Raw genomic sequence first — 56,210 nt, 5'->3', positions numbered from 1 at the left:
GTCGGGGCCTGGGGGGTGTCGGCCGGCTTGGCCGTGCCGGTTGGACGATACGCGGCGCAACCAGGGACAACAGCCGGGAGGCGGTGGACCCTGGGCGAGGCGGCTTGGCATACGCAGGAGCCGGTCATGCGCCTTGGCCTTTCCAGGGTCGGCTGGTCCTGGCGGCTGGCCCGGCAGCCAAAACGAAAAGGGCCGTCCCCTTGCCCGGGACGGCCCTTTTGCTTCGCGAAGCAGGCGAAATTTAGCTGCCCAGCTTGCCGGCGATCTCGGTGAAGGTGGCGGTGAGCTTGGTGCCGATGGAGGTGACGGCGGTGATGATGACGGCGGCGATCAGGGCGGCCATGAGGCCGTATTCCACCGCGGTGGCGCCTTCTTCGTCACGGATGAACTGGGTGATGGCGGTCAGCATGGCGTGTCTCCTGGTATGTAAAGTTGTTTTGGGTTCCTGCGCGTCTCTTGCCTTTCCTTAAGCAGGGTGCGTGCCAAGGTGTGCATTGTTGGTAACGCCCTTAGAAGACTGATGTAAAATTTTGATGAGGCCAAGCCGGGCCATGGCGCGTGGATTATGCGTGGGCCGTTCCAGGAGAAATGGAGTCGTCGGGGTCTGGGGGGTGTCGGCCGGCTTGGCCGTGCCGGTTGGACGATACGCGGCGCAACCAGGGACAACAGCCGGGAGGCGGTGGACCCTGGGCGAGGCGGCTTGGCATACGCAGGAGCCGGTCATGCGCCTTGGCCTTTCCAGGGTCGGCTGGTCCTGGCGGCTGGCCCGGCAGCCAAAACGAAAAGGGCCGTCCCCTTGCCCGGGACGGCCCTTTGGCTTCGCGAAGCAGGCGAAATTTAGCTGCCCAGCTTGCCGGCGATCTCGGTGAAGGTGGCGGTGAGCTTGGTGCCGATGGAGGTGACGGCGGTGATGATGACGGCGGCGATCAGGGCGGCCATGAGGCCGTATTCCACCGCGGTGGCGCCTTCTTCGTCACGGATGAACTGGGTGATGGCGGTCAGCATGGCGTGTCTCCTGGTATGTAAAGTTGTTTTGGGTTCCTGCGCGTCTCTTGCCAAGGGATAGAGCATGGGGTGTGCCAAAACAGAGAGAATGAAGAACATGCTGCCATGATGGACTTTTTTGAGGGGAGACGGTTCGGGGCGTCGTCGGTCCGTGGACTTGACGGCGAGCGGTCTAGGAAAAATGGAGTCAGGGCGCGGGGGATGACGGGACGAGCCGGGCGTTGATGAGGCCCAAGCGTTTTTTCCGCGCCGGTCGGCGGCAGGGCGCGAAAGAGCAGCACGTGGCGGCCCGGCGGCAAGGTAAGGGGCAAAGACAGGGGCGTGACCAGGGCGGAACAGTCAATGGTCGCGCCGTCCGGCATAAGCGCCCCCCCCCAGGCCACCGTGACCGGCGCGGGGGCCGCCGCCGTGGCGGCGAGCGTCACCCGGGCTACCTCGGACGTGTTGTTAACCAGGGCCAGTTCGGCCGTATCGCCGGCCCAGACCACGTCGCCGGTGACGGACCGCTCGGGCGCGGAAAAGCCCGGGCCAAAGCGCAGGAAAACCGGCGCGGCCTCGCCCGTGGCGAGGCTGTGGGCCGCAACCCTGGCCATGGAGGCCGGCAAAAGCCCGTCGCCTGCGATGTCGGTGCGCGAATACCGGCCGCCGCCGACGGCAAGGGGGGCCACCCGCCAGCCCGAGGCGTCGCGGAAGACGAGGTCATAAAAGCGGTTGGCCGCGTCCATGGCGACAACGGCCTGGCCGGCCAGGAGGGTGGGCGCGTCCGGGGCGGCGGCGTAAGGATCGGCCGGGGCCGGACCCAACGCGGTCACCCGGGCCAGGACCAGGGCCGTGTCCCGGTCCAGGGGGCCGGACAGGCGGCGCAGCAGGTAAACCGGCGTTTTGGCCGGATCGGCCTCGCCCAGCCCCGATGCCACGATCAGTCCCCGGCCGGCCTGGGCGCGGAAATAGGCCGGCCAGTAGTCCGGGCCAACCAGTTCGGTGTTGACGGCGGTAAACAGGTCCGGTGCGACAAGGCGCGCGCCCTCGGGCAGGCCGGCGATGAGCCGGCTTTGGCAGGCCAGGGCGGCCACGCGCCAGCGCGCCCCGGCCGCGATCTTGGAGTCGCGCACCGAGGCGTTGACCGAGGCGTTGACCAAGGCGGCCAGCCCCACGGCCAGGCCGAGCAGGGCGGCGACGACGCGCCGGGATTTGTCCGGCAGCCGCCCGGCCAGGGCCAGGGCGGCCAGGGCCAGCAGCACGGCCACGGCGTAGAAGGAAAAGGTGGTGGTCACATACCAGGCCAGCCCCGAGGCGGCCGGCTCCTGGTACTTGGGCGACAGGGCAATGAGCGCATTGGGGCAGACCACGGCAAAGGCGCACAGAAGCCAGGTGAGCCAGGGCACGCGCGCCCGGACGGCCCGGTCCAGGCAATAAGTGGTCAGCCCGCCGGCCAAAAGGCCCAGGGCGACCCAGGCCGGGGCAAGCAGGGACAAGTTGGCGGCAAGCTCCGACAGGTACTGGCCAAAGGACAGGACGTAGGCCTTGGAGAATTGCGGGAAGCGGTTGACGTATTCGAGGTTGAAGGCAAACCCGCCCAGGGGCAGGGCTGGGAGGCTGTAGGCCCAGGCCGTCTTGAGGATGGCCGCCGGGCTGGTGAGGTCCAGGGCGTTGCCGGCGTACTGGCTGGGGTGGGCCAGACGGTAGCCGAGGTAGACGGCGGCGTAGGCCGGCAGCACGGCAAAGGCCGGGACAAGGGCGCGCGCCCGCTCCCGCGCGCCGCCCTGGGTGGTCAGCCAGACCAGGCCGGCCAGGATCGGGACGTAGGCGACAAAGGCCTCGAAATGGCAAAACGCCAGGAAAAGAGCGAGGTTGGCCACGACGAGCCAACGTGCTCGGCCGGTCTCGGCCCGGCGCGCCAGGGCGTAGGCGGCCAAAAGCAGGCAGAGCATCCCGGAATCGAAGACCAGGGGATAGGCGGTCAGGATGTTGTGGTGCCAGTTGTCCTGATACAGGCCCAGGGCCAGGGCGGCGACGAGGACGCCCAGTTCCGGGCGGCGCGACAGCCGGGCGGCCAGGGCGGCCAGGGCAATGATGACGCCCAAAAATCCGGCCAGGGCCACGGCCCGGCGCAGGGGCGGGCTGTCCATGCGGTAGGCAAGGCTGGTCAGGCCCACGTGGAGATAGTGGTGGAATCGGCCCGAGCCGGCGGCCAGCTCGGCGCTAAAGGCCCCGATGCGGCCTTCGAGCACGGCACGCTCGTAGGTCAGGTCGTCGCTGGCCGTGGGGCCGCTTCGCGGCACGTCCCAAAAGGCCAGGACGGCCAGGGCGCACAGGGCCAGCCCGGCCAGAAACCGGCCGGCGGGCCGCATGGCGTCGTTCATGGTCTGCCGGCTACCAGCCAAGGACGTAGTAGCGCAAGTAGATGTAGCCCATGGAGATGGTGATGGTCCCCAGGGTCACCGGCGCGCCGTATTTGAAGAAGCGGGCAAAGGTGATCTTGTGACCGGCCTTTTCCGACAGCCCGACCACGATGACGTTGGCCGAGGCCCCGATGGCCGTGCCGTTGCCGCCAAGGCAGGCCCCCAGGGCCAGGGACCACCAGACCGGCAGCATGGTGGGGTGGGTGTAGAGGGCAGGCCCGGTGAGGCCCGTTTCCGGGCCGAGGACCTTCTCGGCCAGCTCGGCCAGAAGCGGATTCATGGTGGCCACGAAAGGAATGTTGTCCACGATGGCCGAGGCGATGCCGGAAAACCAGACCATGACCATGGACAGCACAAGCATGGAGTCCTTGGTGGGGTGGGTCAGCGCGATGACCTTTTGGGAAAACACCTCGATGAGCCCGGCTTTGACCGTGCCGCCGATGATGATGAAAAGGCCGATGAAGAAGAAAATGGTGGGCCATTCCACGTCCTCGAAGACCTTTTGCGGGTCTTCGCCGGAAACGAGCAACAACGTCGAGGCCCCGAGCAGGGCGATGGTGGCCGGCTCGAAACCGAGAAAGCCGTGGAGGGTAAAGCCCAGGATGGTCAGCCCGAGGATCAGGCCGGATTTTTTGAGCAGCGCCGGGTCGCGGATGAGCGCGCCCTCGTCCATGGCCAGGATACGGGCCTTTTGGGCCGGGCCCACGTGCAGGCGTTGGCCGAAGACGAGTTTCCAGACGAACATCCAGGCGAACATGATGACGACGATGGCCGGGGCGAGGTGGACGATGAAGTCCATGAAGTCCAGACCGGCCTTAGAGGCGATCATAATGTTGGGCGGATCGCCAATGAGCGTGGCCGTGCCGCCGATGTTGGAGGCCAGGGCCTCGGTGATGAGAAAGGGCACGGGGTCGATTTCCAGTTCCTTGGCCACCAGCAACGTCACCGGGGCCAAAAGCAGCACGGTGGTGACGTTGTCGAGCAGGGCCGAGGCCACGGCCGTGACCACGGCGAAGATGGCCATGATGGCGAAGGGTTCGCCCCGGGCGATCTTGGCGGCGCGCACGGCCACGTACTGGAACACGCCCGTCTTGGTCATGATGTTGACCATGATCATCATGGAAATGAGCAGGAAGATGACGTTCCAGTCCACGCCGAGGTCGGCGTCGTGGAAGGCGTCGTGCTGGGTGAGCACCTTGGCGGCCAGGGTGAGCGCCGCGCCAAAAAGCGCCACCTTGGTCTTGTTGATCTTTTCCGAGACGATGACGGCATAGGCGCCGACGAAAATGGCGGTGGCGATCCAGAACATGGGCGGGCCTCCGGGATGCTACAGGCCGCAGGAGCCGGCCAGGACCACGAGAATGGTGCGCCGGGTGACCTCGCCCACCACCCGGCCCGTCGCGTCGACCACGGGCAGGACGTTGTGGCGGCCTTCGGCGAAATAGGCCTCGGCGGCGAACACCGTGTCGTCCGGGGAGACGGTGACGACGTGGCTGGTCATGACGTCGCCGGCGGTCTTGTCGCGGCAGGCGGCGGCAAAGCTGTTACGAAGCACCGAGGTGTCCTCGGGCAAGGCCCGGGCCAGGCTCGAATCGACGTAAAAGGGCAAAGCGGCCCGCAGCAGGTCGTAGCAGCTGACCACGCCGACCAGCCGGCCGGCCTCGTCCTCGACATAGACCAGCCGGGAATCGCGGCGGCGATGGGCGGCGACCAGCTCGCCAAAGGGGGTGTCGTGGCGGGCCCGGGAGAGGTTGGTTCGCATCAGTTCGCGCAGACGCATGGCGGCTCCTTGGGGTCCGGCCGAAACGGCCCGGACAGCCTTGGGGGATGCTCCCGATTGCCGAAAATTGTCAAGACCGGGCCAGAACTTCGGGGTTGAGGCAGGTGGGCGGCGTGGTCCCTTCCAGCATGGCGATGAGATTGTTCGCGGCCAGCACGGCCATGCCCTCGCGGGCTTCCGTGGTTGCCGAGCCGATATGGGGCGTGATGACGACGTTTGGCAGCGCGGCCAGCCCTTCGGCCAGGCGCGGTTCGAATTCGTAGACGTCCAGGCCCGCCCCGGCGATGCGGCCTTCCCGCAGGGCCACGACCAGGGCGGCCTCGTCGATGATGGGGCCGCGTCCGGTGTTGACCAGCAGGGCGGTGGGCTTCATGCGGGCAAAAGCGGCGGCATTGAAGGCGTGGCGGGTGGTGTCGGTCAGGGGCGCGGTGATGCTTATGACGTCGGCGGCGGCCAGAAACGCCTCGAAGGGCAGGGCGGCGGCCCCGAATTCGGCCACCAGCGCCGGGTTGGGCTTGCGCCCGCCGCAGGTGACGATCTTCATGTCAAAGCCGCGCGACAGCCGGGCCACGGCCAGGCCGATGCGCCCCGGGCCGTAAATGCCCATGGTCTTGCCGGTCAGCTGCGTGCCGATAAATTGCAGCGGCCCCCAGCCCGGCCACTGGCCCGAACGCAGCTCCGCGTCCGAGGCCACGATGTGGCGGGCCGTGGCCAGGATCAGGGCAAAGGCCAGCTCGGCCGTGGCCTGGGTCAGCACGTCCGGGGTGTTGGACACGGGCAGGCCTCGGCGGGTGGCCTCGGGCACGTCGATGTTGTCGTAGCCCACGGCGTAGTTGGCGTAGCCGCGAAGCTTCGGGCAGGCGTCGAAAAAGCCGGCGTCGATGCGGTCGGTCAAAAGCCCGATGACGCCGTCGGCGTCCTTGGCCTGGGCCAGCAGTTCGTCGCGACCAAGCGGCCGGTCCTCGGGGTTGACCCAGACGCTGGCGCGCTCGCGCAACAGGGCCAGCCCGGCCTCGGGAATGGCCCGGGTGACGACGACATGGGGCAGGGGCTTGGTCATGGCGAACTCCTTGGGCGCGGCCGGGCGCGAGGGGCCGGACGCCGGATTTCTGGCGGCGACGGTGCGCCGCGTGGGCATGGTAGGCGCGGAGGCGTTGCCATGGCAACCAGACAACGCCTCTCCTGGCCACGTTGTTTGGGCGGTCTATCGACTGGCGGTCTTATGGCGGCTGTCCAGGGCCGAAACGGCGGCCCGGGCCAGACGCACGGCCGCGATGGGGCCGAAAAGCCCGGTCGCCACGTAAAGCGGATAGAGGCGGGGAGCGCTGACGCCAAAAAGGGTGTTGTCAAGCATGGCCGGGTCCGTGCCGGTAAGCGGGATAAGCAGGCAGTTAAGCAGGAAGAAAAAAATCAAATGCAGGCACATGATGGGCACGGTGTTGTCGCCAAGCACCACGAGGAGGCTGGCCGGCCGGCTGGTGGCCGCCAGTTGTCGGGCGAGCCAGAAGACCAGGAGCGAACCGCTTAGGGAGGTGAAAAAGACCAGCAACGGGTTGCCCGAAAAGGACATGGTCGAAAGGTTATAAATGGTCTTTGCGCCAAGGCAGGAGAGCAGCACGGCCGAAACGACGCTGGCCGTCACGCCCCGGGCCGAAACCAGTCCGGACAGGCCATTCCAGGCCCTGGCCCTACGGCCGCACGCATAGAAAAAAAGCCCAAATCCGACCTTGCCGAGCTGGGTTCCCAGGAGCGAGAGGTCGAAGCCCTTGCCGACCAGGACGCAAACCAGGGCCAGCAGGCCCGTGGCGGCCAATTCCCGGGCCGGGCCGTCACCGCGAAGAAATCGGGGCAGGGGCAGATAGGCCAGCTGGACGAAAAACAGGGTCACCAGGAACCAGCCGCCGTTAAAAAGCGGAAACTGATGCCCCGTGGTCAGGGGTTCGTAAACCAGGGCGCGCAGGGAAAAGGGGGCCAGGTCGGTCCACAGGCCAAGGGTGGCGGCGGCCAGGGCGGTGAGGCCGGCAAACAGCAGATTGTAGAGGAAATACGGGGCTAAAAGTCGTTTGGCCCGAGCCAGGACATAACGCTTGGGGTCTTCCCGGTGGCGCGGGTTGAACACATAGCCGGCCAGCAGAAAAAACAGCGCCATGTGGTAGGAATAGATGGGATACCAGCTGAAGGGATCAAAGCAGTGGCCGAGCACCACCAAAATGATGCCGAGTCCCCGGGCAATGGAGACGGCGGGGTCGCGAGCAGGCGTCATGAGGACTCCTCAGGTGTGGGGTCTTAAGGCGTTGCCGTGAGGTGCCCCGGGCCGCGCGGCTTGTCAATGGCGTGTCGGGGAACCCCTTGCGTTGGGTAAATGGGCTTGATAGATAGCTTAACGTATATAGGTACAAGGAGTGCCCATGGCCACCATCTACGCCACCTGCCGGGGCGACCGGCGTTTCTACGACGGCGAGCTGCGCGATACCCTGACTCTGGCCGACGCCGTGGCCGCGGCCCGACCCGGGGATGTGGTGCAACTGTTGCCCGGAGCCTTTTTTCCGCCCACCCGTATCGACCCGGGCAATCGGGCCCTGGGCGAGGCCTTCCCGGTGGAAATACGGGGCTTTGCCGGTAGCGAGGATGCGCCGTTGACCATCCGGGGCTTTGGGCCGACCACGGCTTTTTACGGCGAAGGCAAGGCCGAAATCGCCGACGCCCGGTTGCCCACGGCCGACCAGTTCGCCTTTTTCAAGCTCTTCGACAGCCAGTGGGTGGTTTTCGAGAACTTCGACGTGGCCGGCTGCTGGCCGTGTTTTCTGTTCATGGAACACAGCCGTTACGTGACCGTGCGCAACATCCGGGTTTTCGACGGCCGCTACGTGGTCTTTGCCCGGGGCGAGCGCAGCCACCACATCCTCATCGAAGGCTGCCTTTGGCGGCAGGACCCCACCGGGGCGCTGTGGCGCGACATCACCTGGGAAGCGGTCAAACGCGAGGACGAGACCGGCTACTATTACTACAACGGCGGCTTTTTCGGCTCGGTGGACATCTCCGGGAGCCTGGTTTTTCGCGAAAACACCCTGTGCACGGCCTTTAATGGCCTGCGCCTCAAGGCCAGCGCCAGCAAGGGCGGCCGGCTCAACCACAACGTGGAGATCACCGGCAACCGCTTCCACCGGCTGCGCGACAATCCGGTGGAGCCCGAACGCACGGCCGTCAACTGGTATGTCCGAGGCAACCGCATCGTCAACGCCCACGCCTGGTTTTCCATGGACAACGTGGCCGGCGGTTTTTGGTACTACTGCGGCAACACCGGCTACTTCAACGACAAACCGGGCCTGCCCGAGGGCGACAACACCGGCGGCGCGGTCTACAAGTACGACGTCGAGGGCGGGATGCCGGACCGGCCGGTGCTGGCGGCATTCAACACCTATTTCCTGCGGGCCAACCTCATCAAGGAAGGCCGCACCAAACACCTGCGCCATATGGACAACGTGGTGCTGTTTTGCACCCCGGCCGATCTTCGCGGTTACGATCCCGATCCGCCGTGCCCGTTCCCGGCCTCGTGCCCCGATCCGTGCGCGCCATCGCCCCTGACCGCCGATCCCGAGAGCTTCGGCTGCGTGCCCCCCATGGCCGAGCCTGGGCCGTCGTTTGTGGCCTCACCCGGGTTTCTGGACGATCCGGCTGGCGACCATATCGTTTTCGACGGCGACCTGACCAACCGCCCCTGGCCGGCGGGATTCGGGCCGGCCGGCTTCGAGACGGCCGGGCGCGTCGCGCCTGAGCTGCATTTTCGCGCCCCCTTTGCCGGCGATCTGCGGCTTTCCGGGCCGTCCCTGCCGGCCGTGCCCGTGCGCCTTGCCGCCGGGACCGACTGGGCCGGGGACTACGACTGGCAAAGCCCGGCCCTGGCCGTGGCCGGCGCGGCCCAGCCGGCCGGCGCGCCGGCCCCGTGTCCGCCTTTTGTCTTCTGTATGCCGCCCAACCCGGCCCCGGGCTATGACGAGGCCCCCCGGCCCGTGGATCTGTCTTTCGAGGCCGGCCGGCTGGTGGTCCACTGTTCCCGGCCCCTGGCCGCCGGGACCTGTCAGGCGCTGGTGCGCGACCGCCGGGGGGAGGTCGTGGAGGTCGCCGGCCGGACCGAGGGCACGCGGCTTTTTCTCACCATCCCGGGACCTTGGCGGCGCAAGGTGGCCGGTGTGGTCCTGCCGGCCGATCTGACGGGCGCGGACGGGCAACGGGTCAGTTTGTGGGGAAATGATCCCCGGGTGACGATTTCATCAAAAATTCACTTTACAACGGCGACGGAAGGCTTAACTGTATGATCAACGGCAACCTCGAAAGAGGTCAATCCCTAGCAGGAGGAAGCCCCGTCACGAATGCCGTATCCCATACCCGGCGAGTCGAGTCGCCCCAGTAGGAAGGCGGGAACGGGCAGCAAACCGGACCGCCAGAATGCAAAGGACAGCTCCGATTGCGTTGATGGATAGTCGGCGTCGCGGCGGACGAGAATGGCCGCACAGACCCCGCTGGCTTCCCGGGAATGACGAGAACGTGACAACGCGTGAAAGCGCAAGATGGAGGTAGACTCCGATGGGCCAGAAGTGAACATATCCGGCGAATGGAGTCGCCCTGTCGGCCCGGCTGCTTGAGGGCCGGAAAGCGAAAGGATTTGCCCGATCGCTACGTGACCCCGCCTGCGGCAGGTAGCCCCCTCGGGGGAGGAGGCCGCCGCGCTGGGGAAAAGGTCCTGGAATTTCGGAAACACGCAAAGAAGATTTGCGCGAGCGTCGCGCCAAACCATCATGAACCCACTCCCGGCGAGATGACTCGCCGCGAAGTCGGGGACCGGAGGTTCTCTCCGGAACCCGCCGGGCGGGGGGAACCGCCTTCCCGCCGGGTGCTTCGGGCACGGATCGGCCGCAACAGCCGAAAAAATCCGATGCCGCGACGATTGGGAAACTGGTTTCGGCAATATACGAACAAGACCACTAGCGACCTCGCCTGGCCCCGACGGACCGGGCGAGGTCTTATTTTTATCCTTGGGAGGATCGCCGCATCATGACGAGCCAGATCAAGACCGCCTTGCTGCTTGGACTGCTTACCGCGCTCATTCTCATCGTCGGCCAGGCCATGGGAGGCCGCACCGGCCTGATTATCGCCTTCGGCATGGCCCTGGTCATGAACGTCGGCAGCTACTGGTTTTCCGACAAGATCGTGCTGGCCATGTACGGCGCGCGCGAGCTGTCCCCGGCCGACGCCCCGGGCCTGCACGCCATGGTCGAGGAGCTGGCCCGAAACGGCGGCATCCCCAAGCCCCGGGTGATGATCATCGCCCAGGAAGCCCCCAACGCCTTTGCCACGGGCCGCGATCCCGCCCACGGCGTGGTGGCCGTCACCGAAGGCATCCTGCGCCTGCTCTCGCCCGAGGAGCTGCGCGGCGTCATCGCCCATGAGCTGGGCCACATCAAAAACCGCGACATCCTCGTGCAGTCCATCGCCGCCGTGCTCGGCGGGGCCATCGTCATGATGGCTAACATGCTGCAATGGGGCGCTATTTTTGGCCTTGGCCGCAGCAGCGATGAAGAAGAAGGCGGCGGCTCCGGGGTGGTCGGCAGCCTGCTCATGGCGATTTTGGCCCCCATCGCGGCCTCGCTCATTCAGATGGCCATCTCGCGCTCCCGGGAATATCTGGCCGACGCCACCGGCGCGCAGCTTTCCGGCACGCCCCTGGCCCTGGCCGGGGCGCTGGGCAAGCTCGACGCCTATTCCCGCCAAATTCCCATGAACGCCAATCCGGCCACGGAAAACATGTTCATCGTCAATCCCTTTGCCGGCATGTCCATGGCCTCGCTTTTTTCCACCCACCCGCCCACCGAGGACCGCATCCGCCGGCTGCGGGACATGGCCGGGCGCTAGGTTCTTTTCTTCGACCCAACGGCAAGCGGACGGGGCGCGGCGACGCGCCCCGTCTTTTTGTTGGTCGCCGGCAAATGGAAAAAAAGCCCGCCTTGGCAACAGCCTCAAGGGCGTCTCGGCGGGCGGCGTTCAATCAATTTTCCTCGACGGCAACGGCCTCCAATAAACATTGCTCGGCTAACGAGGAGATAAACCAGAGTATCAAGGATGTTGGCAGGGTTTTCCTGAAAAACTCCGAAACGATGAAGCCCGCAGCCCAAGCGTTGGAAGAATTGACACGTCAAGCGCAGGCCCCTAAGATACGTACTAGAGACGGTTCGGTCGGACAGCGGAACATCCCAGGCTCTGTCCTTGTCAGGGCGAATGGTGTTGTCTTAAAGGGGCTATTAATGGACATTGATTCAAACGCCGAAAGTCATGCCAATGGGGATTTGCTCCAGCTCGTCACCTTTGAAATCGGCGACGAAGAATTTGGCATCGATATTCTCAAGGTCCAAGAGATCATCCGCACCATGGCCATCACGAAGGTGCCCAACTCGCCGCCCCATGTCGAAGGCGTCATCAATCTTCGGGGCAAGGTTATCCCGGTCATCAACTTGCGCAGCCGTTTCTCCATGGAACCGCGCACCCACGACAGCCAAACGCGCATCATTGTCGCGGATCTGCATCGCGTGGTCATCGGGTTCGTCGTGGACGGCGTCTCTGAAGTGCTTCGGATTCCCTCCAGCACGGTCGAACCGCCCCCAGCGGTCGTCTCCGGGATCGAATCCGAATACATCAAAGGGGTGGGCAAGCTCGACAACCGGTTGTTGATCCTGCTTGACCTCGATAAGCTCATCCCTGTCGAGGAACTCGTTTTCCACTAAGCCTGCCTCCCGGGGCTGGCTATTTCCCGGCCCCCGCAGTAATTTCCCCCCCGTCGCCGACCGGCCGGCTTCTCGCCAATCCGCCGCCGGCAAGGGGTCCCCATGCTTGAATCCAAGGCTTTCCAACGCCTGGCCATGGCCGTGTGGCTTTTTTCCGTGGCCTCGGTGTGCTACCTCTCCCTGCTGCCGGCCATCGAACTGCCGGTCAAATTCTGGAACGCCGACAAGGTCTACCACCTCATCGGCTACGGCTGGCTCGGCTTCTTGCCCCTTTTCGCCTTCGCCCGGGGCGGGACGGCCCGAAACGCCGCCTACCTGATGATTCCCCTGGGCGCTCTCCTCGAATGGGGCCAGTCCTTCGTGCCCGGCCGGGCCTCCAGCATGATGGACGCCGTGGCCAACGCCGTGGGCGTCTTTCTCGGCATCTGGCTGGCCGAAACCCTCATGGCCCACTGCCGTGGCTGCAAAGGCCTTGGCGGCGATGGCGAGCGCTTGTAAGAAGAGAAGATGCCTCCGGCGGCTGGGGGCCTGAGGCCCCCAGACCCCCCAGCGGGGAGAAAGGGGTAAAGGGGGCCTTGGGGCGTGCGGGGGCGTGGAGATCGCACAGCCTCTTGTCGCTTGTCGTGTCTCCTGGTCCCTGTTGGCCGCCCCCCGCACAGCGCCGGTAAGCGACGTTTTTCCGTCTGTTTGCCGTTTTCCGTGAGACCGTCTCCTGCCCCGCACACTTGCCCGCCCGCAATCCCTCGCCTTCCCGCGCCGTCCTTCCGGCCCGACGTTTTTGCCGCCATGCCGGCTTTCTGATGGCTTCGATTATTTTTATGAAGGTTCCATGTTTTTGCACCCTTCGCATTGTCATAATCCCCTGGGCACGGTAGGATATCCCAAACCTTTTATCAGGAGAGGGACCATGGGACATGCCGGCAAAGGGGGCGTGCGGCTCCTTGTCGTGGCGGGGCTTGTGGTCGTTGGCGTAGGACTATTCCTGGCCCTTGGCCCGCCCGGGCTCTTGGCCAAGTCCGAAACGCCCGACTTTTGCGCTTCCTGCCACGTCATGGAGTCGCAGTACGAGGCCTGGTTCCACCACGGAGCGCACAAACGCATCCGTTGCGTGGACTGCCATCTGCCCAACGACAACACGGCCAGCCACTATCTGTGGAAAAGCATCGACGGAATGAAGGACGTGGTCGTCTTCCATTCCGGACGGGTGCCCGACGACATCCGAATCTCGGCCCACGGCAAGGAAGTGGTGCAGGCCAACTGCATCCGCTGCCACGAAACGGCCGTGGAAATGATCGACCAGAAGCGCTGGTGCTGGGACTGCCACCGCCGGACCATGCACCGGCATGTGGGCGTGCCGTTTACGCGCTAAGCGCGCGGCCAAACGGCGCGGGCGAATACGGCATGACGGCGGACCGTCGCGGCAAGACGCCTATCCCTTGCCGGGACAATGCCAACAACAACCGAGTCCACGAAAAAGAGGGAAGCGCATATGCGGGGCAAACTGTTGTACAAATTGGCCATTGGCGCGGCGCTGGCCGCCTTTCTCTTCGTCCCCTACGCCTGCTCGCCGCCCAAGCCCGAGCCGGTCAAGACCGTGATCATCCCCGACGGCGAGATCGATCCGGCCGTGTGGGGCAAGGCCTATCCGGAAGAATACGAAACCTGGAAGATGACCGAGGAGCCCACGCCTGCCGGCAAGAGCAAATACAAGCGTGGCTTTGACGCCGACCGTATTACCTACGATAAGCTGGCCGAATTTCCCTACATGGCCCTGCTGTTTAACGGCTGGGGCTTTGGCGTGGAATACAACGAGCCGCGCGGCCATGCCTACATGGTGCGCGACCAGCTGGAGATCGACTCGGCCCGGCTCAAGGCCGGCGGCGTCTGTCTGACCTGCAAAAGCCCCTATGCGCCGCTTCTGGTCAAGGAGATGGGCGTTGATTACTACAAGCTGCCCTTCAAGGACGTGCTCAACAAGATTCCCGAGCAGTTCCGCACCCTGGGCGTGGCCTGCATCGACTGCCACAACAACAAGGACCTCTCGCTGACCATCTCGCGCGGCTTCAGCCTGACGCCGGCCCTGGAAGGCATGGGCGTGGACTGGAAAAAGCTCACCCGCCAGGAAATGCGCTCCGTGGTCTGCGCCCAGTGCCACGTGACCTACAACATTCCCAAGGACAAGGACATGCAGTCCGTTGGCGTGTTCTTCCCATGGCAGTACGGCAAGTGGGGCGGCATCACCGTCGAGGACGTCATCAAGAAGATCAAGAGCGACGACTCGGTCAAGGAATGGAAGCAGACCGTCACCGGCTTCAAGCTGGCCTTCATGCGCCATCCCGAGTTCGAATTCTATTCCAACAACAGCGTGCACTGGAAGGCCGGCGCGGCCTGCGCCGACTGCCACATGCCCTACACCAAGGTGGGCGTGCGCAAGGTGTCCGACCACCGGGTGACCAGCCCGCTCAAAAACGACATGAAGGCCTGCATCCAGTGCCACACCCAAAGCCCGGACTGGCTCAAGCAGCAGGTCATCACCATCCAGGACCGCACCGTCTCGCTACAGATCCGGGCCGGCAACGCCACCGCCGTCACGGCCAAGCTCTTCGAGGCCGTGCACAAGGCCAAGGAGCAGGGCAAGGCCATTGATCAGGCCCTCTACGACCAGGCCAAGGACTTCTACGAGGAAGCCTTCTACCGGTCGCTCTATATCGGCGCGGAAAACTCCATGGGCTTCCACAATCCCACCGAGGCCCTGCGCGTGCTTGGCGACTCCGTGGCCTTTGCCATCAAGGCCGAGGCCTACCTGCGCCAGGTGCTGACCAAGGCCGGCGTGGACGTGCCCATCAAGGTCGATCTTGAACTGGCCAAGTATCTGGAAGGCCGGGGCGCCAAGAAACTCGGCGCGCCCGCCGACCAGGAGTTCAAGGACCCCATGGGCGTCCAGGACCGCTTCTAGTCCGCCGAGTCCCGACAAGCCAAACGCCCGCCCTGGAACTTCCGGGGCGGGCGTTTTCGCGTCGGATGGGACAGCGGCGCGGTCGGCGAGGGCAGGCGAGCCAGGCTTTGGCCCAGGCGGCGACCCTCGCCTTGACCCCGGGCTGCCCTTGTCCTATCGCCATCGGTATCCCCGCGAAATGGCAAGGAGTGGCCCATGACAACGCCGCGAGTCGTGTTGCGTCCCGTAACGGTCCTCATTCTGTGCCTGTGCCTCGTGGCCGCCCTTGGCCGCACGGCCCGGGCCAACGACAGCGCCGCCGCCTACGACGCGGCCGTACTCGAAGCCAAGGCCCATGCCGCCGACCCCGGCCCCTGGAGCGTCTCCAACTTGAAGGTCATCACCGGCCCGGGTTCGGGCGACGGCAACGCCTACGTGGACGGCAAGGTGGTGGCCGCCACCTTCACCAAATCCTCCTATTACACCAGCGCCTATCCCGGCCTGTCCATGACCGTGTACGGCCAGCCCGCCTCCAGCGCCTCCTGGGTGACCGTGGGCGGCGAACTCAAGTCCTATCTGACCAGCCAGGGCGTGACCTTTGCCGACGTCAAGCTCGAAACCTCCCGCGTGCTTGGCATGTCGCAAACAAACAGCAACGACGCCGTGGTGGAGCTGCTCGTCAGCCCCGACGTCAACACCATCCAGCGGCCGACCAAGGACCCGTCCGTGGCCGGCCAGCCCACGTCCCTGGGCAGCGCCGCCACCTTTGTCCGGCCGGCCGGCATGACCGACGCGGCCTACGGGAATTTCGTGGCCTACTACAATTCCTGGGAGGCCGCCGCCTACGGGTCGAGCAACTTCCCCTGGACCCAGCTCGGCTACACCTACCGCTGGGGCCTGGGGCCGACTCTGGGCGACATTCGGGGGCTGTCGGAATTCATTATCCTTGGCGGCACGCGCTACACCGTCTACGCCGTCTATTCCCTGGGGTCCTACCTCTACACCAGTGGCAGCGGCTCCGGGGATTTCCGGGTCACGGGCGCTCTCGACACCCTGTGGGCCGGCCGGCAGTTTCAGCCGCGCGGCGACAGCGTCGTCATCGAGGCCGGGGCCACGGTCTCCGGCGGCCAGGGGCTGCTCATCTCCTCGCCGGGCTACACGGTGTCCAACGCCGGAACCATCACCGGGACCACGGCGGCCAAGTACGGTCTTGGCGGCACGGCCGACGTGGCCGTGCTGTTTCTCGGGCGCGAGGCGGCGACCGGCTCCCTGGCCGAACCCTACGGCCGCGCCAACACGCTCTATAATGCCGGCAACATCGATTCGCCGGGCACGGCGGTCATGGCCCTGGCCGGCGATACGGTCGTCGTCAACTCCGGCACGATCACCGGCGGCCAGGCGGCCGTGGTCACCGGCGACGGAGCCGACCGGCTGGAGCTGCGCGGCGGAACGGTGTCCGGCCGGGTGGATCTCGGCGGCGGCCAGGACAGCCTGGTCGCCACCGGCCCGTCCAGCCTGGCCTTTGCCCTGGCTCCCCAGGGGACCTCGGCCGCGCCGGTGCAAAACGTCGAGTCCGTGAGCCTTGGGCCGCAGACCTCCCTGGCCCTGACCTTTGACCCGTCGGGCTATGTGGCCACCGGCCAGCGCTACGCCATTGTCTCGGGCGGCTCCGTCGCCCTGGCCGACGCCGGGCTTGCGGTCACGAGCAACCTGCCCATGGTGCGTTTTACCGCTGCCGCAGATACCTCGGGCCTTGCGGTCACGGGCTGGCGCGATCCGGGCTGGTATGCGCGAAGCCTCGCCAGCCCGTCCCTGGGCGCGGCCCTGGACGCCGCCGCCGCCACGGTCCGGCCGGGCATGGAAGGGCTCATCGGGTTTCTCGACCACAGCCCGGACGCGGCCGGGGCGGCCTCGCGGCTCTTGCCCGGCCCCCAGACCCGGTCCATGGCCTTGGCCGTGGACGGCGCGTCGGCCTTTACCGCCGCCTTTGCCGAACGGCTGGCCGGGCTGCGCGGGAGTACCGGCGCGGCAGGGCTGGCCGCGCCCGGATTTTACGGCCACGGCGCGGGCCTGGGTGATCTGGAGGCCCTGGGCCGGCTGGCCTTGGCCGGGCAGCCGGCCGCCCTGGCCGAACCCTGGCGCGCCGCCGTGCCCGGAAGCGCGCCTGCCGCCCCAATGGGCGACGGCCCGGGGCTGGCCGAGACAGCGGCCCAGGGGCCGGTGGAAGCGTTTGCCACGCTCTACGGCGGCCAGGGCCAAGGCGTTTCCAGCGGCGACGCTCCGGGCTATGCCAGCAGCTCGGCCGGAGCCATGGGCGGACTGGGGATCCGGGCGCTGCCCGGGCTGCGTTTGGGGCTTGTGGGCGGCTACGCCTGGACCGGGGCCGACTATTTCACCGGCCGGGGCCGCAGCGACGATCAGGTCTGGCGGGCCGGGGCCTATGCCGCCGTGGACGCCGGCCCCTGGACCCTGGACGCCCTGGCCGCCTACGGCTGGCACACGGCCCGCAGCAGCCGGCCGGTCTGGGACAGTGTGGCCGAGAGCACGGGGACCATGGGCGAATGGCTGGGGTTTGCCCGGGCGGCGCGGCGGTTCGATTTTGGCAACGGCTTGGCCGCTGAACCCTTTGCCGTGGGCCAGTTCGTGTCCCTGCGCCGGGACGCGGCCACGGAGAGCGGAGCCGGCGCGGCCAACCTGCTGGTGGCCGCCGACACCAGCCTGTCGCTGACCTCGGTGGCTGGGCTGCGCCTGGAGAAGACGTTTGCATTCGGGGCGTGGCGGCTGACGCCGGAGGTTTTCGGCGGCTGGAAGCACGAATACGGCGATCCGGCCCCGTCGGTGACGGCGGCCCTGGCCGGCGCTCCCGACGCGCCCTTTGCTGCCTCGGGCGGGGCCGTGGACCGGGATCAGGCCCGGTTCGGGGCCGGGCTCAAACTTTGGGGCACAGGCGGCGCGGCCGTGGCGGCCCGGTTCGACGGCACGGCCGGCGGCACGCGCTCAAGCTACGGCCTGTCCCTGGGGCTGCGGCTGGGCTTTTAATCGCCGGGCCTGGCGCGTCTCGGAAAATACGGAATTGCGGCTGTTGCCCGCGAAAAGCCCGTGGGCTTTTCGTGCGCGACCTTAGCGCACCACCACCACCGTGCACGGGGCGATCTGGACCAGGCGCATGGACACGCTGCCCAGGAGCAGGTTTTCCACGTCATCCTTGCCTCGGGAGCCGAGGTAGATGGCGTCGGCCCCTTCCTCGCGGGCGATGCGGGCCACGGTTTCGGCCGGCCGGCCCGGCGCCCAGCGGGTGCGGATGGTCACCCCGCGCGAGCGGGCGATTTCCTCGGCCTCGGCCAGGATGGCCTTGGGTTCGCGCAGATGGGCGGCAAACGCGGTTTCGCAGTCCGTGTCGTCGCAGTCGAAAAAGGACAGGGCCTCCACCACGCACACGGCCAGGATGTCCATGGGTACGCAGCCGACCCGGTCCAGGGCCCGATCCAGGGCGCGAAACGACGGCTGGGAGCCGTCCAGGCACACGATGCTCGTTTTCATGGCCTTTCCTCCCGGGCGCGGCCCTTGGCCGGGGCCTGCTTCGCCCATGCGCTTTTGGGCAAACCCATGCGGAGCATATCCCGCCGCCGTGGCGGTGTCGTGTGAAAACAGCGCTGCCGCCGTGTTTTCACGAAATCTTACTCCATGTGGAGCACCACGGCAAAAGCGGTAAAAAGAGCCCAGACTTTTTGCCCTTCGTGCAGTTCCAGATCCCGGGCGCTTTGGGTGGTGACCACGGCGCACAGGCGCGTGCCGTCGGACAGGGCCACGATGGCCTCGCTGGTCAGCTCGCCCAGGCGTAAAAGCTCCACCTCGCCCTGGAACCGGTTGCCGGCCGTGGACCGGGGCATGTCCGTGCAGGCTTCCAGCACCACCCACGGAGCCTTGATCTCGGCCGTGACGAAGCTGCCTTCGGTGATGCCGAGGTTTTTGAGGCTTTCGTTGGTGATGATGGCGTTGACGGCATGGCCGCCCAGGCTCTCCACAGTAACAATGGACTGGATGTCGCCGCGCTGGATGCGGGCCACCCGGCCGAAAAAGGCGTTTCGGGCGCTGGTGCGCCGGGTTTCCCGGGTGAGCACTTGGCGTTCGACCTTGCGCCGCTGGTCTTCGGGCAGATGGAGAAAGGCGGCCGTGAGGTCGGCCGTGGAATGGCCCAGGATGCGCTGGACCACGGGCAGGGGCACGTCGTCGCGCAAGAGCTCCACGGCCCGGGACCGGCGGATGGTGCTCGGGTTGACGAGCTCCTTGGTGAAACCGCATTCCTCGGCCCGCTCGTAGAACTTGCGGCGCACATGGCCCTGGTCCAGGCGAAACAGGGCGCCGCGAAGCCCGGCGTAGGCCGGGTGGTCAAAAACGGCGGCCAGGGCCTCGCCCAGTTCGGCCGGAATCTGGACCTCGCGGCCCGGTCCATCCTCGCCGCCGCCCAGCATCACCGACAGGCTCTCCAGGTTGACGTCGGCGCGGTCGTTTATGGCCAGCACCTCGCCCAGGCGCGCGCCGGTGTGGCGCAGCATGAGAAAAATCAGGCGCACCCGGTTGCGCGACACGGCCACGTCGGGCCGTCCGGCCCGGGCGGTCCAGGCCGAGAAGGCTTCCGACAGCCGCGTCAGCTCCAGGGTGTCTAAGAATTTGACGTCGTCAGGCACCGAAAAAATGCGGGCCGCCCGGAACCGCTTGCCGCCGGTTTCGGCGTTTTTAGGCTCGTTCATCAAACCTCCCCGCGAATGCACGGAAATAGTAAAAAATCCACGGGCAGGCCCGCAAAGTCAAGGGTCAGCGCGAGGCCACCACTTCGATCTCCACCAGCACGTCCCGGGGCAGCCGGGCCACTTCCACGCAGGAACGGGCCGGGTAGGGCTTTTGGAAATAGCTGGCGTAGACGTCGTTTATGGCGGCAAAGTCGTTCATGTTTTTGATAAAGACCGTGGCCTTGACCACGTTGTCCAGGGTCAGCCCGGCGGCTTCGAGAATGGCGCGCACGTTTTTGATGGTCTGGTGGGCCTGCTCGACAACGTTGTCCGAGGCCACGACGCCGGTTGCCGGGTCAATGGGGGTCTGGCCGGACACAAAAAGGAGATCCCCGGCCCACACGCCCAGGGAATAGGGGCCGATGGGGGGCGAGGAGCCCTCGGCGACGACGATCTGTTTGGCCATGACGGCCTCCTTTACGCTGATGTTGCGGCGGCGGCTGTCAGGCGGCTGCCGCCGGGGCAGTGTGCGACGCCGACGGCGCGGCGTCAACCGCAAGTGGCCGCCAGCGGCCGAAGTGCCGTCAAATGGCGGCAAGTGGCGCAAGGCGCGCAACCGGCGATGTACGTGGCGCATCAAGATCGGAGAGCCGGCCATGGCACCGACGGCGCGGCCTCTGCCCCAACTGGCGACGCCGGCGAGGGCGAAGGGGTCGCAAGCGGCCTGGCTGGGGCGTAAAGGGGCCGCACTGTCGTGCGAAGGAGTGCGAGAGGTCGCGATGAGGCGCAACGGCTTACAGGCACTTGTGTAGTTGTCTTGATAATTGTGGTTAAATGGCCATTGTTTTTATGATGCAACATTTCATGATTGTCAGGAAAAGGCGCGATGATGCTTTGCCATCACGTCTTGACGTGAGCCGGGGAATGCCAATATTCACTATCGATGTAGTGTGGTTTTGGGCGTTTCGTCTGCTGCGAAAAGTCTTGGCAAAGCACCAGGAAAAGGAGTCGGCATGGTTGCATGGTGGAAACAGGCATTGTTCGTTGTGCTCGGCGTCGCGGCTTTGGCCGTCTTCTCCCAAGCCGGCAGCGCCGTGGCAGGCGACTACTCGTTTAAGGTCCACAACAAGTCCGATGTCGGCATCACCAAGGTGCTCGTGCGTGAAGCCGGCGGCAGTTGGGGATCGTTCGACATCGGCACGATGATCGAACCCGGGCGCACCGCCAAGCTGGTCTGGGCCAAGCACACCAACAATCAGGATTGCGAACAGTGGATCAAGGTGGTGTACGCCGACGGTTCCGAGGCCAAGGCCACCAAGTTCGATTTCTGCGAGGACAACCTGGAAATCGAGTTCGAATAGCTGCCCGGCCGTGAGGCCTCGGCCCGCCAAGGGCGGTTCGGCTTGGGCCGGGCCGCCTTTTTAGTTGCCGCGCGCGGCCCTGGGAGCCTGCCAAGCAAAAGGGGGGAGCCCGAAGACTCCCCCCTTGCGCGCCGATGGCTTATCGTCCGCTAGAACTTGTAGGTCAGGCCGAAGGCCACTTTCCAGGCATTGTTGCCGAGGCTGTCGGCCTGGCTCACCATGCGATGACCCCAGACGCTTTCCTGGAACTGGCCGTGGGCCCAGCCGGTTTCCAGGACCGCGGCGAGGTTTTCATAGATCATGTACTTCGTGTCGAAGTTCAGGCCCATGAGGTACTCGTTGGTGGTCAGGTCGTGGCCCATGGAGAAGTAGCTGTTGCTGAGGTAGGTCCGGGCGTAACGGATGGCCCGGGCCGAGTTGTTGCCGCGCAGGTAGACGAAGGTCAGGCGGTGGGTCAGGTTCTCGATGAAGGTCATCTTGTTGAGCGACGCGCCGATGCCGTAGTTGCCAACCGGCGACACGTACATGTTGGAACCCTTGCCCAGCTCCTGGCTGTTGTCGAACAGGAAGCTGTTGCCCGGACCCCAGTAGGACCGCATGTAGGGCATGCGCTCGGAACCGTTGCTCGTGGACTTGTCTTCGCCCGTGGACCAGAAGGCGAACACCTGGGGCGTGACCATGTCGAAGCCGGTGTATTCCGCGCCGGCGTCAACCATCCAGCCTTCGCGCTTGGCGGCCTTGGTGTCGCCGGCGGCGCCGGCCCCGTAGATCACGTCGGCGTAGAACTTGACCGGATCAAGGGCGGTCACTTCAAACGCGCCGCCGACCCAGTAGTAGGGGTTCTGGTCGTTCTTCCAACGGCCAAGGCCCGTGGCGCTGGTCCGGTTGGCGGCGCTGGCGGCCGACATCAGGGTGTTGTTGAAGTTGTTGCCCCACTCGGCCACGTCGGTGGTGTCCTTGTAGGTGTAGTCGGTGTTGCGGCCGGCCACCGAGACCATGCCCCAAGGCGTGGCCTTGAAGCCTTCGATGGTGACGGGCAGGGCCAGGAAGTAGGCGTCGAGCTCGTCGGCCACCTGGGTGGTGGTGGTGTCGTAGGTGCGGTTGGTGTCGATGAGGCGGCCGAAACCGGTCAGCACCGACAGGGTGTTTTCAATAAGCGGCGCCTTGATGGTCAGGGCGGCCATTTTGTCGGACCACACCGGGCTCATGTAGAACATGCTGGACTGCGGCAGATTCACGTCCTGGAGACCGGCGGTGATTTCGATGTCGGTGCCCGGGTACTTGAACTGCAGGTAGGCCAGATCGACCTGAACGGCGGTTTCGGGGTTGGCGGCGGTAAAGGTGCCGTGGCCCCAGGTGTCTTCCACCTTGATGCCCAGGCGGAACTTCACGCCCTCATTGGCGATGAAGTCCGAGCGCAGGCGGAAGCGCTCCCAGATTTCGAAGTTGTCCTCGGTCTTGGTGCCGGTCTTGTTCCAGCCGGTGAAGTTGCGGCCCTCGAAGAAGTTGCCGTAGACGCGGGCGTCGCCGGTCATCTTCACTTCCGTGGCGGCATGGGCCAGGGTCGTCGCGCCCATGAGCAGGGCGGCGGCCAGGGCCAGGCTTTTCATCGTCTTCATGTGTTCCTTCCTCCAATCAAACAAAGGGGTTCGAGCAAACAGCCATCGTCGCGCCCCAGGCTTCCGGTGGCGTGCCGGAAGTTCACGTGAAAACGGCTACGCCGAGGCTGGCCGGAAAACAAGTTACAAATTATAAATTATTGTTCATGGAAACTATCTGACCCGACCGGCGTCAGTGACGCCAGCAGCGGCCGCCAGGAATAGGGCGCGATGCAGGATAACGTGATCACCGTTTGTCGTTGACAACGCGAGCTATGCGCTTTTCCGGGGCGCTGGGCAAGGGCGCGGGGAAGGACGATGCGGGCGAAAATCCAGCCTGTCAGGCCGTTTCGGCAGCCAGCCACAGGGCCGCGCCCAAAGCGCCGGTCATGTCCGGGCTTTCGGGCACCAGCACTTGGCCGCCCACGGCCTCGGCCACCAATCGCACGAGGCAGGGATTATGGGCCACGCCGCCGACAAAGACCACGGGCGGGGTCAGTCCCACCCGGCCGAGCATGGCCAGGGTGCGGCCGGCCACGGCCTTGTGCAGCCCAAGGGCGATGTTGGCCTGGGACACGCCCCGGGCCATGAGGGTGGTGGCCTCGGTCTCGGCAAAGACCGTGCACATGGAACTGATCAGCGGCGGATCGTCGCCGGTAAGGGCCAGGGCGGCAAAGGCGGCAACCGACAGGCCGAAGGCCGTGGCCACGTATTCCAGGAACTTGCCCGTGCCGGCGGCGCAGCGGTCGTTCATCTCGAAGCGGCCGACCCGGCCGCCGGGCAGAAGCGCGATGGCCTTGGTGTCCTGGCCGCCGATGTCGAGCAGTGTCGCGGCCTGGGGAAAAAGGCTTGCGGCCCCCAGGGCGTGGGCCTTGATCTCGGTGACGGCGCGGGCCTGGGGGTAGAGTTCCCGGGCCAGCTCCCGGCCGTAGCCGGTGACGGCCAGACGCTTGGGCACACCGTGCGCAAAGAGTTCCTGCAGCTGGCCGGCCGGGTCAAAGGTGGTGGGCAGGCGGCGGGAGAGGACGGTCTCCCCTTCCCGCCGCACCACCAGCTTGATGGCCCGCGAGCCGACATCCAGGCCCGCGACCTCGCTCACGCCAGGGTCTCCACGAAAGCCTCGACCCGGGTCTTGAGCTGGCCGGCGTCTTCCATGCCGTAGTCCGTCTCGATGGCCAGATAGGGGATGCCGGCGGCCGCCATGGCCTTGCCCACCTTCATGGCCTCGTGGGCGTAGGGCTGGCAGAAGAGCAGACCGTAGTGGACGACGCCGTCGGCTCCAAGGCGCTTGGCCAGGGCGGCGATGTTGTCCAGGCGCTCGTCGTTGGGGGTAAAGCAGGCGCAGTCAATTTGCATGTAGCGCGCGGCCAGGGCGTCGAGCATGCCGTCCAGGTCGGCCGGGGTCTCGTCGGTGAGGTCGCGGGTGTTGCGCTCGCCGATGCAGGATTCCTCGCCCACGATGACCGCGCCCGAGCTTTCGATGAGATAGGGCAGCTTCCAGTTGGGCACGGCCATGGGACAGCCGGCCAGCAGCAGGCGCGGCGTCTTTTTGGGGGCCACGCCCTGGCCGGCGGCGACCCGGGCCTCGATCTCGTCGCACAGTTCGTTGATCTTGGCCGTGAACCGCACCGGATCGTCGTAGAAGCTTATCTGGTTGATCAGCAGGGCGTCGCGGCCGGAAATGGGGGCCGGATCGGCGGCGCGCAGGGCGGAGAGGCGCTGCAAGGCCCGGCGCTTGGCGTTGACGACCTTGGTGGCCTCGGCCAGGGCGGCAGCGGTGATGGCGTTGCCGGTGAGCTTTTCCAGCGCTTCCTTGTAGCGCACGAGCTCCGAGCGAAAAAGCGTCATGTCGCACGGGGCCTTGCACTGCGGCACTTCCATGATGTGCATGTTGGCGAGCTGGGAAAAGGCCTCATAGGCCTTTTTCTTGCCGTCGCAGGTGGTCTCGCCCACGATGAGGTCGCAGGATTCGGTGTAGGGGCACAGCCGGGCCAGCTTGAAGCCGACAAAGGATTTGATGAGGTCGCAGGTTCCGCGCGGGACCAACGTTTCGGCCAGCTCCGTGCCGGCCTTGGCCCCGGCGCACAGCCCGACCTGGACCGCGCCGGCGGCCAGGGTCAGCTCCTCGGGCACGAACACGCAAAACGTACCGACGATCTTCTTGCCGGCGGCCTTGGCGTCCTGGATCTCCTTGATGCGCAGCCCATGGACTTCGGACAGGACGAAGTCGAGGTATTCAGCGCCTTTGAGGCGTCCTTCCTGGGACAAATAGATGTCGCCGTAGAATTTGCCCAAAACCGCCAGCAATCCGTCGTGGGCCTCGATGTCGAGGTCGAGTTTTTCCCACATGGCCTTATGGGCCGCGTCGCTCATGGCATCCTCCAGAATAAGGGGTTGAAGCGTATCCCTTACCCGGGGAAAGGCTGGCGGTGAAATTGTTTCTTTTAATAAGTTTGCGAGGATGCGATTGGAACAAACTATCCGTGGAGACGCTAAAGGAATTCCGAGACCGGCCGAAAAGGAGGTTACCACGCGAGGGTCCGGCAGGAACGCCGGACGACATCGCCCCAGGGAGGGAGGCGTATGGCTCGAATACTGCAATTCGAACCCCGTCGCCAAGTAGTCCGGCCGCATCGGGAAACGCTCGACACCGCGTTGTCTCCCAAGCGACCGCACATCAGCGACCGGGACCTCTGGACACGGGACTACCGCGAGACGGACAACATTGTTTACGCGATCATGAAGATCAAGGAGATACTCGACTACCATCTCTACTATGACGACGTCTGGCCGTATCTGCTGTTGTCGTTCATGGAATCCGTGCACACGTCCCGGCAGGGAGGCGGCGAGGATTTGCCGGCCACGGGCGCGTCGCTCAAGGATTACGTGCTCTCGGCCGTGACGGCGGACAACAAGCGCGACCTGTCCATGGTGCTGCTGCTGGCTGATCTCATCGAGAAGTCCCCGACCTATCGCGGCACGTCGTCGTCGCCATAAGGGGAGAGGGAAAACGACGAGGAGAATCGGGGCGCTGCCCCGAACCCCGCCGGGGGGATGAGCCCCCCGGACCCCGGCAAAGGGTGGGGTGAATTTTGGAGCCGCGAGCGGTTCCGCGCTCCCTGGAAACGGGGCAGGCGCGGAGCCGGTCGCGGCTTTTTTGGCGTGGGGGGGGGCGAGACTTGACTGGATTGCGCCAGGGGCAAGCGCCGGGCGGGGGGGTGTGGATTTTGGCGGCCGGCCGCAGCTGACGCGGCCTAGCCGAGCACGGCCCGGGCCTGGCGTTCCAGGGCTTCGGCGGCGAAGGCGTTGAGGCTTTTGCCGCAGGCCTTGGCGGCGGTCGCCACCAGTCGGTGGGACTGGGGCGTCAGGCGGATATTGAATTTGCCGGAAAACGGCTTGTCTGGCTCGCGGCCGAGGTCGCGGCAAAATTCCAGATAATCTTCCACGGAATCAGCCAGCGCCTGTTCGAGTTCGCTGGCCGAGGCTCCTTCGAAGGTCACGGTGTCGCGGATATTGACCACGCGGCCGTGGAAGAATTTGGCTTCGGCGTCGTATTCGAATTCGCCAATGAAGTCCTTGTATTTCATGATGTTCATGGGATTACTCCGGCGCTTGTTAGAAAGGCGCGCAGGTCTTTGACGGCGGCTTTGAGCAACGTGGGGCGTGGGTGGGGACGATGGAATACGGCTGTCTGTCCGGCGAGGGCAACGCGAATACGCGAACCTCGTCCCTGGCGGATATCCGCCCCAAGAGCCCGAAACAGCGCTTCAATCTCGTCCCAGCCAAAATCCGATCTGACCGGATCGGAAAAGATGGCGGTCAGGGTTTTACGGGCCTTGGCGTTCATGTTGCTATGGTACTGTCAATTGATACCAAGTCAAGGGCGTCTGGAAAACCGTAAGGTGCTACCCTACCTCCCCCAGCTCCTCCTTCCGCAACTGCCTTCTTAAAATCTTCCCGCTGGTCGTCTTCGGCAACGTATCCCGCAGCTCCACCGACCGCATGACGACGATGGGGCCGAGTTCGCGCCGCACGTGCGCGCGCAACTCGGCGTCGAAGGCGTCGGCGTCGGGGAACGCGGCGATCCAGCCCGGATCGGGCACGACAAACGCCTTGGCCACCTCGCCCTTGATCTTGTCGGGCAGCCCGATGACCGCCGCTTCGGCCACGAAACGGTGGGCCGTCAGCGCCGCCTCCACCTCGGCCGTGCCCACCCGGTGGCCGGCGATGTTGAGCACCTCGTCCGCCCGGCCCTGAATCCAGAAATAGCCGTCCTCGTCGCGCCGGGCCACGTCCCCGGCGAAATACATCCCCGGGATGCGCTCCCAGTAGGCGGCGCGGTAGCCGGCCGGGTCGCCCTCCAGGCCCAGGCACATGGCCGGCCAGGGCTTTTTGATGACCAGATAGCCTCCCTGGCCCGGCTCCACCGGCGCGCCGGCCTGATCCACCACCTCGGCCTCGATGCCCGGCAGCGCCTTGCCCACCGAACCAGGTTTGAGCACCGAGATCGGCATGGGCGCGATCATGGCCATGCCGGTTTCGGTCTGCCACCAGGTGTCCAGCAGCGGACACTTGGAGCCGCCGAAATGCTTGTACAGCCACATCCAGGCCTCGGGCCCCAGCGGTTCGCCGACGCTGCCGAGCAGTCGCAGGGTCGAGAGGTCGCGCTTTTTGGGATACTGCGGCCCGTAGCGCATGAGCATGCGGATAAGCGTCGGCGTGGCGTAGAAAATGGTGGCCCCGTAGCGCTCGATGATGCTCGGCAGCCGGTCGGCCTGGGGATAGAGCGGATGGCCTTCGTAGAGGATGACCGTGGCGCCGGTCAAAAGCGGTCCGTAGACGCCGTAGGTGTGGCCGGTGATCCAGCCGGGATCGGCGGTGCAGAAATGGATGTCGGTCGGCTTGACGTCAAAGACCGTGCGGAAGGTGTGGTGCGCGCCGACCATGTAGCCGGCGTGGCCGTGGACGACGGCCTTGGGCTTGCCCGTGGAGCCGGAGGTGTGCAGCCAGAAGAGCGGCTCGTCGGCTTCCATGACTTCGGTGGGGGCCTCGGGCGATTCCTGGCGCAAGAGATCGTGGTAGTAGAGGTCGCGCGGCTCCTGCATGTCGATGTCGTGGCCGGTGCGGCGCACCACCACCACGGACTCGGCCGCCTCGGGCCGCACGCCGGGCAGGGCCTCGTCCACCACGGCCTTGAGGTCGATCATGCGCCCGCCACGGTAGAAGCCGTCGGCCGTAATGACGACCTTGGCCCGGCTGTCGTTTACGCGTTCGCGCAGGGCCTTGGCTGAATAGCCGGCGAAAACGAACACGTGGGGCGCGCCGATCTTGGCCGCGGCCAGCATGGCGACAACCGTCTCGGGGATGGGTGGCATGTACAGGCACACCCGGTCGCCGCGCCCCACGCCCAGGCCCCGCAGCGCCCCGGCCAGCCGGTTCACTTCGCGGTACAGCTCGAAATAGGTGAATTTGCGGCAATCCCCGGCCTCGCCCTCCCAGATCAGCGCCAGCTTGTTTTTGGTCCAGGCATGGACATGCCGGTCCAGGGCGTTGTGGGCGATGTTGCCCTGGGCTCCGGGAAACCAGCGGTACAAGGGCGGGTTCGACGCGTCGAGCACGGCGTCCCACTTGCGCCGCCATTCCAGCTCGAGCGCCGCCTTTTCCCAGAAGGCCAGATGGTCCGCGCCGGCCAGGGCGTAGGCCTCGGCCAGGTCGTGGGGTTTGATATTGGCTTCGATGACCGTGGCCGGGGCCGGGCGAAACACCCGTTGTTCCACGAGCAGGGCGTCCAGGGTTCCGGTCGTCGGCGGCATCGGCGTTCCTTGTTTGGCGGGCATGTCGTCCCTCACAGACCGAGGATCTGCTTGAGCTCGCCGATGCGGCGGCGGCCGATGGGCAGCTCGATGCGGGTTTTGCCGGCGGTGCGCAGCATGAAGTTGCCGCCGGGCAGGGTGGCGATCTCGGTCACCTGGTCGAGATTGACGAGGTATTTGCGGTGGACCCTGAAAAAGCGGTGGGGCCGCAAGCGTTCTTCAAGGTTTTTGAGGCGATACGAGGTCAGCATCTTCTGGCTGGCGGTATGGACAAAGGAATAGTCCTCGTAGGCCTCGATAAAAAGGATCTGGGTGTAGGGCAAAAGGATGGTGCGGCCGTCCAGGGTGATGGGCAGCTTTTCGATGTCCACGGCCCGTTCGTGGCGCGGGTCCCAGGCCTGGCGCAGGGCCGACAGGAACCGGTCCTCCTCGTCCTCTTCCAGGGGCAGGCGCACGGTTTCCTCGCCGCCGGCCTCGTCGTCGCCGTCGTCGTCCTGGCCCGGGCGTGGCGCGGCGGCCGCCCGCCATTCCGGCGGCGGAGCCTCGCGGAAGGCCGGCCGGAACCGGGCCAGCCGGTCCAGGGTCTGGGCGAAACGCTGGGGGGTGAACGGCCACAGCAGATAGTCGGCCGCGCCCAGTTCAAAGGCGCGAAAGGCGCGCGTTTCGTCGGCGGCGATGAAAACCAGCCCGGGCTGGCGTTTGGCGGCGGCGAGCGCCTCGGCCAGCTCGAAGCCGCCCATTTCCCCCCCAAGGTCCACGCCGCAAAAGAGCAGGCCGTAGGGAATGGCGCGCAACAGCTCGGAAGCTTCGTAGGCGTCGGCCGCCTCGCCCAACACTCGGATGAAGTCGACGCGGCAAAGCTCGGTCCGCAGCGCCGTGCGCACGGCCGGATCGGGATGGACAAGGAGCGCGGCGATGCGGTCCATGGTCACGCGCCCTTGTCGTTGGCGAAATGGAAAGAGGGCGGGGCCGGCTGTCGGCGCGTCGTCCGGACCCCGAAACGGGGCGGGCGGCGGGCGCTGGCAAGGGCGGCCAGGGGGCCGCGCGCCCTGGTCACTCGCCCTCCAGGCGCAGGCCGGTGATGGTGGAGACGGCCTGTCCCCGGGCGGCCTTGACCGCGTCCAGTCCCCGGGCCAGGGCGGCCCGGTCCGAGGCCCGGGCCAGGGCGGTTTCTTCGGTAATAAGGCCGGCGGCGAAAAGGGCGGCCGTGGAGGCGTCGAAGCCCACCATGCCGTAGGGCGCGCCCTGTTCGATGATGTCGGCGACGCCAAGGCTTGTCGCCTCGCCGGAGGCGATGCGTTCGCGCAGGCGCAGGGTGGTGACGAGCAGTTCGGCCGAAACGGCCCGGCCGCCGCCGATGCGCGGCAAAAGCCGCTGGGCCAGCACGGCCTTGAGGGAACCGGCCAGCCGGTTGCGGGCGAGCTTTTCCTCGGCCGGACCGAAGCAGGCCAGCATACGTTCCACCGCCCCGGAACAATCGGCGGTATGCAGGGTGGCCAGCACCAGATGGCCGGTCTCGGCGGCGGTGAGCGCCGCGTCCAGGGTGTCGCGGTCCCGGGCTTCGCCCAGGATGATGACATGGGGCGCTTGGCGCAGGGCGGCCCGCAGGCCTTCGGCGAAATCCGGGAAATCCGTGCCGCGTTCGCGCTGGGTGACGATGCCGCGTCCGGGCGGCAGCAGGCATTCGATGGGGTCTTCCAGGGTGACGACGTGGACGGGCCGGGCGGCCAGGATGGCGGCGGCCAGGGCGGCCAGGGTGGTGGATTTGCCCGATCCCGTGGCCCCGACCACCAGGACCAGCCCCTCGGCCAGCTCCGTCAGCCGGGCCGCCGCCGGGGGCAGCGTCAAGGCGGCCAGGGGCGCGGGCGCGGCCGGCAAGCGTCGCAAGACCAGCCCAAGGCCCTGGCCGGCCCGGTGGATGTTGGCCCGAAAGCGCCAGCCCGAGGAATGGCGGTAGGACACGTCGCAACTGCCAAGGCGCGCAAGGTCGGCGGCCAGACGGGCGTCCTGCCCGAGCAGCTCCCGGGCCAGGGCGTCGGTCTCTATCGGCGCGGGCGAGCCGGCCAGGGCCGGCAGGGGCGTGAACGCGCCGTCCACCAGCACGCCGGCCGTGCCGGCCGGGGGGAAGAGCAGATCCGAGGCCCGGGGCGCGGCGGCAAGGGCCTGGCCCACGAGAGCGTCGAGAAGGGCGTGCTCCACGGTTTGCCTGGATTCCTGTCCTTAAAAAGGTTTCTCGCCGGGCCGGGGCGCGTCGCAACCGGTCATTTTTCCTGGCGAACACTGCCGCATTTTGTGGCCTGGCGCAACGCTAGGCCGAAGCGGCCGGGGCCGACGTGAGGCCTTCGAACCGGGTCTTGTTGACGGCGTTACGCAGGGCGTCGGCAGGTTCGATGCGTCCGGCGGCCAAGAGCTCCAGCAGCGAGTCGTCCAGGGTGCGCATCCCTTGGGCCTTGGCCGTCTCCAGCACGGAGTTGATCTGGAAGATCTTGTTTTCCCGGATGAGGTTGCGCACGGCGGTGTTGGCCAGAAGCAGCTCCATGGCCATGACCCGGCCCGGGGCGTCGGCCCGGCGCAGCAGCGTTTGGGAGATGACGGCGGTGAGCGATTCCGACAGGGCCGAGCGGATCTGCGCCTGCCGGTCGCCGGGGAAGACGTCGATGACCCGGTCGATGGTCTTGGCCGCCGACACGGTGTGCAGGGTGGACAGCACCAGATGGCCGGTCTCGGCCGCTTCCAGGGCCAGCTCGATGGTTTCGAGGTCGCGCATTTCGCCGACCAGGATGATGTCCGGGTCCTCGCGCAGGGCCCCGCGCAGGGCGGCGGCAAAGGAGCGGGTGTCGCGGCCCACCTCGCGCTGGTTGATCAGGCACCCGGCCGAGGCGTGGAGGAATTCGATGGGGTCTTCCACGGTGATGATGTGGTCGCGCCGGGCTTCAAGGGCGTGGCGGAGCATGGCGGCGAGCGTCGTGGACTTGCCCGAGCCGGTGGGGCCGGTGACCAGGACCAGCCCCTTGGGGCGCATGGCCAACTCGCCCAGGATGTCCGGCAGGCCGAGGTCGGAAAGCGTCGGCACGGTTTCCGGGATGGCCCGGAAGGCGGCGGCCACGCCGCGCTCCTGGCGAAAATAGTTGCAGCGAAGCCGCCCCAGCCCCGGGGCGGCGTAGGCGAAGTCGAGGTCGCCGGTTTCCTCGAAAACGGCCAGCAGCCGCTGGGGGGCGATCTCATAGAGCAGGGTCTTTAATTCCTCGTTTTCGAGCACCTTGTACTTGATGCGTTCCAGACGGCCATTAAGGCGCAGCATGGGCTGGCAGCCGCTGGAGAGGTGCAGGTCCGAGGCTCCGGTATCCTTGAGCATCTTAAAAAAGGCGTCGAGCTGGGCCATGGCCTCTCCTTGGACGGACGGATGGCCGAGCCTACCACGGAAGGGGGCGGCTTTGGAATTGTCTTGGCAGCCCTCGGTTTGGGCACGGGTCTTGAAGAATGCCCGGCATGGGATCTCCCAATGGCCGGGCGGAACACCGCCAGCGGCCCGGTTGGGGGAAAAACGGGCGGCGGGAAGGGTCGTCTGGAGTTTAACGAAATGAAACGAGGCTGGTCCATGGGTGAGAAAGTAAACCGCCGCAGGCTTCCGGTTGGGAGCCTTTGGGAAGACGGCCGGTTTTTTTTTGGCCCGGCCGGCATCGTATCTATCGTTAAGTAGCGACAAGGAGCGATGCGGGATGCACGAGCGCAAGATGGAAGTGAAGGAAACCTACACGGTCCAGGAAGTGGCCAGGTTGCTCAAATGCAGCGACCAGACGGTGCGTAAGCTCCTCAAGGGCCACGAGCTTCGCGGGGCCAAGGTGGGTCGGGGTTGGCGCATTTGTCACGATGAAGTGGTGCGCATGACGCGGCTTCAGGGCTAGATCGGGCGTCGAACGCGGCAAGTCAACGGGAGAGAGCCGGTGGGCAAGGAAGACAAGATTACGCCGAGCCAGCGTTTGCTGGAGCTCATCCGCAAGTCCTCGGGAGCAGCCGGGACGGCGGCTCCCGGCGCGTCCAACGCGGGGGAGGCGGTGCGTCGGCCGACGGTAGGACCGCCCACGGCGGCGGTGGCCCAGCCCGATCCTGTCGTGTCGGCCGATCCGACGATTGCTCCGGTCGTCGAAGAGGCGGTTGTGACGCCGCCGCCGGCAAAGGATGCGCGGCTTGACGCCGCCGCCGCCGCCAATCCGCGACTTGTGTACGATCCCTACGGCGCGGGGCTTGCCGCCGCCTCCTACCAGAGCGGCGTGAGCTGGCCGGGATTCGGCGAAGTTCCACCGGCCAAGCCGGCGGACGGGGCGGCGTTTGACCCGGCGATGCCGACAGCCGGCCCGGGCGAGGCGCATGCGGAACGCCTCGTCGAGCTTGCCGTCGAGGCGACACCGGCCGACGCGCCCGGGGTGTTGGCCGAGGCCCTGCCGGAACTCGTTTTGGACCTCGACGCCGCGCCAGCCCCGTTTGGCCTGGCCGAGGCCCCGGACGCGCCATCCGCCCCGGCCGAGGCCCAGCCAGAGCTTGTTTTGGATCGCGACGCCACGTCGGCCCCGGCCGCCGGGTCCGCCTCAGAAGCCGAGACTGCTGTCCCGGGCGGGGGCCTGCCGGAACTCGTTTTGGATCTCGACGCCGCGCCGACCATGTTTTTCACCACGGCCCCGGTGGCCGCCGCCCCGTCGGATACGCCCGCGACGCCCGAAACTGCCGGCGGACCCGGCGCGTTGGCCCCGAGCGACACAGCCAACGCCGAAGAGCCGCCCCAGGCGGAGGACGCCGACAAGGCGTCCGGCACCGTGGCCGAATCCGCTCCCGTGGCCGCCGCCGATCTGGCGGCCGTGGCCGCTTCGGCCGGCATGGCCTCGGCGACGACGAATTCCCCCAAAAAACGACGAGGCTTCAACTGGCGCTCCCTGCTGCCAGGCGGGCGCGTCTGTCATGTGGGCGTGGACATCTCGGCCACGGAACTCGTGTGCGTGGCCGTGCGCGGCCAGGACGCCGACTTCGAGGTCTTGGGCCTGGAATCCGTGCCCGTGCCCCAGGGCGTGGAGCCGGGACAGCCGGAATTCGCCGCCCTGCTGGGGCGCGCCCTGTCCGGCCTGTGCCTGCCCGGCCAGATCCCCAAGGTCTGGGCGGCCGCCCAAAGCGCCCGGTCCAACATCCAGTTCCTGACCATTCCCAAGGTGTCGTCCCGTCAGGTGGACAACGCCGTGTACTGGACCGCCAAAAAGGACATGGGCTTTGACGAAGCCGACGTGGTCTTCGATTTCGAACGGCGGGGCGAGGTCACGGAAAAAGGGGCCGTTCGGCTGGGGGCCATGGCCTATACCACGCCACGCGAGGCCATAAGCCTCCTGCAAAACGATTTCGCCCAGGCCGGCTTCCCCCTGGCCGGTCTGACCCTGGAACCGTTTGCCCACCAGAATCTCTATCGCCGCCGCATCGTGGACGGCCCGGCCGAAGGGGCCACGGCCAACTTGCATGTGGGCCGCAACTGGTCACGCCTGGAGATCGTCAGCAACGGCAACATCATGTTCGTGCGGGTCATCAAGACGTCCATGTCGGGCATGGAACAGGCCGTCTACGACGTCCTGGAATCCCGGGGCCTGGCCGCCCCGGCCCAGCCGGCCAAGGCTCCGGCGGGAGCGCCCGGGGCCGCCGGGCCGCGCGAGGAAGTGGTGCTCGATCTCGACGCCCTGTCCGGCTCCGCCGAGGCCGGTCTTGTCCTGGACCTCGACGCTGCGGCCAGTCCGGCCACGCCCGAACCGGGGCCCCAAGGCCCGTCGCCCCAGCCGTCAACGGGCGAGACCGCCCGGCCGCTGGAAGCCGACCACGCCCGCGAACTGCTTGATGCCGTGGTTTACGGCTGCCTGTCCGTGGACGACTGCCACCCCGGCTACGGGCTGGAGCTCGACGACGTCATGGACATGCTGCGCCCGGTGGCCTCGCGCCTGGTGCGGCAGGTGGAAATGACGCTGAAGCACTACCGCGAATCCCTGGGGCAGGATCAGGTCACCCGGCTGACGGTTTCCGGCCCCCTGGGCGGCAGCCGGCTGTTTTTGGATTTCATCCAGGAACATGTGGGACTGCCCTGCGAAGCCTTGGACCCCCTGGCCGGCCGTCCCCTGCCGGCGGGAACGACCCTGGGCGGACGCTTGCCTGGAGCGCTTTTCAGCCAGGCCCTGGGACTGGCTTTGTCCGACGACGGCCACACGCCAAGCGCTTTTGTCACCTACAAGGAGCGCGCCGCAAAACGCGCCTCGCGTCTGCTCGAACAAGGGGTGTTGGTGGGGCTGGCGGCGGTCCTGGCCGGCATGGCCTTGTTGTCGTTTTCCGCCATGGCCAAGCGCCAAACCCTGGAAAGGGAGCGCGACGCCCTGAACCAGCGTCTGGCGGGCTACGGCGCGTCCCTGGACGCGGCCGCTCTGGCCCGCAAGTCCGAGGAACTGCGGACCAAGATCGAGGCCATGCAGCGCTACGCCTCCCGCAACCGCATTGTCGGGATATGGGAGGAAGCCCTGGCCCTGGCGCCAGACGGCGTGCGCATCGGCTCCATGACCACCGAGTGCGGGCCGCCCGACAAGCCCCTGGACCAGGCCGCCGCCCAGGCCGCCAAGAACCTCAAGGACGGCAAGGATCCCAATGCCCCGGTGTCCAGGCTCATCATCGAGGGCGTGGCCATTGGCGACGCCCGGTTGTTCGACTCCATGCTGGCCAGCTACGTGGTCGCCCTGGAAGGCTCGCCCCTGCTGGAGGATATTTCCGTGAAACGCAGTGAACTGGAGGGGCTGGAAGGCGGCGCCACGGGCCTGCGCTTCGTGCTGTCGGCCAATCTCACGGAGAGCAAACCATGACCCTGGCCGAAATGCGAAGCGCCCTGCCGCCTCGGACCCTGCTCACCCTGGCCGTGGGCGCGGCCGTGGCCCTGGGATTTCTGGCGGTCTTCCTGCTGCCGGAATACCGCGAGATCGAACAGTTGACCGTTCGCACGGCCGCCTTGCGGCAAACCCTCAACGACCGCAGCCAGCTCGAACCCGTGGCCAAGGCCCTGGGCGAAACCCAGGCCAAGGTGCGCGAGGTGGGGCCGGTGGGCGGACGGGACAAGCTCCCGTTGGCCGATGTGGAGCGGCTCACCACGATTTTCGATGCACTGGCCAAACCGCATGGCCTGCGGCTGTCGGCCGTCTCCCCGGACGCCGCTTCGGTGACCCGCGAGGGCTTGTTGGCCGTGCGGCTGGCTTTTCTCGGTACGCCCGAGGCCGCCCGCGAGTTCATGCTGGACCTTGGCGGCTTCGGCCCCGTGGTCAAGGTGGAGTCGGCCGCGACCATGTATGGCCGCGAAGGCCGCGAATTTACCCTGAAGTGCTGGCTGGCCGTTCGTTAAGCCGGCCCGGACATAAGGAGAGCGGGGCATGACCCGGCGGGAAAAGATCATATTGGCCGTGACCGGCGTGGTGGCCGTGGTTGCCGCGGTCTACCTGTTGCTGGACACCGGTCCGGCGGTTGCGCCGCAGCCCGGGGTCCAAGTGCGGGCCCAGGCCGCCGCCCAGACCCAGGCCGCCGCCCAGACCCGGGAAGCGGCCCAGACCCTGGTGCGACAGGCCACGCCGGGCGGCGTCGAGACGGCGCTGATGGCCGCCATCGACAAACCATGGCGGCTCGCCGTCTTCTACGACAAGCCCCTGGAAGCCCGGGGCGGGACGGGCCGGCCGACGGTGGTCCCCCGGTTCACGGGCTATGTGGAATTGGGTTCGGGACGGCTGGCCGTCATCGACGGCTACGAATATCAGGCCGGCGATACCCTGGAGGGCGGCGGCTACAAGGTGCTGGCCGTGTCCCCGGACAAGGTGACGCTGGAAAGCCTGGCCAACGGCCAACGTCTGGATATCCCCTACGACGGGCAGGACGCCCTGGGGCGATGAACCGGCGCAAGCCGGGACGGGAGAAGACCATGCAAGCGATGGGCAACAAAAGACGGCCGGGCGGCTTCGCGGCGACGGCGGCGGGGATGATCCTGATCCTGGCCGTGGGCTGCGTCAAAAAGCCCCAGAAAGATACCTTCATCGAGCACTGGGAGACCATGGCCAACAAGTCCGAGGGCTATTCCCCGGTGGCCAGGCCGCGCAAGGTGGAGTTCTCCAAGGCGACCATCAAGGCTGACAAGCCCGAGAAGGAAGCGCCCAAGCCGGTCAAGGCCCTGCCCAAGCAGAAGGTGACGCTGCGCATGTACGACACCGATCTGGTGGCCGTGGTGCGGGCCATGGCCCGGGCGGCCAACCAGAACGTGGTGCTGTCCTCGTCCATCCCGGGCGCGGCCGGCGGCGACAAGGCGCTTCGCATCAACGTCAACGTGGTCGATGCCCCCTGGGACGAGACCTTCACGAGCATCCTTACGGCCAACGGCCTGGCCTATGCCGTGGAGGGCGACATCATCCGCGTCATGACCCTGGCCGACATGGAGCAGCAAAACAAGCTCAAGGAAGCGAGCAACAAGCTTTTGGCCGAAAAGACCAAGGCCAAGGAGCTGGAGCCCTTCGTCATGGCCCGGGTGGAGATCAACTTCGCCGAGCTGCCCAAGATCTACGCCACCCTGTCGGCCATGTGCGGCGGGACGGCCCAGGCCGGCCTGGCTGGCGGTCAGGGCCAGGCCAACCAGGCCAAGCCCGGCGAGACCGTTCGCGACATCACCCCCACCAGCGCCACCAGCGACGCCATGAACATCCAGGGGCAAAGCGGGGCGCGCAATCCCGGCCAGCTCAACTGCACGGTGGTGCCCGACCAGCACAGCAACTCCATCATCGTCCAAGGGCCGCCCAACGACGCCGAACGGCTGGTGGCGCTTATCGAGGAACTCGACAAGCCGCGTCCCCAGGTCAAGCTCAAGGCGTTTATCGTCCAGACCGACCGCGAGACCGGCCGTCAGCTCGGCGTGCAGTGGGGCGGGCTGCTCAAAAATTCCAATCTGCGCATCTCTCCGGCCCAGACCGGCACCTCGACCACGACGCTGAATGCCGGCAACACCGGATCCAATACGTCCACCACCAATAATGCCATAAACAGCAACAACACCCCGACGCTCAGCGCGAGCTCGTCCGGTTCCGTAGGCAACAGCACCACGGGCACAACCACCACGACGGTCAACGCGGACGGCTCGACGAGCACGACCTCGACGACCACGTCCACGCCGGCATCGGCTGCGGACATCGCCACCGCCGCCGCCGCCAGCGCTTTGCTGGCAGCCACCGGAGTGTCCTCCAACGCGTCCACTTCCGCCACCAACCTGGCCGCCACGGCCTCGCCGACTTTCCCGGGCGGCACTTCGGGCCAGGGCTTCGGCCTCAACTTCCCGGCCTTGTCCTCCGCCCTGACCAGCGCCTCGGGCCTGGGCGCGGCCGGCGCCGGCGTCAACTTCCTTTTTGGCAACATCGCCGGCAACGTGCTGGAAGCCCAGCTCACCGCCCTGGCCGAATCCAACAAGGTGAAGATCCTGTCCAGCCCGACCATCACCACCATGGAGAACCACTCCGCCTACGTGGAAAACGGCACGGACGTGCCCTACGTCTCCACCTCGCAAAACGGCACCAACGTGCAGTTCGCCAAAGCCACCCTCAAGCTCGAAATGCTGCCCCACGTGGTGGACGGCTCCAACCTGCGCATGAAGATCGTGGTCAAGGACGATCAGGTGGACCTCAACAACACCGTTCAGGGCAACCCGTTTATCTACAAGCGCGAAACCCAGTCCAACCTCGTGGTCGAGGACGGCGACACCATCGTCATCTCCGGCCTGACCCGCGACACCGTGGGCAACAACGAGGCCGGCGTGCCCTACCTCAGCGACATTCCGGGCCTGGGCTGGGCGTTTAAAACCAAGGCGTCGAACATCAAGCGCGAGGAGATCTATATCTTCGTGACGCCGACCATCCTCAAGGAAAAGCCCATATCCCCGCCGCCGGCCGTGGCCATGATTCGGCCGTCCGACGCCGCCGAGACGGATAAAATCGGCTCATTGACGCAGTAGGCGACAACAGGGAGACGTCGCGCCGGGACAACCTCGGCGCGGCCAAGAAGCCGGTCGCGGCCGCGACGGCAGACGAGAGGAGAAGGCCATGAGCTACTATCTGGCGATGGGATTGACCCGGGAACCGTTTTCCAATTCCCCCGATCCCGACATGCTCTACCGGTCACGGACGCATCTGGAGTGCCTGCAGCACATGGAAATCGGCGTGCGGCTTCGCCGGGGGCTCAACGTGGTGCTGGGGGCCGTGGGCGCGGGCAAGACCACCCTGGCCCGGGAGCTGACCCGCGTCCTTGGAGCTGACGGCGACATCGAGGCCTATCTCCTGGACGATCCGGCTTGCTCATCCACCACCGACTTGCTGCTTTCGATCCTCACGCTTTTTGGCCTCGACGCTGCGTCCATGTGGCGCGATCCCATGATCCTCAAGGAAGTGGTCAAGGCCGAGCTGGCCCGGCGCAGCGGCGATAAGGGGCGCACCGTGGCCCTTATTATCGACGAAGGCCAAAAGATCACCCCCGATTGCCTGGAACTGTTGCGCGAGCTGCTCAACTTCGAGACGGCCACGCATAAGCTCCTGCAGATCGTCATCTTCGCCCAGTCCGAGTTCGAGGAGACCCTGGCCGCCCGGCCCAACCTCGACGACCGGGTCAATTACCGCTACCGCCTGGAATGTTTGAACCGCGCCGAGACGGCGCGCATGATCGAAACGCGTCTGGCTCGTTGCGCCCCCGAGGGGGAAACGCCCGACGTATTCACCCCGGCCGCCCTGCGCCGTATCCACCGCCGCACCGGCGGGCATCCGCGCAAGATCGTGCGGCTGTGCCATCTGTCCATGCTTTTAGCCGTGGGCTTCGGCAAGGCCCGGGTCAGCTGGTGGCTGGTGGGCCGGGCCGAGCGCGAGGCGGCCGGCGGCCGATCCCTGCTGTCCCGGCTGCCCCGATGGCCCCGAGCGCCCCGCCTGGCTGTCGCCGGCGCGGCCTGCGCCGGCCTGGTCCTGGCTTTTTCCCTGGCTGCTCCCGGCCTGTCGGGCTTGCCTGGCCTTCCCGACCTCTCTCGTCTGGCCCAGGATGCCGTAAGCCGCCTGGACGCCCTGCTGGCCGCGCCTACCCCGTCGGCCGCCCCGTCGTCGCCTTCGGCCCCTCAGGCCCAGGCGCTGTACGCGCCCGAACTGGCCGGCGTCGTTTCCGCCGAGCCTCAGGTTCCGGCCCGTCCCGAGAAGCCGGCCAGTCCGGCCGCCGACGTCGCGGCCGCGCCGGCCGTGAGCGCCCCCTTGGCCCCCCGGGCCGCTTCGGTGGTCCATGCGTTGCCGGCCAATCCCACGGCGATGGAAGGGCTTGGCGCGTCCCTGGCTTTGTCCGCCGCCGCCTTGCCGGCCGAGCCGGCCGCAGCCGAGACCGCACGCATCGGCCGCGCCGTGGCCGCGGAAACCGCCGCGCCGGCCACGGCCGCCGTGGTCAAGGCCAGCGCCGTCGCCCCGGCCGCGCCCGAGACCCTGGGCCAGTCCGTGGTGCGTTCGGGCTGGGCCGTCACCCGCCAGGCCGCCCGGCTTTACGGCAACGGCGGCCGGGCCGTCATGGCCAGGCTGGCCAAGGCCAATCCGGGGGTCAATTTCGACCGGGTGCGCGCCGGCGACACCCTGGTCTTTCCGGCCATTGCGGCCGCTCCCCTGGAAGCGGGGCAATGTCTGGTCAGGGTGGCCTCCGTGGCCAGCCTCGACGAGGGATTTGCCTATCTCGGCCGCCATGCCGGGGCCGAGACAAACCTCTCCATGTACTGCACCTTCTCCCCGGCGACCGGGCTGCGCTACGACATCGTGCTTGGCTCCCTGTTCGCCGACCGGGCCTCGGCCGAGGCCGCCCTGGCCGAATTGCCGCGCGAACTGGCTTCCCGGGCCGCCATCGTGCCCGGCTACGGCCCGGACGCCGTGGCCTTCACCGACCTTGGCCCCTGGCCGGGGTTGCGGGGCGGCCCCAAGATGGCCGGACCGGCCGGCGGCAGCCAGGACACCAAGCAGCGCATGGTCGTCTCCGAGGCCGCCCGGCCCTGATCGCGCCCATAACCATACGGATACACGGATCATGGAGCCAAGAAGACGTTTGCGCCTGGGCGAGATGCTTGTCGCCGCCGGGCTTGTCACCGAGGACCAGTTGCGCCAGGCCCTGGCCGCCGGCAAACGCAGCGGCCTGCGTCTGGGGCAACAGCTCGTGCGCGAGGGCACGGTCAAGGAAGCCGATATCGTCGATCTCATCAGCCGCCAGATGGGGCTGGCCAAGTACACGCCCGAGCGCTACCCGGTCAACTCCGATCTGGCCGAACTCTTGCCGGCCGAGATGGCCCTGCGCTCCAAGCTCGTGCCCCTGTCCAAGGTGGGCAACCTCATCCGCGTGGCCATGCCCGATCCCTTGGACATCACCACCATCGAAGACATCGAGATCTATAAAAACTGCGAGATCGAGCCGGTGATCTGCACCGAGCGCGAACTGGGCTACCTGACCAGCGCCGTCTACGGCATGGGCCTTGGCAGCGAGGGCGTGCTCGACAGCATCGAGTCCATGCGCGACGGCGAGGAAACGCCCTCGGTCGCGGTCAGCGACGAGATGCAGCTCAGTTCCCTGGAGGACCGGGCCGGGGAAGCGCCGGTGGTGCGCTTTGTCAATTCGCTGCTGTCCCAGGCCGTGCGCGAAGGGGCCAGCGACGTGCACATCAGCCCCGAGCGCGACCAGGTGCAGATTCGCATGCGCATCGACGGCAAGCTCAAGGCCGTGCCCTCGCCGCCCAAGCCCATGATCCTGCCCATCATTTCGCGCATCAAAATCCTGGGCAACCTCGACATCGCCGTCAGCCGCATCCCCCAGGACGGCCGGTTCTCCGTGGCCATCGACCGCAAGGAGATCAACATCCGCGTCTCCACGCTGCCGACCATCTACGGCGAAAACCTCGTGCTGCGCCTGCTCGACATGAGCGGCGGCGGGCTTTTCCTGCACGACCTCGGGCTTTCCGCCGACGATCTGGCCAAGATCAAGCTGGTCGTGGACAAGCCCTACGGCATGTTCCTGTCCACCGGCCCCACCGGCTCGGGCAAGTCCACCACGCTTTTTGCCTTGCTTCGCGAAATAAGCCGGCCCGACATCAACATCATCACCCTGGAAGACCCGGTCGAATACCGCATGGAAGGCGTGCGCCAGGTGCAGCTCAACCGCAAGGCCGGCATGACCTTTGCCAGCGCCCTGCGCTCCACCCTGCGCCAGGACCCGGACGTGGTGCTTGTGGGCGAAATCCGCGACGCCGAGACGGCGGCCATCGCCACCCAGGCCGCGCTTACCGGCCACAAGGTGCTTTCCACCGTCCACACCAACGACGCCGCCGGCGCGGTCATGCGGCTCATGGACATGGGCATCGAGCCGTTTCTGGTCTCCTCCACCCTCATGGTGTCCATTGCCCAGCGCCTGGTGCGCCGGGTGTGCCCCAACTGCGCCGAACCCTACACGCCGCGGCCGGAAGTGCTGCGTTTCTGGAATCTTGAGGACACGGCCGGCTCGGTCTTCATGCGCGGCCGGGGCTGTTTCATGTGCGGCGACTCGGGCTTCAAGGGCCGGCTTGGGCTTTTCGAGATCCTGGTCATGGACGAGGAAATCCAGGAAATGGTGGCGCGCCGGGCCACCTCCCGGGAGATCACCCGGTTCGCGGCCGATTCGGGAAGACTGAAACTTTTGCAGGACGACGCGCGCCTGAAGATACTGGAAGGCAAGACCACCTTCGAGGAAGCCTCCTCGGCCGTGCTCGTCTAGTGTAGCCGTTCCCACAAACGGTCCTGGCCAGGAAATGCTCTTTGGCTCCAAGTCGGCCCGCGTTCCTGCGTCTGTGGTATTGCTTGGAGACGCTTGGCAATCCTGCCTTGACGGCCGGCCGGCGTTTGGCGCACAAACGGCAGTAAGGCAAGCCATCCCGGGCTTTCCGGCCGGATCAGACAGCGCACGGGACTTGGGGAGACGACGGTGCCGCAATTCGCCTACGAAGCCATCAACGAGGCCGGCAATCCGGTCAAGGGCGTTCTTGAGGCCGAGACCGCCGACGCGGTGCGTACCCGGCTTCTGGGCATGGGCTACATTCCCGTGGCCGTGCGCAAGGGCGTGGCGGCGGCGGCGACCGGCGGTTTCGGCGAATCCCTGGAAGACGCGCTGACGAGCATCAGCGCCCAGGAAATGATCCTTTTCACCAAGCAGCTGCGCACCATGCTCGGGGCCGGCCTGTCCATGCTCGAAATCCTGCGGGTCCTGGAGCAGCAGTCGGAAAACCCCAAGCTGCGCCGGGTGTGTTCCCGCATGTCGGACATGGTGAAAAAGGGGTCGTCGATCTCGGCGGCCATGGCCGCCCAGAAGGGCGTGTTCAACGAACTCTACATCAGCATGGTGCGGGCCGGCGAGGCGGCCGGCGCGCTGCCGGCGGTGCTGGAGCGGCTGACCTACATTATTTCCCACGAGCATCAGGTGCGCACGGACATCAAGTCCGCCCTGCAGTATCCCATTACCGTGGTCGTCGCCCTTTTCGGCGCGTTTTTCTTTCTGCTCAAATTCGTGGTGCCGACCTTTGCCGGCATTTTCGCCAGCGCCAAGATCGAGCTGCCCTGGCCCACCCGCATGGCGCTGTTGCTCCACGAGCTCATCGACAAATACTGGTACCTCACCTTCGGCCTCATGGCGGCCGTGATCATCGGCTTTTATCTGTGGTTTCGCACGGAAAACGGCAAGGTCGCCCGGGACGCCTTTTTCCTGCACATCCCCATTGTCGGGATGCTGTTGCGCAAGGCGGCCATGTCGCGGTTCGCCGCCATTTTCTCCATTCTCCAGGCCAGCGGCGTGCCGGTGCTGACCACCATCGACATCCTGGTCGGCACCATCGGCAACGCGGCCATCGCCAAGGAATTCCGCCGCATCCAGGAGATGATCAAATCCGGCCAGGGCTTGGCCGGGCCGTTGTCCCGGGCCAAGTATTTCACCCCCATGGTGGTGACCATGGTGGCCGTGGGCGAGGAGTCCGGCAATCTCGACGAAATGCTTTCGGCCATAAGCGAACACTACGACGCCGAGGTCGCCTTTGCCGTCAAGCGCCTGTCCGACGCCATCGGCCCCATCCTTATTGTCGGTCTGGCCGGCGTGGTCGGCTTTTTCGCCATGGCCATCTTCTTGCCCATGTGGGACATGTCGCAGGTCGCCTTCAAACGCTGACGCGCGGGGACTAAGCCATGCGGCGACGGATCGACGTGAGCCTGGCGGTGCTTGTGCCGCTGATTCTGGGGGGCGTGGCCGTGCTGGCGGTGCTGAGCGCCGATTCCCTGGCTGCGCGGTTTTCCCGGTTTTCGACTTTGGAGCCAGCCGTGGCCATGGCCCTGGCGGCCGGAGTGTCGGTGGGGTGTGTTTCGGCGGCGTTCGTGTTCGCGGCCCTGCGCCCCATCCGTCGTCTCCTGCGCACCACGGCCCCGGCCCTGCCGCTGGCGGCCGGTCCGGCAAAGACCGCCGGTCTGGATGATTTCGGCCGGCTGGGCGTGGTGGCCGACCAGATGGCCGAAGTGCTCGGGGCCCTGGACGCCCGGGCGCTTTTCCCCAATATGGTCGGCGAGAGCCGGGCCATGCGGGCGGTGTTTGCCCAGGTGCTCAAGGTCGCGGCCTCGGACGCCTCGGTGCTGTTGCTTGGCGAGTCCGGCACGGGCAAGGATTTGGCGGCGCGAAGCATTCATGACAAAAGCCCCCGGTCGGCTGGGGCCTTTGTGGCCGTCAATTGCGCGGCCATTCCCCAGGGCCTGCTGGAGAGCGAGCTTTTTGGCCACGAGAAGGGCGCTTTCACCGGCGCGGTCACCCGGCGGGTCGGACGGTTCGAACAGGCGGCCGGCGGGACGCTGTTTCTCGATGAAATCGGCGACATGCCCCTGGAGATACAGGCGAAGATTCTCCGCGTCCTGGAAACGCGCCAGTTCGAGCGGGTTGGCGGGATAACGACGCTGCGGGCCGATGTGCGGGTGATCGCCGCCACCCACCGCGACCTTGGCGAGATGATCCGGCGGGGAGCGTTTCGCGAGGATTTGTTTCATCGCCTCAATGTCTTTCCCGTGCATTTGCCGCCGTTGCGGGAGCGCCGCGAGGACATCGCCTTGCTGGCCGGGCGGTTCCTGGAAACCCTGCAGCCCGGCGCGACGCTTTCCTTGGCCGCCATGCAGCGCCTTTTGGCCCACGACTGGCCGGGCAACGTCCGGGAGTTGCGCAACACCCTGGAGCGGGCGGCGCTGTTGGCCGGAGACGCGGCGGTCTTGGAGCCGCGCCATCTGCCGGGGCTGGCCGAGACCGGCCCCGGCGAGGCCGTCCAGGCCGGGGCGGACGATCTGGACAGTCGGTTGGCCGCCTATGAGCGATCCCTTATCGAGGCGGCCCTGGCCCGCACGGGCGGGGTGCAGGCCCGGGCGGCGACGCTTTTGGGCATCAAGGAGCGCAGCCTGTGGCATCGGGTCAAAAAGCTCGGCATCGCCCCGGGGCTGTTCCGGCCGGCAGGGCAGCAGGCATCAAATTCTGATGATTGAAGCATCAAATTATGGAGGATAGGCCGGAAAACGAGGCTGCCAACTGCGATGGGGCAGAAATTTTGTCCGTCATCTCTTATGGTTAAAGCGCCTTAAAACGGTGACATGGTTTTTGCTAAGGTTCTTTTTAGAAAAGGCCGCCCTGGAGCGGCGCAACCCCTTTGGAGGAAAAATCAATGGCAGAACAGCACGACCGCAAGCGCGAACAGCGCGGTTTCACCCTCATCGAAATCATCGCCGTCCTGGTCATCCTCGGCATCCTGGCCGTGGTCGCCGTGCCGAAGTATTTTGACATGCAGGCTCAGGCCCGGGCCAGCGCGGCCAATGGTCTCGTGGCTGCGGCGCAGTCGCAGCTTTCCCTTGAGTATGGATTGAAGAAGCTTGGAAACACGACAGCGTTTGGTACTACGGCTGGGGTGTGCGGCAATGTTACTACTTCAAGCATTACTTCTGAGAATGTTAACATTGCTTGTGCTGGTGATTTGACTGGTACGGTAACTATTACCGCAAATGTTGGCGGCGGTGCTAGTGCTACAGGAACATGGAAAAATCCTGAAGCTGCTGGTGGTACTGGCGGTACTGGCGGTACTGGCGGTACTGGCGGTACTGGCGGTACTGGCGGTACTGGCGGTACTGGCGGTACTGGCGGTACTGGCGGTACTGGCGGTACTGGCGGTACTGGTGATACTGGTGGTGGTTCCTAAAAATCGGAGTTGGTGCTGATGCAACGGGACGACAAAAGTCCATCCGTTTCGTCGTCCCGTTGCGGAGAAATGGACAGGTGCCATGGCTTTACGTTGCTAGAAATTGTTCTCGTCTTGGTGCTTTTTGGCATTCTCTCGGTCTTTGCTTTGTCGAACTATTTCGATATCCAAGGTCAATCACGAAAGGCTGCGGGGCAGTTGGTGGTCGCTGCTGCGCAATCGCAGTTGTCCCTGGAGTTTGCCCGGCGCGCCGCGTCCGGATTGACCCTTGCCGTCGATGCGCAACAGGTGTGCGATGATGTTGTTGTCAGCAGCTCCACCGAGACGTCGAGTCTCGTCTGCACAGGCAATCTGACCGGTACAGTTACCGTCACGGCCACGATCAACGCCACGCCTGCGACGGGAAGCTGGGTCAGCCCCGTCGCTGGTGGTTCCTGATCCGTTTCGCTTTCTGAAAGCGTATCCCAAAATCTGCGAACCGCGCCTTGGGGCCGTGCGCTCCAATCTGGACGTCAGTATAGCGTGAAGACATGAAATCCGTCAGTCTGTTGTCTGGAGCGAAGCGTCACTGGCCAATCCTCCTGCTGTTGGGTGGTCTGGCTGTTCTGTGGTACCGTTGGCCCATTGTCGCCCTGGACTTTGACCTCTGGTACCATTTGCTCGGCGGCGCTTACATCGCCGAACATCTGGCCCTGCCGACAGGGCCTTTTTTTTCCTATCTGCCGACGGAAAACACCTGGCTCGACTACTACTGGCTCTACCAGGTCATCGTGCATCACCTGTATTCCCTGGGCGGGTATACGGCGCTGACGATTTTCCGGGCGCTGGTGTTTCTGGCTTCCGTCTTTTGCGTGTTCGCCTATTTGCGCCGGGCCGGCCAGGCCGGCGAGGAAGGCGGCAAACTCATGGCCCTGGCCATTGTGTGCGCCTACGCCCTGGCCTTGCAGCCGCGCGACATCCTGTTGCGCCCCCATGCCATCACCTACCTGTTCATTCTGTTCGTCCATTACATCGTCAATTACCGCCAACGCTGGGCCTGGGCCCTGCCGGTCCTGACCGTCATCTGGGTCAACATCCATGGCGTGGAATACCCTGTCGTCCTGCTCGTGTTGGGGTCGTATCTGGCCCTGCATTTCCTCAATACGCTGTTTTTGAAGGCCAGGCCCAATCCCCTGCGGCCGGTGCGTTGGCCGCTTATCCTCTCGCTCTACGCCGTGCTGGCCACGCCGGCCGGCCTGGACCTGCTGGCCAAGGCGTTTGCTGCGCCGCCGTTTCATGAATTTACCGTCATGGAGTTGGCCGCCCAGCCCTGGGCCCGTTTCTTTTCCCTGCATTTTTTCCCGGACGGCCGCCTGGTGGAGGGGGCCACCGTGGCCCTGGTGCTGGGCGCTATGCTCGGCGCCTTGTGGCTGGCCGTGCAAAAACGGCTGCGCCTGGACAGGATCATGCTCCTGGCCGGCGGACTCGTCCTTTTGCCCATGATGGTCCGCTTCACCTTAGAATTTATGGTTTTGGCGTTGCCCATTTTCGGCGATGTGGTCGCCTTGCGGGCCGAGCGCCAAAGGGATCGGGGCGATGTCCGCGTCTTGTGGGCCATGTCGCTTTTGTGCGTGGGGCTTACGCTGTGGGCGACCTTCTCCTTTTTGGGCAATCGGCCGTCCTATCCGGTGGACCGCTCGCGCCTGCCCGAGGGAGCATGCAATTTCTTGATGACTCATGGCCACGGCGGGCGCATCTACAACGTGCCCAATCCTGGCGGGTATCTGCAATGGCGGCTTTACCCAAAATACTTGATTGGCATGGACATGCAGACCATGCTGTTTGCCACCAAGGATTTGTACGCCGCCAGCGTTGCGTTTAACGACAAGACCGTGTTGGCGAAAGTTGTCCAGGAATACCGCCCGACGTATCTCCTTCCTAATGTCACGGATAAGGAGTTCAAGAAGAATTTGGGTGAACAGACCCGTTTTGTCCCGATCTACTTTGACGATGTGCTGGCCGTGTATGTTGATGCGGACAAGGAGCCGGAGCTGGCGCGCCGGTTTGGCCTCGAAGTCCTGGACCACGCCGGCTGGCAACTGCTGGATTTCGAGGACCTGGAGCCCGCCAAACGGGAAAAGGCGGCCATGGAATGTCAGCGGCTTCTGGAGTCCGCGCCCGAAGGGCTGACGGCCAACACCATCGCGGCCAAGCTCTTTCTGGCCGCCGGCCAGCCGGCCCAGGCCGCGCTTCATGCAGACATCGTCATCCGGGCCTATCCTGACCGCTTTATGGGGTACGCCTTGCGCGGGCTGGCGGCTTTCAAGGAGGAGCGCTACCAGGAAGCGCTGGCCTGGCAAAAGCGGGCGCTTGCGCGGGCGATGCCGTCGGAAAGGGAGGCCGTGCAGCGAAATGTCTACGCCTGCCATGTCCGGTTGCAGCAATTCAAGGCGGCCTATGAAACGTTGCTCGATATTGCCAATCCTATGCGTCCCGCAACCAGCGCCCGGGATCTCTACGACCTGGCGCTTGCGGCCGTGGCTTCCGGCCAGCAGTACAAGGGCAAGGTCCTTCTGGAATTGGCGCGGCTGAAAACTCCTGAGACCGATGCGGAGTTGTTGCGTCAAATAGAGCAGATGGCCGCCATGCTGCCGCCCATGCAGCAAGGGCGTTGGTAGTTTCGCTGCTTTTCGGAACCTGCGACGCTTGGGCTACAATACGGCTTTGGCGCTGGCAAAGCTCTTCACGCCCGATGGCGTTTGCGCTAGAAGGGAAAAGGCAGGGAGGCCGCATGCGCAGTCGCTTACCGAGGCTTCGTGGACGCCGCTATTTGAAAATAGCAAAAAACCTCTCGGAAACGTTTGGTTTTACGATTATTGAAGTCATAGCCGTCCTTGTCGTTTTGGGCATTTTGGCCATCGCGGTGGTGAACCGTACCGGCACCCAAGGGGTTCAGGCCATGGCCGAGGCCGACGCCTTGCGCTCGGCCCTGCGGTATGCCCAATCCCGCGCAATGGGCGACGTCTATACCTGGGGCATCAGCTTCACGGCGGGTTCGTATCAATTGGTTTCCGACAATCCCGATACCGCCAACGCCGTATTTCCCGGGCAAGGGACAAATACGCGCGCCATGCCGGCAAATGTCGCCCTGTCCGGCGCGAATTTCATTCTTTTCGATTCCCGGGGCCAGCCGGTTTCCGGGAATATCACGACGCCAGGCGGCAGCGCCGCGGTCGTTACGGGGACACAAACGATCAGTGTTACGGAATCGTCCAAGGTTGAATCGGTCTCCGTCACGCCGTACACGGGGTTTATTCCATGAATACGGAACGTTCGTCCGGTTTCACGCTGCTTGAGCTGATCATGACCATTGTCCTGTTTGGCATCGTCGCGGTCATGGCGGTGTCCTTTTTTGCGCCTTCCACGACAATGACCCATGTTCCGGTGCAGCAATTGCAGTCCGACGCGTTTTTGCAGCTCGTCATGGAAAACATGATCGCCGATAAAGAGACGTCTTTTGCCAATAATTTGAATGGACTTTGCGCGAATATCAATGTTGGCGTTCAGAGTACGTATGGCAATGGAACAAGCTACTATGTCGTCGAACGTCGATATGTCTGTCCGAATGCATCGAATGTCTTTGTGGATAGTGCGGCCAACCAATTCTTGTTGGTGACAATAGCGGCAAATGCTAATTCAGGGGCCAAGTTGACATATCTGTTTGTATGCGCTCACGGGATAAGCAGCGCCTGAATCCAATCCAGGCTCGGAGACCGAGTTTGAAAAGCGGCCGCCATCGCATCGACCAGCACCGGGAAGGTTCGCCTTCCCTGAATTCTGCACGTCTGGCGCAAGCTGAGGATGCGTTCAACCCAGTTGTCACCACTTTCACTGGCGGTTCCGAGACTTCTCTTGCGCCAGAGCACCCCGAATCGCAACGTCCGCTCCGCGAGGTTGTTCGTCGGCTCAACGCCGGCCTCTTGGAGGAACAACCACAAATGCTCTATCTCACGTTCCAGGTGACGGACCAGCCTACCTGCGGGATCCTTGCGATCGCCGTAGATCGAAATCAAGCGATGGAGTCGCGCGATGAACGCCCGCCATTCGCCGACGGTAGGCGGGGCTTTGGCCATATGGCACAGCCGCCTAAGTTCGTCTCTCGCCCAGGTTCCACACTGGGCCAAGGCTGCGTCTTTGCGCTCGGCCAACCCCTCAGCCTCGCGGATCAGGTGCGCCAGACAGGCCTGTCGCAGCCCCACCCATTGGCGATACACGGCGTAACCGTCGGCGACCAGAATGCCGGACCATCCCTGGACAAGCTCCTCGAACGCGGCTTTAGAGCGCCTGGGATGGATCATGAACAATGCGGCGCGGGAACTGGCCAGAACCCAAAGCCAGACCAGTCTGGCCTTGCGACGCCAAGAGGTCTCGTCAACATGTCCAACCGGCGCGCTCCTCGCGACCTTGGCGATGCTATCGTAATGTGGCTTGATGGCTTGAGAGACCCGATCAATGACTTTCTGAATCCCGCCTTGGCTGATGGGCAGGCCGAAGACGGACAAGAGGTAGTCCTGCACAGCGCGACGGCTGTCCCCATGGATGCCGCAAAGCTCGGCGATGTTGGCCGAAAGCCGGGGTCCAAAGCCCGTGCGTTTCTCTGGCGGGACCAGAGCTTTGATCATTCGGCCGCACCGAGAGCAACGGCCTTGGTAAAGGATGATGTGTTCCACATCGAGCCTGGGCTCGGGAATCTCGATGTGTTGATGGATGTAGTAGGGCTCGGGATCAATCAGGTCGGGGCAGCCGCATGCACACGGACCGGGATGAAGTTCCGTGATTTCCGTGGGCCGAAGACACTGCTGGCGGACACCGATGCGTTTTTTGCGGGGTTCGGTCTTGTTGGTCTTCTTCGCCCTGGGCTTGAAAGGGCTGTCTGATGACGGCGGCTTGTTGGAATTAGCGGAATTCTGATTGAGCTTGGCCTGAAGTGCTTCAATTTCGAGCCGGAGCTTCCGGTTCTCGACAGTCAGTTCATGGACGAAGCCCAGCATGGGCCACGGTGTGTGCCTGACCACTTCAGGCGTAATGAGCTTGGCAGACGCCATGGCGTGATCCATTTGAAAACAATGGGCATTTCATAGAAAATGTCCAGAGGGTGTGAGCGGGTACATCTGTTTAGCTCGAATGCCGGGAATTGCAATGCCGGCGGGAGTTGATATGTCGAAACAACGCTGTCTCCGACGCAAGTGTCCGGGGTTCACGCTGATCGAGATCGTGGCCTCTCTTGTGGTCATGGGCATTATTGCCGCGTTTGGCACCAGTCTGCTGACGAATGTTGCTCGAGGATATACTCACGCCCGTAACGCGGACGAGGTGGTTCAGAAGGCCCAGATGGCTTTGCAGCGGATGACCATCGAGTTCACGCAACTTGTGCCGTCTGGAGCAATTGGAAACGCCGCCAATGTGACCTATAATTACAATGGAACAAATTGTTTTATCTTTCAGAATGGAAACGCCATTGTTTACCGGTATGCAGGAACAAATTATACGTTGGTGGACGGAGTTGCAGTCGGAAGTCTGCAATTTAGATATTATGTAAACTATTCTTCGACTGCGTTGAGCTCCTTCTCGAATAACTCCAGCATCAATTTGATTGGTGTTTCTTTTAATATGCAAGGTGATGATACTTCGGTTGGCATGAACCAAGCGTATTCGACCCGCGTGAAGGTAAATAAGCTTCAGTAGGAGTCGGCTATGAGTCGTGCGTTTCGTTACTTTTTTACGGCTATAAAGAGGCAATTTGCTTCTGATAATGTCTCTGGAGCTTCGCTGTTATGGGCTATTGCAGCCCTCGTCGTATTGGGTGGAGCGGCTGCTGGTGTGTCGAGGATGAATTCAACGGCCGTTCAGGAGAAAGTTGCGGGTGAGCGGGGAGCCTCGGCCTATTATGCGGCGCTTTCTGGATTGAACTACGCGCAATCCATGTCGGAGTTGGCTGCCGGCAATGCTTTCGGCACGACATGGGCGATGAGTTCTTTGGCAGGGGATTATGCCACTGAGCTTGGCGGCAAATTTACCTTGTCGGTTGCCAGTCTTGGGTCTGATCAATATACGGTAACTTCTCAAGGAGTTGCGCAAACGGGGACGGGCGGAGAGGCGAATGCTGTTCTTTCAAAGAAGATAACCTATGTCCCGCCAGAAGAGTATGTTCCTCCAAATCTTGTGTCGTTTAACTTTAACAATCCGACCGGGCGAGCCAATTATGCGGCGTATTCGCCCGATTCCAGCCGGGATATTCCTGTTGCCCTTGATAAGGCCGATATCGTGCCGCAAAATCTTACGGTGGGCAAAAGTTACAAGTATGGGTTCGGGAATGTTTGGTATACTGGGACGAACGCAAAATACAGCACAAACGGCATCGGCGCCTTTGGGGCCGGCTTTCGGCTTTTCTTTACGTTTAAGTTTACGACGAAAACCGGTGATGGATTTACCGTCGCCGTCCTGAATGCGTCCAGGAATAATTACCTGTCCTGTGGGGGCGACTCGGCAGAAGGCGGGCTTTTGGGGTATGCTGGAGATTCGCGAGTGTATGATTCTCCTGATGGGACGTTTAAGACAAAAATCGCAGAATATGTCGATAAAAGTGGTTTTACTAAAGGTCTGAATCCACCGAAGTTTGCTGTTGAAATTGATACATATTCGAATAGTTCCAGTAATTGGTGGCCCTCGGCCGCGACGGCTTCGTGTGAGGGCGACAATGGCCTGATGAATGACTCCAGTTCTCAGGGAGATCATGTCGCCATCATGTATTCCGGCACAAATACAGCGTATCTTCGAAAGACGTGTAAGGGGCCAAGTAATTCCTTTGTGGGAAACGTCAGTCGGTATAGTGATGTGCGGCATGGATCTGGCGACAATGCATCGAATGTCGCTGGAAGCATGTTGAAGTATATGGATTTCAAGCAGGGAAGAACTTATTTCTATAGAATGGATGTTGTTAAGTCTGGTGCTAACCTGGCAATCAAGAGTTGGGTCGCCACGTGTGCGGATTCAGATCTCAATGCAGCATGCACCTCACAAGTCTATACAGCCGCAGGGCTTTGTGACACGAAATCCGATTTTGACGGAAGCAGCATGAAACTCAGTAAACTGACATCAGTCTATGTTACGGATAAGCATACCTTGACGACTGCAGAAGATGAAGCCTTCAAAAATTTTATATGGGGCTTTACAAGCGGATCGGGTGCCGAGGAACAACAAATAGATTTTCGAAATATTAGCCTTTCATTTAGATAGGCTTATTTATTTTATATAGCGGTGAATATTTCCATGCTCTCGCAAAACCTATTGCGCACTTGCCAGAAAATAGTAGATTTCACCTCCAGTGATTCGGGGGCATGTATTTGTCGTGCTGTTTCGCAGCGAGCCTTTTCTTGCAAGGTGATGCGGCGTGGAGATTGCTGTCGGTGCTCCAGTTCGCCGGGTTCAATGGAGGCCATGGTCTGAAACCGGCGGCTCTCTGGTTTATGTCGTTGTTGCCATAACCGTTGTTGCCGCCCTGTGCGTGGCCGTCGCCAGGCTCTATTCCAGCACGCTTTCCACCTCCCTTGCCGGGGTACAAGATGCTCGCGCCTATTACCTCGCCCTGTCCGGCCTCAATGTCTGGTCCGCCGGTAAAACAGGCGCCTACTCCCTGCCTGGCGGCATGTTCACCCTTGCTCAGTCCGGGCCAGACGCCCAGGGCTATTACACCGTCACCAGCCTTGGCAGCTACGCCGATAACGCCAATTGTCTCCTGACAGCCAAGCGCAAATCCGCAAAATCCATCACCTTTGATGACGACATCGAGGACTTCGTTCTTCCGGTTGTCGGCAAAACCGCCAATTCCAAATACGCCGTCCTGGTCTTTGACAAGGATCTGCCCGACGCCCAAAGCGGCTGGTCCGAAGCAGAGTGGGCCACGTTGTGGGCCGCCAATGCCAATCGCTATGCCGGCGGCTGGGTGCGGCTGGGGGGCAATGCCGCCGACACCAACGGCGCTATCTGGTATGGCGGCGATTACGGCGCCTGTTCGGCGACGCCTTGCCCGAGCGGTGCCTGCAGGGACGGCGCTTGCACCCTGGGCAAAGGGCTGCGCGCCTTTTTCCGCTTCACGTTTTCCTGCTATGACGCTTCCGCCGATTCCACGTCCTGCGCCGACGGCTACACCTTTGCCGTCATATCCGCCGACAACAGTGCGGCGACAGCTTCCGGCGGTCCGGCTTCAGGGTCCTTGGGCGAACTGCTCGGCTATGCCGGTCCCGGCCCCTCGGGCCTGGGCATTGCCCCGCCAAAACTGGCCGTCGAGGTGGACACCTACCCCAACAAGGGCAAGGGCAAGGAAACCGAAACCAACAACCGGCATGACGCCGGAAACGAAAATCATGTCGCCGTGGTCTACTGGGGCGACGATTCCGGGCGAAACGCCAGCTACGACGACAATGCCCACGGCGTCGGAGCAAACCCGACCGCCGGATCGACCGGCTACTTCGCCAAGGCCAAGGCCGCTTCCGGCCCCAACTGGCTGGAGGACGGCGAGCCCCATGCTTTGCGCCTGGAGTTGCATCGCACCGGCGAGGGCGCGGCCAGCGGCACGTACCGCGTCAAGGTGTGGGTCGATCCCAAGGCTTCCGGCCGCGATGACGTCACCGCCGATTATGCCGCCGAATTGCCGCTGCTGGACCACACCACGACCCTTGCCGGCCGATACAACACCGGCCTGGACGTCATTCGCTTCGGCTTTACCGAAGGCACGGGCGGCGGGGTGCAGACGGTTGCTGTCTCCGATTTTTCCCTGGACTTCCGGCGCTGACGCCGGTTGCCAAATCCCGCCCGAGTGCGCACAATCGCCCCATGCCAGTTCTTGTCGCCGTCTTGTTGTTGCTTTGTTGTCTGGCCGGACAGGCTCCGGCCGGCGACGCCATCTATCAATACCGCGACGCCAAGGGCGCGATCCACTTAAGCAACCGCAAGCTTGACGACAAGTTTCAGCCCTTTGATTACATGCGCCTGCCGGCCGGCACGGACCAGTCCAAGGTCTATCCGTTTATCCGCTACTACTGCCGTCGCCACGGCCTGGACCCCGAGCTGGTGCGGGCCATGGTGGAGGTGGAATCGGGCTTTGCCGTGCGCGCCGTATCGCCCAAGGGCGCGGCCGGACTCATGCAGATCATGCCCGGCACCGGGCGCGATCTGGGGCTGGCCGACGCTTTTGACGGCGCCAACAACCTGGAGGCCGGCATCCGCTACATGCGCGCCCTGATGGACGCCTACGGCGACGTGCGCCTGGCCCTGGCCGCCTACAACGCCGGCCCCGGACGGGTCAAAAAGGGCGGCACCGTGCCGGACATTCCCGAGACCCAGGCCTATGTGGAAAAGGTCCTGGCCCGGCGCGGCGCGCGGTAGCGTCGGAGGCGACTTCTGGCCCGACCGGGCGGCGGCTTGCATCCCGCCAGACAAGGCGCATCCCCCCTGGGGGCGTGCGCGCCGCCGCCGCGTCCTTGACCGGCGGCCCGAACTCGGCCACCAAGGAAGCATCCGGCAGCGGAGGGGTCCGCGCCGCCGGCAACGCCGCTATCCGCGGCAAACTTCAGGAGGCCGTAAATGGTTGTGAATTGGCAGGAATCCCTGGGCGAGGCCGTCAAGGCGCTTGGCGCGCTGGCTAAGGGCAATCCCGGCATCATGGACGGATACAAGGCCCTGGACGGCGCCGGCAGCGCCCACGGCGCTTTGGACCTCAAGACGCGTGAACTCATCAGCCTGGCCGTGGCCGCCACGACCCGCTGCGACACCTGCATCGCGGTGCACGCCAAGGCCGCCGCCGAAGCCGGCGCGTCCCGCGAGGAACTTCTCGAAGCCCTGGCCGTGGCCATCACCCTCAACACCGGGGCGGCCTTCGTCTATTCCTCGCGCATCCTCGAAGCCTACGACACGTTCTCGAAGAAATAGGCGTATTCCAGCGGCGGCGCGCCACGGCGGGCCGCCGCCATGGACAAACGGACCGGAACATGGTTTTGTCTCGGCCTTCACATCCGGAGGCGATCATGAAGGCCCACTCGGCGTTTGCCGCCCTTATGCTCATCCTTTCCCTGTCCCTTGGCGGTTGCGCCGGTTTTGGCCAGGGCAAGGCCGAAGACAAGGCCAAGGCTCCGGCGGCCATGGAACTGACCGCCGACAACGTGGCCATGGTGCGCGCCGCCGTGGCCGGAGCCAAGGCCAAGGCTCCCCGGGCCGTAACCCGCGACGACTACGTCCGGCTGGCCCGGACCGTCTACGTCGCCCCCTGGGCCGCCGGCCACAACGCCGCCGCCACCACCGAGGTCGCCCTGGCCCAGGCCAAGGCCGGCAATCAGGCCGCCCGGGACTATCTCACCATCATGGTCTACGACATCCAGCTCCAGACGGCCATGGAAGGCACGAGCCTGTCCGCCGAGGACTGGCGCGCCGTCTACGTCGGCTCGGGCATCATGACCGAGGCGGCCTACGCC

General features: G+C 64.9%; 49 protein-coding genes (1 of these 49 running past the window's edge). 29 read left to right on the top strand and 20 right to left on the bottom strand.

All coding sequences use genetic code 11. The features are described 5' to 3' along the window. Nucleotides 1-241: 241 nt before the first annotated feature. The 7 genes from C3Y92_RS17495 to C3Y92_RS17465 all read right to left on the bottom strand — a co-directional run bounded on the left by C3Y92_RS17495 (nt 242) and on the right by C3Y92_RS17465 (nt 7,450). Entirely contained in the window at nt 242-409 is a 168-nt protein-coding gene (locus C3Y92_RS17495; protein ID WP_129354739.1) for a Flp family type IVb pilin, read from the bottom strand. A 428-nt stretch (nt 410-837) separates the two neighbouring features. After that, the gene (locus C3Y92_RS17490; protein WP_129354739.1) at nt 838-1,005 is read right to left on the bottom strand and encodes a Flp family type IVb pilin; all 168 of its coding nucleotides are present in this window, start codon (nt 1,003-1,005) and stop codon (nt 838-840) included. Further along, nucleotides 999-3,368 carry a hypothetical protein gene (locus tag C3Y92_RS17485; RefSeq protein ID WP_235669531.1) on the bottom strand — a complete coding sequence of 790 codons (2,370 nt, stop codon included), beginning with the start codon at nt 3,366-3,368 and terminating at the stop codon, nt 999-1,001. The genes C3Y92_RS17490 and C3Y92_RS17485 overlap by 7 nt, the downstream gene beginning before the upstream one ends. A gap of 10 nt (nt 3,369-3,378) precedes the next feature. Then, nucleotides 3,379-4,716, bottom strand: a complete 1,338-nt coding sequence (locus C3Y92_RS17480; RefSeq protein WP_129354737.1) for an ArsB/NhaD family transporter — start codon at nt 4,714-4,716, stop codon at nt 3,379-3,381. An 18-nt stretch (nt 4,717-4,734) separates the two neighbouring features. Continuing rightward, nucleotides 4,735-5,187: a CBS domain-containing protein gene (locus tag C3Y92_RS17475; RefSeq protein ID WP_129354735.1), complete on the bottom strand. Its 453-nt coding sequence runs from the start codon at nt 5,185-5,187 to the stop codon at nt 4,735-4,737. Nucleotides 5,188-5,257: 70 nt separating this feature from the next. Next, entirely contained in the window at nt 5,258-6,247 is a 990-nt protein-coding gene (locus C3Y92_RS17470; RefSeq protein ID WP_129354733.1) for a 2-hydroxyacid dehydrogenase, read from the bottom strand. A gap of 144 nt (nt 6,248-6,391) precedes the next feature. Next, nucleotides 6,392-7,450: an acyltransferase family protein gene (locus tag C3Y92_RS17465; RefSeq protein ID WP_129354731.1), complete on the bottom strand. Its 1,059-nt coding sequence runs from the start codon at nt 7,448-7,450 to the stop codon at nt 6,392-6,394. 145 nt (nt 7,451-7,595) lie between these two features. Here C3Y92_RS17465 and C3Y92_RS17460 point away from each other — a divergent pair, with 145 nt between their 5' ends. The 7 genes from C3Y92_RS17460 (at nt 7,596) to C3Y92_RS17430 (ending at nt 17,937) form a co-directional block, all read left to right on the top strand. Then, nucleotides 7,596-9,503, top strand: a complete 1,908-nt coding sequence (locus tag C3Y92_RS17460; RefSeq protein WP_129354729.1) for a right-handed parallel beta-helix repeat-containing protein — start codon at nt 7,596-7,598, stop codon at nt 9,501-9,503. Between the two features lie 736 nt (nt 9,504-10,239). Further along, entirely contained in the window at nt 10,240-11,097 is an 858-nt protein-coding gene (locus tag C3Y92_RS17455; protein WP_129354727.1) for a zinc metalloprotease HtpX, read from the top strand. A 389-nt stretch (nt 11,098-11,486) separates the two neighbouring features. Continuing rightward, nucleotides 11,487-11,963, top strand: a complete 477-nt coding sequence (locus C3Y92_RS17450; RefSeq protein ID WP_129354725.1) for a chemotaxis protein CheW — start codon at nt 11,487-11,489, stop codon at nt 11,961-11,963. Nucleotides 11,964-12,065: 102 nt separating this feature from the next. Beyond that, nucleotides 12,066-12,461, top strand: a complete 396-nt coding sequence (locus C3Y92_RS17445; protein ID WP_129354723.1) for a VanZ family protein — start codon at nt 12,066-12,068, stop codon at nt 12,459-12,461. 409 nt (nt 12,462-12,870) lie between these two features. Next, nucleotides 12,871-13,332, top strand: coding sequence for a cytochrome c nitrite reductase small subunit (gene nrfH, locus C3Y92_RS17440; RefSeq protein ID WP_012750219.1), 462 nt, complete (start codon nt 12,871-12,873; stop codon nt 13,330-13,332). A gap of 120 nt (nt 13,333-13,452) precedes the next feature. Then, nucleotides 13,453-14,919, top strand: a complete 1,467-nt coding sequence (locus C3Y92_RS17435) for an ammonia-forming cytochrome c nitrite reductase subunit c552 (protein ID WP_129354721.1) — start codon at nt 13,453-13,455, stop codon at nt 14,917-14,919. A gap of 195 nt (nt 14,920-15,114) precedes the next feature. After that, entirely contained in the window at nt 15,115-17,937 is a 2,823-nt protein-coding gene (locus tag C3Y92_RS17430) for an autotransporter family protein (RefSeq protein WP_129354719.1), read from the top strand. An 81-nt stretch (nt 17,938-18,018) separates the two neighbouring features. On the opposite strand, the gene C3Y92_RS17425 is transcribed toward C3Y92_RS17430, so the two are convergent. From C3Y92_RS17425 to C3Y92_RS17415, 3 genes are all read right to left on the bottom strand, one after another. Continuing rightward, on the bottom strand, nt 18,019-18,438 hold the full coding sequence (locus C3Y92_RS17425) for a universal stress protein (protein ID WP_129354717.1): 420 nt from the start codon (nt 18,436-18,438) through the stop codon (nt 18,019-18,021). 137 nt (nt 18,439-18,575) lie between these two features. Next, nucleotides 18,576-19,649, bottom strand: a complete 1,074-nt coding sequence (locus C3Y92_RS17420; protein ID WP_129354715.1) for a TOBE domain-containing protein — start codon at nt 19,647-19,649, stop codon at nt 18,576-18,578. 64 nt (nt 19,650-19,713) lie between these two features. Further along, entirely contained in the window at nt 19,714-20,094 is a 381-nt protein-coding gene (locus tag C3Y92_RS17415; RefSeq protein WP_129354713.1) for a RidA family protein, read from the bottom strand. A 547-nt stretch (nt 20,095-20,641) separates the two neighbouring features. On the opposite strand from C3Y92_RS17415, the gene C3Y92_RS17410 reads away from it, so the two are divergent. Then, nucleotides 20,642-20,989 carry a hypothetical protein gene (locus tag C3Y92_RS17410; RefSeq protein WP_235669530.1) on the top strand — a complete coding sequence of 116 codons (348 nt, stop codon included), beginning with the start codon at nt 20,642-20,644 and terminating at the stop codon, nt 20,987-20,989. 149 nt (nt 20,990-21,138) lie between these two features. Here C3Y92_RS17410 and C3Y92_RS17405 read toward each other — a convergent pair whose 3' ends face one another. The 3 genes from C3Y92_RS17405 to C3Y92_RS17395 all read right to left on the bottom strand — a co-directional run bounded on the left by C3Y92_RS17405 (nt 21,139) and on the right by C3Y92_RS17395 (nt 24,960). Beyond that, entirely contained in the window at nt 21,139-22,608 is a 1,470-nt protein-coding gene (locus tag C3Y92_RS17405) for an outer membrane homotrimeric porin (RefSeq protein WP_129354709.1), read from the bottom strand. A gap of 319 nt (nt 22,609-22,927) precedes the next feature. Next, the gene (locus tag C3Y92_RS17400) at nt 22,928-23,686 is read right to left on the bottom strand and encodes an acyl-CoA dehydratase activase (RefSeq protein WP_129354707.1); all 759 of its coding nucleotides are present in this window, start codon (nt 23,684-23,686) and stop codon (nt 22,928-22,930) included. Continuing rightward, nucleotides 23,683-24,960 carry a double-cubane-cluster-containing anaerobic reductase gene (locus tag C3Y92_RS17395; RefSeq protein ID WP_129354705.1) on the bottom strand — a complete coding sequence of 426 codons (1,278 nt, stop codon included), beginning with the start codon at nt 24,958-24,960 and terminating at the stop codon, nt 23,683-23,685. Before C3Y92_RS17395 ends, C3Y92_RS17400 begins: the two co-directional genes overlap by 4 nt. Nucleotides 24,961-25,170: 210 nt before the next feature. Between C3Y92_RS17395 and C3Y92_RS17390 the strand changes: the two genes are divergently transcribed. Then, nucleotides 25,171-25,584, top strand: a complete 414-nt coding sequence (locus C3Y92_RS17390) for a hypothetical protein (RefSeq protein ID WP_012750229.1) — start codon at nt 25,171-25,173, stop codon at nt 25,582-25,584. Between the two features lie 257 nt (nt 25,585-25,841). Here C3Y92_RS17390 and C3Y92_RS17385 read toward each other — a convergent pair whose 3' ends face one another. The 6 genes from C3Y92_RS17385 to C3Y92_RS17360 all read right to left on the bottom strand — a co-directional run bounded on the left by C3Y92_RS17385 (nt 25,842) and on the right by C3Y92_RS17360 (nt 31,782). Beyond that, entirely contained in the window at nt 25,842-26,183 is a 342-nt protein-coding gene (locus tag C3Y92_RS17385) for a type II toxin-antitoxin system HicB family antitoxin (RefSeq protein WP_129354703.1), read from the bottom strand. Beyond that, nucleotides 26,180-26,434 (bottom strand): type II toxin-antitoxin system HicA family toxin, encoded by a 255-nt coding sequence (locus tag C3Y92_RS17380; protein ID WP_129354701.1) that lies wholly within the window; start codon nt 26,432-26,434, stop codon nt 26,180-26,182. Before C3Y92_RS17380 ends, C3Y92_RS17385 begins: the two co-directional genes overlap by 4 nt. Before the next feature lie 58 nt (nt 26,435-26,492). After that, on the bottom strand, nt 26,493-28,400 hold the full coding sequence (gene acs / locus C3Y92_RS17375) for an acetate--CoA ligase (RefSeq protein WP_129354699.1): 1,908 nt from the start codon (nt 28,398-28,400) through the stop codon (nt 26,493-26,495). Nucleotides 28,401-28,432: 32 nt separating this feature from the next. Beyond that, nucleotides 28,433-29,326, bottom strand: a complete 894-nt coding sequence (locus tag C3Y92_RS17370) for a LytR/AlgR family response regulator transcription factor (RefSeq protein ID WP_129354697.1) — start codon at nt 29,324-29,326, stop codon at nt 28,433-28,435. A gap of 127 nt (nt 29,327-29,453) precedes the next feature. Next, the gene (locus C3Y92_RS17365) at nt 29,454-30,599 is read right to left on the bottom strand and encodes a type IV pilus twitching motility protein PilT (RefSeq protein ID WP_129354695.1); all 1,146 of its coding nucleotides are present in this window, start codon (nt 30,597-30,599) and stop codon (nt 29,454-29,456) included. Nucleotides 30,600-30,708: 109 nt separating this feature from the next. After that, the gene (locus C3Y92_RS17360; protein ID WP_129354693.1) at nt 30,709-31,782 is read right to left on the bottom strand and encodes a type IV pilus twitching motility protein PilT; all 1,074 of its coding nucleotides are present in this window, start codon (nt 31,780-31,782) and stop codon (nt 30,709-30,711) included. Between the two features lie 337 nt (nt 31,783-32,119). On the opposite strand from C3Y92_RS17360, the gene C3Y92_RS17355 reads away from it, so the two are divergent. The 14 genes from C3Y92_RS17355 (at nt 32,120) to C3Y92_RS17290 (ending at nt 49,437) form a co-directional block, all read left to right on the top strand. Beyond that, on the top strand, nt 32,120-32,305 hold the full coding sequence (locus C3Y92_RS17355) for a helix-turn-helix domain-containing protein (protein WP_006921555.1): 186 nt from the start codon (nt 32,120-32,122) through the stop codon (nt 32,303-32,305). Nucleotides 32,306-32,344: 39 nt separating this feature from the next. Next, on the top strand, nt 32,345-35,269 hold the full coding sequence (locus tag C3Y92_RS17350; RefSeq protein WP_235669529.1) for a hypothetical protein: 2,925 nt from the start codon (nt 32,345-32,347) through the stop codon (nt 35,267-35,269). Then, nucleotides 35,266-35,799, top strand: coding sequence for a hypothetical protein (locus C3Y92_RS17345; RefSeq protein ID WP_129354691.1), 534 nt, complete (start codon nt 35,266-35,268; stop codon nt 35,797-35,799). Before C3Y92_RS17350 ends, C3Y92_RS17345 begins: the two co-directional genes overlap by 4 nt. Before the next feature lie 28 nt (nt 35,800-35,827). Then, a complete protein-coding gene (locus C3Y92_RS17340; protein WP_129354689.1) occupies nt 35,828-36,337 on the top strand; it encodes a hypothetical protein in 510 nt (169 codons plus the stop codon). Between the two features lie 29 nt (nt 36,338-36,366). Next, entirely contained in the window at nt 36,367-38,433 is a 2,067-nt protein-coding gene (locus tag C3Y92_RS17335) for a secretin N-terminal domain-containing protein (RefSeq protein WP_235669528.1), read from the top strand. Between the two features lie 88 nt (nt 38,434-38,521). Then, nucleotides 38,522-40,480: an ExeA family protein gene (locus C3Y92_RS17330; RefSeq protein ID WP_129354685.1), complete on the top strand. Its 1,959-nt coding sequence runs from the start codon at nt 38,522-38,524 to the stop codon at nt 40,478-40,480. Nucleotides 40,481-40,511: 31 nt separating this feature from the next. Beyond that, entirely contained in the window at nt 40,512-42,221 is a 1,710-nt protein-coding gene (locus C3Y92_RS17325; RefSeq protein WP_129354683.1) for a GspE/PulE family protein, read from the top strand. A gap of 207 nt (nt 42,222-42,428) precedes the next feature. Beyond that, complete coding sequence (locus C3Y92_RS17320; RefSeq protein WP_129354681.1) at nt 42,429-43,658, top strand: type II secretion system F family protein; 1,230 nt, start codon at nt 42,429-42,431, stop codon at nt 43,656-43,658. A 17-nt stretch (nt 43,659-43,675) separates the two neighbouring features. Then, nucleotides 43,676-45,001 carry a sigma-54 interaction domain-containing protein gene (locus C3Y92_RS17315; protein ID WP_129354679.1) on the top strand — a complete coding sequence of 442 codons (1,326 nt, stop codon included), beginning with the start codon at nt 43,676-43,678 and terminating at the stop codon, nt 44,999-45,001. A 176-nt stretch (nt 45,002-45,177) separates the two neighbouring features. After that, entirely contained in the window at nt 45,178-45,705 is a 528-nt protein-coding gene (locus tag C3Y92_RS17310) for a prepilin-type N-terminal cleavage/methylation domain-containing protein (protein ID WP_207214005.1), read from the top strand. Nucleotides 45,706-45,723: 18 nt separating this feature from the next. Next, nucleotides 45,724-46,143, top strand: coding sequence for a prepilin-type N-terminal cleavage/methylation domain-containing protein (locus C3Y92_RS17305; protein WP_129354677.1), 420 nt, complete (start codon nt 45,724-45,726; stop codon nt 46,141-46,143). Between the two features lie 92 nt (nt 46,144-46,235). Further along, nucleotides 46,236-48,362: a tetratricopeptide repeat protein gene (locus tag C3Y92_RS17300; protein ID WP_129354675.1), complete on the top strand. Its 2,127-nt coding sequence runs from the start codon at nt 46,236-46,238 to the stop codon at nt 48,360-48,362. Between the two features lie 113 nt (nt 48,363-48,475). Further along, nucleotides 48,476-49,006, top strand: a complete 531-nt coding sequence (locus C3Y92_RS17295; protein WP_129354673.1) for a pilus assembly FimT family protein — start codon at nt 48,476-48,478, stop codon at nt 49,004-49,006. After that, nucleotides 49,003-49,437 (top strand): PulJ/GspJ family protein, encoded by a 435-nt coding sequence (locus C3Y92_RS17290; RefSeq protein WP_129354671.1) that lies wholly within the window; start codon nt 49,003-49,005, stop codon nt 49,435-49,437. The genes C3Y92_RS17295 and C3Y92_RS17290 overlap by 4 nt, the downstream gene beginning before the upstream one ends. On the opposite strand, the gene tnpC is transcribed toward C3Y92_RS17290, so the two are convergent. Continuing rightward, entirely contained in the window at nt 49,416-50,789 is a 1,374-nt protein-coding gene (gene tnpC / locus C3Y92_RS17285) for an IS66 family transposase (RefSeq protein ID WP_235669527.1), read from the bottom strand. The genes C3Y92_RS17290 and tnpC overlap by 22 nt on opposite strands. A gap of 112 nt (nt 50,790-50,901) precedes the next feature. On the opposite strand from tnpC, the gene C3Y92_RS17280 reads away from it, so the two are divergent. The 6 genes from C3Y92_RS17280 to C3Y92_RS17255 form a co-directional block, all read left to right on the top strand. Continuing rightward, a complete protein-coding gene (locus C3Y92_RS17280; RefSeq protein ID WP_165352139.1) occupies nt 50,902-51,429 on the top strand; it encodes a PulJ/GspJ family protein in 528 nt (175 codons plus the stop codon). Nucleotides 51,430-51,438: 9 nt separating this feature from the next. Continuing rightward, on the top strand, nt 51,439-52,980 hold the full coding sequence (locus C3Y92_RS17275; RefSeq protein ID WP_129354667.1) for a hypothetical protein: 1,542 nt from the start codon (nt 51,439-51,441) through the stop codon (nt 52,978-52,980). A gap of 268 nt (nt 52,981-53,248) precedes the next feature. Then, the gene (locus C3Y92_RS17270) at nt 53,249-54,535 is read left to right on the top strand and encodes an L-type lectin family protein (RefSeq protein ID WP_235669526.1); all 1,287 of its coding nucleotides are present in this window, start codon (nt 53,249-53,251) and stop codon (nt 54,533-54,535) included. Nucleotides 54,536-54,576: 41 nt separating this feature from the next. Further along, on the top strand, nt 54,577-55,128 hold the full coding sequence (locus C3Y92_RS17265) for a lytic transglycosylase domain-containing protein (RefSeq protein WP_129354663.1): 552 nt from the start codon (nt 54,577-54,579) through the stop codon (nt 55,126-55,128). 198 nt (nt 55,129-55,326) lie between these two features. After that, nucleotides 55,327-55,671, top strand: a complete 345-nt coding sequence (locus C3Y92_RS17260; RefSeq protein WP_012750252.1) for a carboxymuconolactone decarboxylase family protein — start codon at nt 55,327-55,329, stop codon at nt 55,669-55,671. A 95-nt stretch (nt 55,672-55,766) separates the two neighbouring features. Then, a protein-coding gene (locus C3Y92_RS17255) for a hypothetical protein (RefSeq protein ID WP_129354661.1) crosses the window boundary here: on the top strand, nt 55,767-56,210 show its 5' portion. Its footprint extends 42 nt past the window's final position; 444 of the gene's 486 nt are visible here — the first part of the coding sequence; the start codon lies at nt 55,767-55,769; its stop codon lies beyond the right edge, outside the window.

The sequence above is a fragment of the Solidesulfovibrio carbinolicus genome, from assembly GCF_004135975.1.
In the GTDB taxonomy this organism is placed as follows: Bacteria; Desulfobacterota; Desulfovibrionia; order Desulfovibrionales; family Desulfovibrionaceae; genus Solidesulfovibrio; species Solidesulfovibrio carbinolicus.
This window is presented reverse-complemented; position numbering and strand designations above follow the sequence as displayed.

Bases quoted from the DNA above. Each gene is read 5' to 3' on its own strand.
- C3Y92_RS17495 (WP_129354739.1), bottom strand. From the start codon at position 409: ATGCTGACCGCCATCACCCAGTTCATCCGTGACGAAGAAGGCGCCACC.
- C3Y92_RS17490 (WP_129354739.1), bottom strand. From the start codon at position 1,005: ATGCTGACCGCCATCACCCAGTTCATCCGTGACGAAGAAGGCGCCACC.
- C3Y92_RS17485 (WP_235669531.1), bottom strand. From the start codon at position 3,368: ATGAACGACGCCATGCGGCCCGCCGGCCGGTTTCTGGCCGGGCTGGCC.
- C3Y92_RS17480 (WP_129354737.1), bottom strand. From the start codon at position 4,716: ATGTTCTGGATCGCCACCGCCATTTTCGTCGGCGCCTATGCCGTCATC.
- C3Y92_RS17475 (WP_129354735.1), bottom strand. From the start codon at position 5,187: ATGCGTCTGCGCGAACTGATGCGAACCAACCTCTCCCGGGCCCGCCAC.
- C3Y92_RS17470 (WP_129354733.1), bottom strand. From the start codon at position 6,247: ATGACCAAGCCCCTGCCCCATGTCGTCGTCACCCGGGCCATTCCCGAG.
- C3Y92_RS17465 (WP_129354731.1), bottom strand. From the start codon at position 7,450: ATGACGCCTGCTCGCGACCCCGCCGTCTCCATTGCCCGGGGACTCGGC.
- C3Y92_RS17460 (WP_129354729.1), top strand. From the start codon at position 7,596: ATGGCCACCATCTACGCCACCTGCCGGGGCGACCGGCGTTTCTACGAC.
- C3Y92_RS17455 (WP_129354727.1), top strand. From the start codon at position 10,240: ATGACGAGCCAGATCAAGACCGCCTTGCTGCTTGGACTGCTTACCGCG.
- C3Y92_RS17450 (WP_129354725.1), top strand. From the start codon at position 11,487: ATGGACATTGATTCAAACGCCGAAAGTCATGCCAATGGGGATTTGCTC.
- C3Y92_RS17445 (WP_129354723.1), top strand. From the start codon at position 12,066: ATGCTTGAATCCAAGGCTTTCCAACGCCTGGCCATGGCCGTGTGGCTT.
- nrfH (WP_012750219.1), top strand. From the start codon at position 12,871: ATGGGACATGCCGGCAAAGGGGGCGTGCGGCTCCTTGTCGTGGCGGGG.
- C3Y92_RS17435 (WP_129354721.1), top strand. From the start codon at position 13,453: ATGCGGGGCAAACTGTTGTACAAATTGGCCATTGGCGCGGCGCTGGCC.
- C3Y92_RS17430 (WP_129354719.1), top strand. From the start codon at position 15,115: ATGACAACGCCGCGAGTCGTGTTGCGTCCCGTAACGGTCCTCATTCTG.
- C3Y92_RS17425 (WP_129354717.1), bottom strand. From the start codon at position 18,438: ATGAAAACGAGCATCGTGTGCCTGGACGGCTCCCAGCCGTCGTTTCGC.
- C3Y92_RS17420 (WP_129354715.1), bottom strand. From the start codon at position 19,649: ATGAACGAGCCTAAAAACGCCGAAACCGGCGGCAAGCGGTTCCGGGCG.
- C3Y92_RS17415 (WP_129354713.1), bottom strand. From the start codon at position 20,094: ATGGCCAAACAGATCGTCGTCGCCGAGGGCTCCTCGCCCCCCATCGGC.
- C3Y92_RS17410 (WP_235669530.1), top strand. From the start codon at position 20,642: ATGGTTGCATGGTGGAAACAGGCATTGTTCGTTGTGCTCGGCGTCGCG.
- C3Y92_RS17405 (WP_129354709.1), bottom strand. From the start codon at position 22,608: ATGAAGACGATGAAAAGCCTGGCCCTGGCCGCCGCCCTGCTCATGGGC.
- C3Y92_RS17395 (WP_129354705.1), bottom strand. From the start codon at position 24,960: ATGAGCGACGCGGCCCATAAGGCCATGTGGGAAAAACTCGACCTCGAC.
- C3Y92_RS17390 (WP_012750229.1), top strand. From the start codon at position 25,171: ATGGCTCGAATACTGCAATTCGAACCCCGTCGCCAAGTAGTCCGGCCG.
- C3Y92_RS17385 (WP_129354703.1), bottom strand. From the start codon at position 26,183: ATGAACATCATGAAATACAAGGACTTCATTGGCGAATTCGAATACGAC.
- C3Y92_RS17380 (WP_129354701.1), bottom strand. From the start codon at position 26,434: ATGAACGCCAAGGCCCGTAAAACCCTGACCGCCATCTTTTCCGATCCG.
- acs (WP_129354699.1), bottom strand. From the start codon at position 28,400: ATGCCGCCGACGACCGGAACCCTGGACGCCCTGCTCGTGGAACAACGG.
- C3Y92_RS17370 (WP_129354697.1), bottom strand. From the start codon at position 29,326: ATGGACCGCATCGCCGCGCTCCTTGTCCATCCCGATCCGGCCGTGCGC.
- C3Y92_RS17360 (WP_129354693.1), bottom strand. From the start codon at position 31,782: ATGGCCCAGCTCGACGCCTTTTTTAAGATGCTCAAGGATACCGGAGCC.
- C3Y92_RS17355 (WP_006921555.1), top strand. From the start codon at position 32,120: ATGCACGAGCGCAAGATGGAAGTGAAGGAAACCTACACGGTCCAGGAA.
- C3Y92_RS17345 (WP_129354691.1), top strand. From the start codon at position 35,266: ATGACCCTGGCCGAAATGCGAAGCGCCCTGCCGCCTCGGACCCTGCTC.
- C3Y92_RS17340 (WP_129354689.1), top strand. From the start codon at position 35,828: ATGACCCGGCGGGAAAAGATCATATTGGCCGTGACCGGCGTGGTGGCC.
- C3Y92_RS17335 (WP_235669528.1), top strand. From the start codon at position 36,367: ATGCAAGCGATGGGCAACAAAAGACGGCCGGGCGGCTTCGCGGCGACG.
- C3Y92_RS17330 (WP_129354685.1), top strand. From the start codon at position 38,522: ATGAGCTACTATCTGGCGATGGGATTGACCCGGGAACCGTTTTCCAAT.
- C3Y92_RS17325 (WP_129354683.1), top strand. From the start codon at position 40,512: ATGGAGCCAAGAAGACGTTTGCGCCTGGGCGAGATGCTTGTCGCCGCC.
- C3Y92_RS17315 (WP_129354679.1), top strand. From the start codon at position 43,676: ATGCGGCGACGGATCGACGTGAGCCTGGCGGTGCTTGTGCCGCTGATT.
- C3Y92_RS17310 (WP_207214005.1), top strand. From the start codon at position 45,178: ATGGCAGAACAGCACGACCGCAAGCGCGAACAGCGCGGTTTCACCCTC.
- C3Y92_RS17305 (WP_129354677.1), top strand. From the start codon at position 45,724: ATGCAACGGGACGACAAAAGTCCATCCGTTTCGTCGTCCCGTTGCGGA.
- C3Y92_RS17300 (WP_129354675.1), top strand. From the start codon at position 46,236: ATGAAATCCGTCAGTCTGTTGTCTGGAGCGAAGCGTCACTGGCCAATC.
- C3Y92_RS17295 (WP_129354673.1), top strand. From the start codon at position 48,476: ATGCGCAGTCGCTTACCGAGGCTTCGTGGACGCCGCTATTTGAAAATA.
- C3Y92_RS17290 (WP_129354671.1), top strand. From the start codon at position 49,003: ATGAATACGGAACGTTCGTCCGGTTTCACGCTGCTTGAGCTGATCATG.
- tnpC (WP_235669527.1), bottom strand. From the start codon at position 50,789: ATGGCGTCTGCCAAGCTCATTACGCCTGAAGTGGTCAGGCACACACCG.
- C3Y92_RS17280 (WP_165352139.1), top strand. From the start codon at position 50,902: ATGTCGAAACAACGCTGTCTCCGACGCAAGTGTCCGGGGTTCACGCTG.
- C3Y92_RS17275 (WP_129354667.1), top strand. From the start codon at position 51,439: ATGAGTCGTGCGTTTCGTTACTTTTTTACGGCTATAAAGAGGCAATTT.
- C3Y92_RS17265 (WP_129354663.1), top strand. From the start codon at position 54,577: ATGCCAGTTCTTGTCGCCGTCTTGTTGTTGCTTTGTTGTCTGGCCGGA.
- C3Y92_RS17260 (WP_012750252.1), top strand. From the start codon at position 55,327: ATGGTTGTGAATTGGCAGGAATCCCTGGGCGAGGCCGTCAAGGCGCTT.